The 55,514-nt window shown below is 39.8% G+C and carries 41 protein-coding genes; 23 read left to right on the top strand and 18 right to left on the bottom strand.

The features are described from left to right. Positions 1 to 31 precede the first annotated feature (31 nt). On the bottom strand, positions 32 to 442 hold the full coding sequence (locus PR800_RS17975; protein WP_232368245.1) for a type 1 fimbrial protein: 411 nt from the start codon (positions 440 to 442) through the stop codon (positions 32 to 34). Between the two features lie 791 nt (positions 443 to 1,233). Here PR800_RS17975 and PR800_RS17970 point away from each other — a divergent pair. From PR800_RS17970 to yjiA, 4 genes are all read left to right on the top strand, one after another. Next, a complete protein-coding gene (locus PR800_RS17970; protein ID WP_166265755.1) occupies positions 1,234 to 1,686 on the top strand; it encodes a WG repeat-containing protein in 453 nt (150 codons plus the stop codon). Positions 1,687 to 2,117: 431 nt separating this feature from the next. Then, complete coding sequence (locus PR800_RS17965; protein WP_102139446.1) at positions 2,118 to 4,271, top strand: carbon starvation CstA family protein; 2,154 nt, start codon at positions 2,118 to 2,120, stop codon at positions 4,269 to 4,271. A gap of 101 nt (positions 4,272 to 4,372) precedes the next feature. Then, on the top strand, positions 4,373 to 4,576 hold the full coding sequence (locus tag PR800_RS17960; protein ID WP_004260586.1) for a YbdD/YjiX family protein: 204 nt from the start codon (positions 4,373 to 4,375) through the stop codon (positions 4,574 to 4,576). Positions 4,577 to 4,598: 22 nt separating this feature from the next. Continuing rightward, a complete protein-coding gene (gene yjiA, locus PR800_RS17955) occupies positions 4,599 to 5,567 on the top strand; it encodes a GTPase (RefSeq protein ID WP_272531219.1) in 969 nt (322 codons plus the stop codon). Positions 5,568 to 5,706: 139 nt separating this feature from the next. Here yjiA and PR800_RS17950 read toward each other — a convergent pair whose 3' ends face one another. Together PR800_RS17950 and PR800_RS17945 are read right to left on the bottom strand one after the other, a co-directional pair. After that, positions 5,707 to 7,029: an L-cysteine desulfidase family protein gene (locus PR800_RS17950; RefSeq protein ID WP_272531218.1), complete on the bottom strand. Its 1,323-nt coding sequence runs from the start codon at positions 7,027 to 7,029 to the stop codon at positions 5,707 to 5,709. A 208-nt stretch (positions 7,030 to 7,237) separates the two neighbouring features. Further along, positions 7,238 to 8,584, bottom strand: coding sequence for an MATE family efflux transporter (locus PR800_RS17945; RefSeq protein WP_102139434.1), 1,347 nt, complete (start codon positions 8,582 to 8,584; stop codon positions 7,238 to 7,240). 199 nt (positions 8,585 to 8,783) lie between these two features. On the opposite strand from PR800_RS17945, the gene PR800_RS17940 reads away from it, so the two are divergent. The 3 genes from PR800_RS17940 to PR800_RS17930 all read left to right on the top strand — a co-directional run bounded on the left by PR800_RS17940 (position 8,784) and on the right by PR800_RS17930 (position 11,277). Further along, positions 8,784 to 9,680 carry a diaminopimelate dehydrogenase gene (locus PR800_RS17940; RefSeq protein WP_102139433.1) on the top strand — a complete coding sequence of 299 codons (897 nt, stop codon included), beginning with the start codon at positions 8,784 to 8,786 and terminating at the stop codon, positions 9,678 to 9,680. Positions 9,681 to 9,851: 171 nt separating this feature from the next. Then, the gene (locus PR800_RS17935) at positions 9,852 to 10,574 is read left to right on the top strand and encodes a hypothetical protein (RefSeq protein ID WP_272531217.1); all 723 of its coding nucleotides are present in this window, start codon (positions 9,852 to 9,854) and stop codon (positions 10,572 to 10,574) included. 4 nt (positions 10,575 to 10,578) lie between these two features. Beyond that, on the top strand, positions 10,579 to 11,277 hold the full coding sequence (locus PR800_RS17930; RefSeq protein WP_166265746.1) for a hypothetical protein: 699 nt from the start codon (positions 10,579 to 10,581) through the stop codon (positions 11,275 to 11,277). Between the two features lie 55 nt (positions 11,278 to 11,332). On the opposite strand, the gene PR800_RS17925 is transcribed toward PR800_RS17930, so the two are convergent. Both PR800_RS17925 and PR800_RS17920 read right to left on the bottom strand, forming a co-directional pair. Beyond that, positions 11,333 to 12,160: a phosphoenolpyruvate hydrolase family protein gene (locus PR800_RS17925; protein ID WP_166265743.1), complete on the bottom strand. Its 828-nt coding sequence runs from the start codon at positions 12,158 to 12,160 to the stop codon at positions 11,333 to 11,335. Between the two features lie 12 nt (positions 12,161 to 12,172). Then, the gene (locus PR800_RS17920) at positions 12,173 to 13,390 is read right to left on the bottom strand and encodes a Tm-1-like ATP-binding domain-containing protein (protein WP_195697628.1); all 1,218 of its coding nucleotides are present in this window, start codon (positions 13,388 to 13,390) and stop codon (positions 12,173 to 12,175) included. A gap of 376 nt (positions 13,391 to 13,766) precedes the next feature. On the opposite strand from PR800_RS17920, the gene PR800_RS17915 reads away from it, so the two are divergent. Both PR800_RS17915 and PR800_RS17910 read left to right on the top strand, forming a co-directional pair. Then, entirely contained in the window at positions 13,767 to 14,390 is a 624-nt protein-coding gene (locus PR800_RS17915; RefSeq protein ID WP_272531216.1) for a TetR/AcrR family transcriptional regulator, read from the top strand. Between the two features lie 221 nt (positions 14,391 to 14,611). Then, positions 14,612 to 15,661, top strand: a complete 1,050-nt coding sequence (locus PR800_RS17910; RefSeq protein WP_102139427.1) for an AbrB family transcriptional regulator — start codon at positions 14,612 to 14,614, stop codon at positions 15,659 to 15,661. 59 nt (positions 15,662 to 15,720) lie between these two features. Here the strand turns inward: PR800_RS17910 and PR800_RS17905 are convergent, their stop codons facing one another. Further along, positions 15,721 to 16,068, bottom strand: a complete 348-nt coding sequence (locus PR800_RS17905; protein WP_102139426.1) for a YacC family pilotin-like protein — start codon at positions 16,066 to 16,068, stop codon at positions 15,721 to 15,723. A 240-nt stretch (positions 16,069 to 16,308) separates the two neighbouring features. Here PR800_RS17905 and cueO point away from each other — a divergent pair, with 240 nt between their 5' ends. Both cueO and hpt read left to right on the top strand, forming a co-directional pair. Continuing rightward, the gene (gene cueO, locus PR800_RS17900; RefSeq protein ID WP_272531215.1) at positions 16,309 to 17,925 is read left to right on the top strand and encodes a multicopper oxidase CueO; all 1,617 of its coding nucleotides are present in this window, start codon (positions 16,309 to 16,311) and stop codon (positions 17,923 to 17,925) included. Positions 17,926 to 18,051: 126 nt separating this feature from the next. Further along, entirely contained in the window at positions 18,052 to 18,588 is a 537-nt protein-coding gene (gene hpt / locus PR800_RS17895; RefSeq protein WP_125891608.1) for a hypoxanthine phosphoribosyltransferase, read from the top strand. Between the two features lie 82 nt (positions 18,589 to 18,670). Here the strand turns inward: hpt and PR800_RS17890 are convergent, their stop codons facing one another. Together PR800_RS17890 and can are read right to left on the bottom strand one after the other, a co-directional pair. Continuing rightward, positions 18,671 to 22,813 (bottom strand): two-partner secretion domain-containing protein, encoded by a 4,143-nt coding sequence (locus PR800_RS17890; RefSeq protein WP_272531214.1) that lies wholly within the window; start codon positions 22,811 to 22,813, stop codon positions 18,671 to 18,673. A 427-nt stretch (positions 22,814 to 23,240) separates the two neighbouring features. Continuing rightward, positions 23,241 to 23,894, bottom strand: a complete 654-nt coding sequence (gene can / locus PR800_RS17885) for a carbonate dehydratase (RefSeq protein WP_102139423.1) — start codon at positions 23,892 to 23,894, stop codon at positions 23,241 to 23,243. A 257-nt stretch (positions 23,895 to 24,151) separates the two neighbouring features. Between can and PR800_RS17880 the strand changes: the two genes are divergently transcribed. After that, positions 24,152 to 25,093 (top strand): ABC transporter ATP-binding protein, encoded by a 942-nt coding sequence (locus PR800_RS17880; RefSeq protein ID WP_004913716.1) that lies wholly within the window; start codon positions 24,152 to 24,154, stop codon positions 25,091 to 25,093. Next, entirely contained in the window at positions 25,090 to 25,860 is a 771-nt protein-coding gene (locus PR800_RS17875; protein ID WP_004913713.1) for an ABC transporter permease, read from the top strand. Before PR800_RS17880 ends, PR800_RS17875 begins: the two co-directional genes overlap by 4 nt. A 125-nt stretch (positions 25,861 to 25,985) precedes the next feature. On the opposite strand, the gene panD is transcribed toward PR800_RS17875, so the two are convergent. From panD to sfsA, 7 genes are all read right to left on the bottom strand, one after another. Next, positions 25,986 to 26,366, bottom strand: coding sequence for an aspartate 1-decarboxylase (panD, locus tag PR800_RS17870; RefSeq protein WP_102139422.1), 381 nt, complete (start codon positions 26,364 to 26,366; stop codon positions 25,986 to 25,988). 214 nt (positions 26,367 to 26,580) lie between these two features. Then, positions 26,581 to 27,444, bottom strand: a complete 864-nt coding sequence (gene panC, locus PR800_RS17865) for a pantoate--beta-alanine ligase (protein WP_102139421.1) — start codon at positions 27,442 to 27,444, stop codon at positions 26,581 to 26,583. Positions 27,445 to 27,474: 30 nt separating this feature from the next. Next, positions 27,475 to 28,266 carry a 3-methyl-2-oxobutanoate hydroxymethyltransferase gene (panB, locus tag PR800_RS17860; protein WP_102139420.1) on the bottom strand — a complete coding sequence of 264 codons (792 nt, stop codon included), beginning with the start codon at positions 28,264 to 28,266 and terminating at the stop codon, positions 27,475 to 27,477. A 58-nt stretch (positions 28,267 to 28,324) separates the two neighbouring features. Beyond that, positions 28,325 to 28,816: a 2-amino-4-hydroxy-6-hydroxymethyldihydropteridine diphosphokinase gene (gene folK, locus PR800_RS17855; protein WP_102139419.1), complete on the bottom strand. Its 492-nt coding sequence runs from the start codon at positions 28,814 to 28,816 to the stop codon at positions 28,325 to 28,327. A gap of 17 nt (positions 28,817 to 28,833) precedes the next feature. Next, a complete protein-coding gene (gene pcnB, locus PR800_RS17850) occupies positions 28,834 to 30,180 on the bottom strand; it encodes a polynucleotide adenylyltransferase PcnB (protein WP_206276241.1) in 1,347 nt (448 codons plus the stop codon). A gap of 728 nt (positions 30,181 to 30,908) precedes the next feature. Next, on the bottom strand, positions 30,909 to 31,364 hold the full coding sequence (gene dksA / locus PR800_RS17845; protein WP_004260494.1) for an RNA polymerase-binding protein DksA: 456 nt from the start codon (positions 31,362 to 31,364) through the stop codon (positions 30,909 to 30,911). 195 nt (positions 31,365 to 31,559) lie between these two features. Beyond that, positions 31,560 to 32,270, bottom strand: coding sequence for a DNA/RNA nuclease SfsA (gene sfsA, locus PR800_RS17840; protein ID WP_272531213.1), 711 nt, complete (start codon positions 32,268 to 32,270; stop codon positions 31,560 to 31,562). Positions 32,271 to 32,369: 99 nt separating this feature from the next. Here sfsA and hrpB point away from each other — a divergent pair, with 99 nt between their 5' ends. Together hrpB and mrcB are read left to right on the top strand one after the other, a co-directional pair. Beyond that, complete coding sequence (gene hrpB, locus PR800_RS17835; protein WP_272531212.1) at positions 32,370 to 34,829, top strand: ATP-dependent helicase HrpB; 2,460 nt, start codon at positions 32,370 to 32,372, stop codon at positions 34,827 to 34,829. Between the two features lie 182 nt (positions 34,830 to 35,011). Next, the gene (gene mrcB, locus PR800_RS17830) at positions 35,012 to 37,537 is read left to right on the top strand and encodes a bifunctional glycosyl transferase/transpeptidase (RefSeq protein WP_206276236.1); all 2,526 of its coding nucleotides are present in this window, start codon (positions 35,012 to 35,014) and stop codon (positions 37,535 to 37,537) included. A 254-nt stretch (positions 37,538 to 37,791) separates the two neighbouring features. Here mrcB and hemL read toward each other — a convergent pair whose 3' ends face one another. Further along, positions 37,792 to 39,081 (bottom strand): glutamate-1-semialdehyde 2,1-aminomutase, encoded by a 1,290-nt coding sequence (gene hemL / locus PR800_RS17825; protein ID WP_102139445.1) that lies wholly within the window; start codon positions 39,079 to 39,081, stop codon positions 37,792 to 37,794. A 213-nt stretch (positions 39,082 to 39,294) separates the two neighbouring features. Here hemL and erpA point away from each other — a divergent pair, with 213 nt between their 5' ends. Beyond that, entirely contained in the window at positions 39,295 to 39,639 is a 345-nt protein-coding gene (gene erpA / locus PR800_RS17820) for an iron-sulfur cluster insertion protein ErpA (protein ID WP_004260480.1), read from the top strand. Between the two features lie 314 nt (positions 39,640 to 39,953). Here the strand turns inward: erpA and btuF are convergent, their stop codons facing one another. Beyond that, positions 39,954 to 40,784 (bottom strand): vitamin B12 ABC transporter substrate-binding protein BtuF, encoded by an 831-nt coding sequence (btuF, locus tag PR800_RS17815; protein WP_272531211.1) that lies wholly within the window; start codon positions 40,782 to 40,784, stop codon positions 39,954 to 39,956. A gap of 68 nt (positions 40,785 to 40,852) precedes the next feature. Continuing rightward, positions 40,853 to 41,545, bottom strand: coding sequence for a 5'-methylthioadenosine/S-adenosylhomocysteine nucleosidase (gene mtnN, locus PR800_RS17810; protein ID WP_102139413.1), 693 nt, complete (start codon positions 41,543 to 41,545; stop codon positions 40,853 to 40,855). 257 nt (positions 41,546 to 41,802) lie between these two features. Between mtnN and dgt the strand changes: the two genes are divergently transcribed. The 7 genes from dgt to PR800_RS17775 form a co-directional block, all read left to right on the top strand. Continuing rightward, a complete protein-coding gene (gene dgt / locus PR800_RS17805; protein ID WP_166265719.1) occupies positions 41,803 to 43,329 on the top strand; it encodes a dGTPase in 1,527 nt (508 codons plus the stop codon). A gap of 175 nt (positions 43,330 to 43,504) precedes the next feature. Next, positions 43,505 to 44,836 (top strand): 23S rRNA (uracil(1939)-C(5))-methyltransferase RlmD, encoded by a 1,332-nt coding sequence (gene rlmD / locus PR800_RS17800; RefSeq protein WP_272531210.1) that lies wholly within the window; start codon positions 43,505 to 43,507, stop codon positions 44,834 to 44,836. A gap of 16 nt (positions 44,837 to 44,852) precedes the next feature. After that, positions 44,853 to 47,084 carry a GTP diphosphokinase gene (gene relA, locus PR800_RS17795; RefSeq protein ID WP_102139410.1) on the top strand — a complete coding sequence of 744 codons (2,232 nt, stop codon included), beginning with the start codon at positions 44,853 to 44,855 and terminating at the stop codon, positions 47,082 to 47,084. A 260-nt stretch (positions 47,085 to 47,344) separates the two neighbouring features. After that, positions 47,345 to 48,139, top strand: a complete 795-nt coding sequence (gene mazG / locus PR800_RS17790) for a nucleoside triphosphate pyrophosphohydrolase (RefSeq protein WP_272531209.1) — start codon at positions 47,345 to 47,347, stop codon at positions 48,137 to 48,139. 561 nt (positions 48,140 to 48,700) lie between these two features. After that, the gene (gene pyrG / locus PR800_RS17785; protein ID WP_102139408.1) at positions 48,701 to 50,338 is read left to right on the top strand and encodes a glutamine hydrolyzing CTP synthase; all 1,638 of its coding nucleotides are present in this window, start codon (positions 48,701 to 48,703) and stop codon (positions 50,336 to 50,338) included. A gap of 65 nt (positions 50,339 to 50,403) precedes the next feature. Continuing rightward, complete coding sequence (gene eno / locus PR800_RS17780) at positions 50,404 to 51,705, top strand: phosphopyruvate hydratase (protein ID WP_102139407.1); 1,302 nt, start codon at positions 50,404 to 50,406, stop codon at positions 51,703 to 51,705. Between the two features lie 220 nt (positions 51,706 to 51,925). After that, the coding region (locus PR800_RS17775) for a TcdA/TcdB pore-forming domain-containing protein (protein WP_272531208.1) at positions 51,926 to 55,514 on the top strand (3,589 nt) is incomplete at its 3' end.

Here is a 55,514-nt window from a genome sequence, read left to right as displayed (position 1 = left end):
CATTACTAGCTAAACTAACGGACGACTGTTATTAGTCGTAAGCAACACTGAAGGTTACTGGTACGTTTAAGTTTTGAGCGACAGCATCAGTTGTTGTTGCATAAAGACCTGCAACTATTGGGATGATGTAATCACTTTGACCAGTAACTTTCAGGTCTGCAACTTCAGTTGTTGTGTTAGGCTTAACCGCAACTTTATCTTTACCAGCTGCTAACTTAACACTGATTTGTGATGCTTGAGCATCTGCAAACATGTCTGAATGGCCAGTTAATGCTTCACCTGTTGCTAAGATAGAAACAGTAGTTGCTTTTCCAGCTTCGTTATCGCTACCAGCGGCAGCGTCATAGACTTTAGTACAGTTATTTAAAACTAAATTAAAGTTTGCTTCTGATAATGCTTTAGCTGTATCAATTTTTTCGTTTGAGTGAGTTCCTAAGCTGATTAAGTCTTTAGAAGCGCTAGTATTACAAGTTGCAGCAACTAAACGTGCATTAAAGTTAACAGTTGCATCTTGAGCAGCAAAAGCTTGAGAAGAAAGAGTTGCAACAGTGAAGCACCAATCAGAGCAAGTTTATTTAATTTCATAATCATAGTTCCTAAGTATATGGAAAAATTTTAATTTTGTTTTTAAATTAATATATATTTAAAGTTTCATATTTCAGATTAAGTTTTTATTCTATTAATAAATATTAACAACCCGACAATCATTATTTAAGAATCTATTAATAAAACGAGTTTATTAATATTAGATATTTAATAAACAATTTACTTCTTCATAAAAACTTAATTTTAAATGTCTTAGTATTTATTTAGTGAACACAGGTTCACCGGAGAACGTGATTAACATTAATTCTACTCACGTAGGTTGTCAAACAGGCAGAAAATGCATTTTTCTGTTTTTTTAATTGATTTCTAATTGTTAATTCTTATTTGTTTCAATTGGTTATGTGGTTTTTCATTGTCTTAAGTGATATCGATAGTTGGTTTTTGGTCTTATATGTTATATGGGTGAATAGGTTTGATAAATAAGCATGGTATGTTACCCCATCATTTCTAGTTGATGACTCAATTTCAGTCTTGAGATTATTCTTATATAAGACTTTGTTTACCGTTATTCCTAGTTTCATTGAAAGGGATATCAGCTATCTTTATTAAGTGAGTATTCAATAGAACGAATCAGATAAGCTTGGTTTCTTATCACCTATTAGGCGTAAAAGTAGAGCAAGGAAAGTTATGAAGATTCATTATGTAGTGGGTTTAATGTCTCTAGGATTAATATCTGTTTTATCAACAGCGCAAAATCTTGAACAACAATTTAGTTTATGGGTAGAGAACGAAAAAGATAAAATTGCGTGTTTTGAGCAACAATCTTCATTTAAGTATTGCTTAGGAAAATCACCTAATAAAGGTTTGGCTGTTTTTAACCAAAAAGGAGAAGAGATTTACCAACTTTACTATTTTGATAATTGGCCTGATGAAGCACAAGACGGGGTATATCGAATACGCAAAGAAGATAAAATTGGTTTTGCAGACGCAATAACAGGAGAAATTGTGATTGATGCAATTTATGATTGCGCGTATCCATTTGAAGCAGGAAAAGCAAAAGTCGGTATCGGATGTGAAACACAAACAGACGGTGAACACAGTTGGTGGGTTGGTGGTAAATGGACAACGATTACACGCTAATAGTAAATAGGTATTATACAGTTTTAGATAAACCACTTTTGAATTTTACGTTATTAATGAGATTTATTTACAATAACTCTCATTTTACTCACATTAAATTTATTTTTTAACTTATTGAAAACAAAATAAAATAGTTATATAGATCACACTTTTGGCCGTATCTAGCCCCCCTAAAAACCATTCAAAGTAAAAAACAAACCGCTTAATTCCTTATGTCACCACTTAGCCTAACTTTAGTCATTTGCAGAGTGTAATTTCATACCATATAGACCATGGCAGAGCTCAATTTTTTAATGTAATACAGTTCAACCACTGCCAATTAAAAAGCCATCAACGATAAATGATAAGCAATGAAAACACAGCGATATCGTTTTTTATGGTGGTTAATACAAAATCAATGGCATGTTCGTTTTACCTCAGAAGGGTGTTCTATGAACAAAAATGGTATTTTAAAGCACATTCCGTGGATGATCCTAGGAATAATCGGTGCGGTCTGCTTGGGGGTAGTCGCACTCAGACGTGGTGAGCACATCAGTGCTCTGTGGATTGTCGTCGCTTCTGTGGCGGTGTATCTCATCGCATATCGGTATTACAGCTTATATATTGCTAAGAAAGTGATGAAGCTGGACGAAACACGTGCGACTCCTGCCGTCATTAATAATGATGGGTTAAACTATGTTCCGACAAATAAAAATGTTCTATTTGGTCACCACTTTGCCGCGATTGCAGGGGCAGGGCCATTAGTCGGACCGGTTCTTGCGGCTCAAGTCGGCTATTTACCCGGCACCTTATGGTTGCTTGCGGGGGTTGTGTTAGCCGGTGCGGTGCAAGATTTCATGGTGTTATTTATTTCATCACGCCGTAATGGTGCATCATTAGGGGAAATCGTTAAAGAGGAGCTTGGCCCAATTCCGGGAACGCTGGCGCTCTTTGGGTGCTTCCTAATTATGATCATTATCCTTGCTGTATTAGCATTGATAGTGGTGAAAGCCTTGGCAGAAAGCCCATGGGGTGTCTTCACCGTTGTGTCAACGGTGCCTATCGCATTGTTTATGGGGATATATATGCGATATATCCGGCCGGGACGCGTAGGTGAAGTTTCTGTTATCGGTATTGTTCTGTTAGTGGCTTCTATTTGGTTTGGTGGCGTGATTGCTCACGACCCATACTGGGGCCCAGCACTGACATTCAAAGACACGACAATTACTTATGCATTAGTGGGTTATGCGTTTATCTCAGCATTATTACCTGTATGGTTGATTTTAGCGCCTCGTGACTACTTAGCGACCTTCCTGAAAATTGGGGTTATCGTTGGTTTAGCGATTGGTATCGTTATTCTAAACCCTGAATTAAAAATGCCAGCAGTCACACAATTTGTTGATGGCTCCGGCCCTGTTTGGAAAGGTACTCTATTCCCATTCTTATTTATTACCATCGCTTGTGGTGCGGTATCCGGTTTCCATGCGTTAATTTCTTCAGGTACTACACCTAAGTTATTAGCAAACGAAAAAGATGCGCGTTACATCGGTTATGGTGCAATGTTAATGGAGTCATTTGTTGCGATTATGGCACTGGTAGCGGCTTCTATTATCGAACCAGGTCTGTATTTTGCAATGAATACACCACCGGCAGCGTTGGGTATTACAATGCCTAACTTGCATGAGTTGGGTGGCCCAGATGGCGCAGCTATCATGGCTCAGCTCAAAGATGTATCTGTTCATGCAGCTGCTACAGTGAGTTCATGGGGCTTTGTGATTTCACCTGAACAAATCATGCAAACAGCTAAAGATATTGGTGAGCCGTCGGTGTTAAACCGTGCAGGTGGTGCGCCGACATTAGCAGTAGGTATTGCGTATGTTTTCCATGAAATCATGCCTGCGGCAAATATGGGCTTCTGGTATCACTTTGGTATTCTGTTTGAAGCTCTGTTTATCTTAACAGCATTGGATGCAGGAACCCGTTCTGGCCGCTTTATGCTGCAAGATTTATTAGGTAACTTTGTTCCGTTCTTGAAGAAAACTGATTCACTGGTTGCGGGTATCATCGGTACAGCGGGATGTGTTGGCCTGTGGGGTTACTTATTGTATCAAGGCGTTGTTGACCCACTGGGCGGTGTTAAGAGCCTATGGCCTCTGTTCGGTATCTCGAACCAAATGTTAGCCGCGGTTGCTTTAATCTTAAGTACAGTTGTATTGATTAAGATGAAACGCAGTAAATACATTATGGTGACCGTCTTACCTGCGGTATGGCTATTAATCTGTACAACTTGGGCATTAGGACTGAAATTATTCAGTGATAACCCACAACTGGAAGGGTTCCTATACTTAGCGAAATCTTATAAAGATAAGATTGCGGCAGGTGGTGCAGAATTAACTGCACAAGAAATTACTAATATGAATCACATTATTATTAATAACTACACCAACGCAGGCCTGAGTATTCTATTCTTAGTGGTTGTCTACGGTATCATTTTCTACGGTATCCGTGTTGGGATGAAAGCATACAAAAACCCAGAGCGTACAGACAAAGAAACACCTTATGTTCCTGTACCTGAAGAGGGCGTGAAAGTTTCATCTTCACATTAAGTTACCCTTCAACGAATTTGAACATCGAAAGGTGTTTGATAAATGAAAGGTCGCCCTACATTGTGTACTCATGATGTAGGGCATTTGTATTGGAGAGGCTGATGTTTGGAAATCTCGGCAAAACAGGAAAATACCTCGGGCAAGCCGCACGAATGTTAATTGGTATTCCTGATTATGATACCTATGTACAGCATATGAGTGATAATCACCCAGATAAACCCGTGATGACATATAAAGAGTTTTTTCGCGAAAGACAAGATGCACGGTATGGTGGTAGTGGTAAAGGCGGATTTCGCTGCTGTTAATCAATGAAGTGTGAGGGCAATAATGAAACCTATTAGCGTAACAATTTTAACCGGTTTTCTCGGTGCAGGTAAGACGACTCTCCTTAGCCATATTCTTCATGCTGAGCATGGTCATAAAATCGCAGTGATTGAAAATGAGTTCGGTGAAGTCCCCATTGATAACGCAATAATTGGTGATCGTGCGACACAAATTACTACATTAAGTAATGGGTGTATTTGTTGTAGCCGTTCGAATGAATTAGAAAATGCCTTATTAGACCTATTAGATGGCCTTGATAGTGGAAAATTAGACTTTGACCGTCTAGTCATCGAGTGCACTGGCATGGCAGATCCAGGCCCGATCACTCAAACTTTTTTTTCCCATGAAGTCTTATGTGAACGTTATGTATTAGACGGCATTATTACCTTAGTGGATGCTGTCCACGCTGATAAACAATTGAATGATTTCGCCATTGCCCAAGCGCAGATTGGCTATGCAGACCGTATTTTATTGACCAAAACCGATATTGAGCCAAATAATGAAGCTTTAATTGAACGTTTACAACGTATTAATGCCAGGGCACCGATTTACCCCGTTATTCACGGTGATATCGACCTGAATTTATTATTGGACATCGAAGGCTTTTTATTGGATTCACAATTGAATGTCAAACAGCCGACATTCCGTTTCGCCCCTAAACAACAAAATGAAGTGGGCTCGATTGTCCTTGAATTTAATTACCCTGTTGAACTGATGGCAGTTTCTCAGGTAATGGAAGAATTATTACTTGGTTTTGCTGATAATTTACTGCGTTATAAAGGAATACTTTCTATTGTGGATGAGCCAAAGCGGTTGCTATTCCAAGGTGTTCAGCGCCTTTACAGTGCGGATTGGGATAGAGACTGGGACGTTGATGAACAACGCCGCAGTGTATTAGTGTTTATTGGTATTGATCTACCAGAAGATATAATTCGCGAAAAATTCGCAGCCCTAGAAGTTAATTCAAAATAGAACAATTCAAAAAAAAGAATTTCAAAAAAAGAAATTCAAAGTCATTAGCGACGTAGCAAGACGGCAAAAGAGCCAATCCCTAGGAGCATACACAAGTATGTGACTAGGGTTGGCGAATGCAGCCAACAACGCTGCGGCGTTAAGGGCGCGCTTTAGCGGCCATAATTTCAATAATCTGCACGTCAGTATGCTTCATAGACCCCGCTGCTAGAGAACATAAGTTGGCAATGGACTGGTCGACATCATCAGAAACGATACCATCCGACCCTCTAACACAGCTATTATCTAATGCCATCAACACGGCTTTATAAGCGGCACTCGCACTGGTTGACACCTTCATGGCACAACTGTTTGACGCACCATCACAAATCATACCGCTAACATCACCAATCATACTGGAAATTGCCATTGCAACGACTTCATATCGGGACTCGAGTAACCAGGCGATGCCTGCCGCAGCCCCCATCGCTGCGGTTGTCGCGGCACACAGTGCCGATAATGCAGGGAGCTGATTATGAATATAAATCGCCATTAGGTGCGACAACATTAAGGCGCGAGCCAGTTGTTCTTCGGAAGATTGTAAATAATCAGCCGTGACAACCACTGGCATGGTTGCAGCGATACCTTGGTTACCTGATCCTGAATTACTCATGGCTGGCAATACAGCCCCTCCCATTCGAGCATCAGAGGCCGCAGAGGTACGGATCATAATTTCTGACATTAAGTCTTTTGAAAGCAGGCCACGATCTCGCTGGGTTTGCAATGTTTTACCAATATGTAAACCATAAACATTGCGTAAACCTTCTTGAGATAAGGCTTCGTTTAAATGGGCCGCTTCAAGAATAAAACGAATATCTTCTAATGGCGCTTCGGTAGCAAATTGATAAACAGATTTAGCGGTGACTGGCGGCAGTGGGACGTCTGCCGCACAGTCAACAGGAGATTCATGATGAGGTTGAGCTGTCGTGGCATCAAATACGGTATGATTGTTGTGGATCATTTTAACAATATTCGTATGAGACCCCGCAATGATAACGGTTGCGGATCCAGTTTGTGTGTATACCGTGGCTTCGGAGTATATGACATCATCACAAGGGTGCTTGATATCAACGGTAATAGCCCCTTGAGCTAACATGCTTTTACTCAATGCAATAGCATCCGCAGATGCTGATTTTAATACTTCTAAACCCGCTTCAGGATCACCGCCAATTGCGCCAAGGGCTGCGGCAATGGGTAAACCAACCATACCTGTTCCGGGTACAGTTACACCCATGCCATTTTTCATGAGGTTAGGGGAGACAAAAGCACAGACACGGATCACGGCTCCATCAAGTAATGAAGCGGCTTTGGCGGCAGCATATGCCAATGAAATCGGCTCAGTACAACCTAAGGCAGGTTTTACTTCTTGTTTTACTGCGTTGATAAAATATTGCCAAAGTAGTGGTTGTGATTGAGCATGCATGGCAAATCCCCTTAATAAAATCTTTTTCAATTTTATTATTTTAAACAACAGTCTGGAGAAAAACTTCACTAAGTTAGGGGATTTAAAGAGAGTGGGGAGAAATATTATCTCTAATTTGAACTATAAAAATGAAATATTTCTAACTTTGAGCTTTGTCACAAAAGTCCTGCCTATGAAATTCGACAGGACCAAGTGATAATTGAAAAGGTTAGTTTTCTACATCAAGGCGTTTACTTTGCCACTTACGTGAGCGCCAGCGCCATGCATTGGTTAAGCCGCGCAGCCATTCATCAGCAAAGAAACCTAGCCAAATGCCTAAGAGACCCATCTCCATTTTTATGCCTAAGAAGTAGCCTAATGGGATAGCAACGCCCCACATAAAAATAATGGCAGTACATAGCGGAAAGCGAGCATCGCCAGAAGCACGCAAGGCATTTACCATTACGATATTAATTGTCCTGCCAGGCTCTAAGAACACCGAAAGTAAAAATAATGGCAGCAGTACCTTAATAATACCTTGGTCATCCGTAATATTATTTAAAATAGGATCGCGGAATAACCAAAAGGCGATAACGACACCAATTGTTACGTAAAAACCCATTTTAAGGCTTTTTACACCGCGCCTATAGGCATCTTCAAAGCGCTTTGCGCCAACAAGGTGACCAACCATAATTTCATTACCAATGCTGATAGAGATCCCAAACAGCATGATAAACAATGACAATTGGAAATAGAGCGTTTGTGCCGCGAGGGACGTTTCCCCCATTAAACCGATAAATGCAGATGCGGTCATGAAATGGAGGATCCACACGAGATTTTCTCCCGCAGAGGGTAATCCAATGTGTAAAATTTTCCCCAATATTTTCCGTGACCAGTGTATTAACATCATTGGGACAAATTTAATTCTCAGCCCATAAAACAGTAGGCAGAAAAGTAAAATAACGGCAACAATACGCCCTACGACAGTTGACCATGCAACGCCTTCCAGCCCATATTGTGGTAAGCCGAAGAAACCATAAAGCACAATGATGTTACCAAATACAGTAATCACATTAGCGATTAATGTGACCCACATTGCGGGTTGTGCTTTACCATAAACCCGCAAGCATGCCGCTAAAATAATTGAAATTGCTTCAGGGATTAAACAAATCCCTAGAATACGTAAATAAGTATAACCATCAGCCATTAAATGCGATGGCATATTCATAATAGTTAAAATGCTATAGCCAAAAAATAACGCAACTAATGCGCTGGAAAAACCAAGAATAAAGTTAAAAGCGATTGAAATATGAATCGCTTGGCTGGCTTTTTCTCGGCGGCCTGCCCCTAGGTATTGGGCTATAACAACGCTACACCCCACACTAATGAAGTTAAAAATAGTGATAAATAGATCAAATACTTGGTTTCCCACCCCCATAGCGGCAAGGTAGGCAGTAGAAACGTGACTGACCATATAGGTATTAATTAATAATGTGGCCAAATGAAGAAAAATATCGATAAAAATTGGCCAGCTGAGCGAAAAGAGTGACCGCTCAGTCACATCGGATTGATGCATTGAGAACCTTTATATATTCATGAATGTTAGGGAAAGCTTTCTGAGTGGCTAATTCTACATGGATTTCAATAATGAAAATAGGGTTAAAATGCGTCTGATTTAATTAGGCTAATGTTTTGTTTACTTTTAATTATTCTGTTAAATTCAATTTCGCTATAAATAATTTAATAAGCAACATCAGAACTGTATAGGAGCAAAAATGACAAAAATTAAAGCAGCAATAGTGGGCTACGGTAACATTGGTCGCTATGCACTAGAAGCTGTTCTGGCCGCTGAAGATTTTGAGTTAGTCGGGGTAGTTCGTCGTAATACACAAGATATTCCTGCGGAACTTTCAGCCTACAAAGTGGTTGATGATATTGAAAAATTAGGAAAAGTTGATGTTGCGCTACTCTGTTCACCTACGCGTGCAATCGGCCCATTAGCAGCAAAAATTTTAAGTTTGGGAATTAATACGGTTGATAGCTTTGACGTACATTCGGATATTGTGGCTTTAAAACGTAGCTTAGATGATATCGCGAAGCAGCATAATAGCGTGGCGGTTGTTTCTGCCGGATGGGATCCCGGTTCTGATTCGATTATGCGTACATTGATGTTAGCAATGGCACCAAAAGGGGTAACTTATACGAATTTTGGTCCGGGGATGAGTATGGGGCACAGTGTGGCCGCTAAGGCTATCAATGGCGTAAAAGATGCACTTTCTGTCACAATTCCATTAGGAACAGGGGTTCATCGTCGTATGGTTTATGTTGAATTAGACGGTGGCGCTAAGTTCGATGAAGTGGCTCAAGCGATTAAAGCAGACAGCTACTTTTCTTCTGATGAAACACATATTCGTCAGGTGGATAGCATTGATGCACTAAAAGATGTTGGGCACGGTGTGCACATGACTCATAAAGGCGTTTCAGGGGCAACACATAACCAGTTGTTCGAATATTCAATGCGCATTAATAACCCTGCACTGACGTCTCAATTTATGGTTTCTGCCGCACGAGCGACGATGAAACAAGCCGCAGGCGCCTATACTGTGATTGAAATTCCACCGGTAAATTTCTTACAAGGTGACTTAGATACGCTGATCGCCAAACTGGTTTAATTTCCATTTAGTCTATCTGTGGCATGGCGTTTCTACGTTCATGCCATCTTGTCGATATTTTTTACACTTTATCCTGTCTCGAGTCTATCATTCAGACTTTAACCACTGTTTATTTTTTGTATTATCAAGTAGCTTATTAATAAAGTGGTATTGATGGCATGGAGTGAGGTAATGGTAAAGCCACCAAGGAGTGGGAAAGATAAAAGCCAAGGTTTTTTCCCAAAACAATCTTCAGTAAAAAGTGTGAAGGAGAATTCGCACTCTTTCAGTATTCTTCGTGCTTTTTCTAAAATAATAAACTACGGTTTTTCATTATTTTATGTTGGTTTTATTTTATCGGTATGGTTTTTTCCTGAATACTATACGGTAGAAATTATTTATAACCTGACATTGATCCTGATTTTTGAATTTATTTTAGTTCACTCGGGCGTCTTTATGGCGGTATTTCGTGATTGGAGAATATTAACGTTATTTGCTCTTTTCTATGGTCTTTTTGCACTGGCCATTAATATGTCAGTATTAGGTGATTCCCCATTAATTTTATATTTATACAGTGCCACTGTTGCAAATCGAATGCTTTTTGGTTTAACCAGCCGAACAGAGCAAGAACGTTCAGAAAATATGGGCTATTCAGCATTAATGGCACTTAATTTTATGTTCTGTATTTTCTCAGTGTTAATTTTATCTTTCCTCGTGCCTTATGGCGGGTTAACGCCTGAATATTTAAGGTCTATTGGCTATTATTCGAGTATCTCTAGCGGTGGTGAATTCCCAGATAAACCCCATGTGGCTTTTGCCTTTGGCGTGCTCTACTTTGGTATGCCTGTATTTATGGCTTGCTTAATGCATTTTTTATGCAAATGGCATTCTATTTACCAGGAAAAAGGGAAATAACTTTGTGGCTAGAAAGATAAAAAAAAGGAAAACTCCTCGCAAAAATACGTCGACTATAGGGACGAACAAAAAACATTATTTTCTTGAATCAGAAGAACCGCAAGGAATAATGGGGACGTTGCCAACATTGGTTGAGCACGGGCTCACTATTTTTTATATTGTATTTTTGTTGTCACTTTGGTTTTCACCTCAATGGTCTGGGGTGGCTGTTATTTACAACATGGTATTGATTTTATTATTTGAATTTATTTTGATTCATATGAGCACCATGATGGCTGTTGTGGCGAAAGGTTTTTTCTTTATTGTGATTGCCGCGATTTTAGGTGGCGTTGCGTATATTTTTCATACCACACAAATTAACTCCTCTGCGATCCTCTATATTTATGCCGCAACATTAATTAATCGTATTATTATTGGACGAAAACAGGCTAATGATATGAATAGCCATTTTAATGCTTTTGATGAAGGCATTGCCAAATTACGTCATTATGTCGCGTGTTTTATTATTATCATGCTGCTTGGTCGTTATTTACCGCAAGGTGGGTTAACGGAACAGTATTTGGAGCAAAATAACTATTATGGCATGCTCAAGATGACTGGAGCGACAGAAAACCCATTAATGGTTATCCAATTTGGGGTTTTATATTATTCGACATCATTACTCTGGGTGTTATGGCGCTATTTAAACCCAGCTAAAAAATAAAAAAAACGCCTACCGAAGTAGGCGCCTGGTGTTGGCAAAACATAAAGTAAAAAAACTAACGTGTAATTGATTTAAATTTTTGTGTGGTGGCAGTTAATGCTACTTCTGTTGGTAAACGCTCCATTGAGCTGGCACCATAGAAACCATGGCAATCAGGGCAGTTGGCTAAAATGTATTCAGCATCTTCAGGGGTGGCTATCGGGCCACCGTGGCACAGAACAATCACATCTTCGCGTACTGCTTTTGCCGCTTTTGCCCATTCATTGATTAGTGGAACGCAATCCCTGAGCGTCAGTGCGGTTTCAGCTCCAATATTTCCCCCGGTCGTTAACCCCATATGTGGCACAATAATGTCAGCCCCGGCTTTAGTCATCGCAATTGCATCTTCAGCACTAAAAACGTAAGGCGTCGTGAGTAAATCTTTCTCATGAGCGAGGCGGATCATCTCAACTTCTAACCCATAGCCCATTCCTGTTTCTTCTAAATTGGCGCGGAAGTTACCATCAATTAGCCCGACGGTAGGGAAATTTTGTACCCCTGCGAAGCCTGTTGCTTTGATGTCATCGAGGAATTTATCGAATTGGCAGAATGGGTCTGTTCCATTCACACCGGCAAGGACAGGAGTATGTTTCACTACGGGCAAAACTTCTTTTGCCATATCCATAACGATTTCATTTGCATTGCCATAGGCTAATAAGCCTGCAAGTGAACCTCTACCTGCCATGCGATAACGGCCTGAGTTATAGATAACGATTAAATCGATACCGCCCGCTTCTTCACACTTAGCTGATAGCCCTGTTCCTGCGCCACCACCGATGATTGGTTCTCCCCGAGCAATCATGTCTCTAAATTTTTTTAATAAATCTGCGCGGTTATGTTTCATAGTTAACCTCTATTATTTGTTCAAAATTTCCTGGTGAAGCTGAATAACCTGGTCACAAAACTCGGAGGAGTTAATATGATAAGGACTCAAAATAAGCTGTCTTTTCTCTGTTATGATTAGATTTTCGGTTAAAGCATCAATGAAGGCTTGGTCTGCGATAGGATCCCAAAATGGAGCACCGTCAATATCTAATGCCGAAAACCCTGCTGTTGGAATAATAAAGCGCACTTCACCGTGACAACGATTTAATTTTTCTGCAATCCAACGACCCATTTGTTGGTTTTCTTCTTTGGTCGTTCTCATTAAAGTGACTTGAGCATTGTGGTGATAAAACAAGCGATCTTGACAGTGTTCAGGCACACTGGAAGGACGGCCGAAATTCACCATATCCAAGGCTCCACAAGACATCACACAAGGGGTCTGAGTACGCTCAATAGCACCGAAACGGTCTTCATCACAAGCCAATACGCCACCAAATAAGTGGTCACACACTTCGGTGGTTGTAATGTCTAAAACTGAATGCAGTAATTGGCTATCAATCAGTTTTTCCATGGCTTTACCACCACTGCCTGTCGCATGGAAAACTAGACAGTCATATTGCGCCTCTAACTGTGTTGTAAGTTGTTGTACGCATGGGGTCGTTACCCCGAACATGGTGAGTGCAATTGCTGGTTTTAAGTCATGCGGTTGTTCTTCGTCATCAAACCAAACAGCTCCTGCGATTTGATTGGCTGCATTTTTTAATACTTTGCGAGAAATGATATTCAAACCTGATACATCAGTGACGGAATACATCATTGAAATATCACTCGCACCGATATAACCAGAAATGTCCCCTGAAGCCATAGTGGAAACCATTAATTTTGGAATACCCACAGGCAATACTTGCATGGCCGGTGTGATGAGAGCTGTTCCTCCTGACCCGCCTAAGCCAAGAATAGCGGCAACATCTGTTTGTGCGGCAAGATAAAGGCTGAAAGCATGTGCCATGGCTTCAATGGCTTTACCACGGTCACCGCAGAAAACGGCTTCAGTGCCGAGCGGATGAAAACTAGCAACGGTATGTGCGCTGATATCTGCGTTTTTTTCTAATTGCGTTGGCTGTGTTGTCAGGTCAACGGTACGTACCGCTAATCCGGCGTTTTTGATTAATTCACTGACATAAAATAGTTCAGCACTTTTAGTGTCAAGCGTCGTTACAACATAAATAAAACCCGGATGTTTTTTCATAGAACAACCCTTTCAGAGTAAAACGAGCGTTGAATTTTCCATCATAATGAGACCATGGTATCATTTGGTTTAGTTTTAAAATGAGACCGCAGTCTCATTTTTTGTTTTATTGTGAAAGACATTGGTTGCTAGTATTCATATCCTATTGATAAAATGTAATAAATACTTATTAATAATCTTGAATTACTTCGAATACATGTAGAAGATTAAAAGATTTAAATGTGATTGTTATGATTTTTGCTATTATCGTTGAAATCACCTCCATAGATAAATCTTTTCAAATTATCAATTAAGTATATTTACCTGTTTACACTTATGTGTTTTCATTAACGCTAACTGGCCTTATAGTAAGTGACAGTATTTTAAGGATAAATTAATGTCTAAAACTCACTCACTCTCAGAATACAAAGGGACACGAAAACGGACCTATGTATTATTGGTTACGACAGCTTTAGATTTATTTGAAAAAGGGGCGATGCCTTCTGTTTCTGAATTGGCAGTTGAGGCGGGAGTTTCTCGTGCGACAGCATATCGTTATTTTCCGACACAAGCCGATTTAATTACCGCAACGGTTAATGAAAGTTTAGGTCCTATTTTAACTTGGTGGCCACAAAGTGAGCAAACCGAAGAGCGTATTGGCGAGCTATTAACCTATGCTTTTCCACGTATGTTTGAACATGAAGGTGTTTTGCGCGCCGCGCTGCAAGTATCACTACAGCAATGGGCACAGGGGCGAGCTGCTCCACAAAATATTAAAGATAAGCCTCTAGAACGCGGAAATCGTAAAGAAATTCTTGCGATGGTGACATCGCCAATGAAATCAGAATATCCGCAAGAAATTATAGACAGAGTCATTCGAGCCTTTTCTGTTATTTATGGTTCCGAAATATTTTTAGTATTAAAAGATATTTGGAAAATGGATGATGCTCAAGTAACAGAATTAGCCCAATGGATGTCCAAAGCGATTATGAATCAAGCTCGCGCTGATAATATAAAATGAAGAAAACAGTTAAAGTAAAAAATAGTTTTGTTACTATGCTATGTTAATTTGTGTTAGAGAGATTTTTTCAGACTAAGTTAAAATAACTAGATCAAAACCTAATAAATGAATAAATACTGGTAGATGTCACTAAGGGGATAAATAATTAAAAACTAAAGCCATATTGCTTAAATAATGTGATATAAATTAGGGCTATAAAAAGACTTAATGGTTAATACCATATGATGAAATTATTAAAAATGATAGGTGGAATTTCCATCTGTGCTTTAATCGGTGGTGGGCTTACTTATCTTGGAATTCCCCTTGCATTGATGTTTGGCCCGATCATTGCGATTATCATTTTTCATCGTTTTGGTATTTCGTTCGCAATTCCTAAACATACCATTACCTTTGTTCAAGTCACACTGGGAACCTCTGTCGGCTTGATGTTCAATCAAGTATCTCTTAATGAAGCAGACAATTTATTTCTTTTACTATTAATGCTAGTTGTCTGTTTGGCCGTGCAATTTTCGTTCAGCTTTTTTTGGTTTTACCGAAAAGTCGGTTGGACAAAACAAGAGGCAATGCTAGGCTCTGTCCCCGGTGCGATGGCTGCAATTCTCGCATTAACTGACCATACTCATACACCACCCCAAAAAATTGTTATTTCCCATACAATTCGCTTAATTATTCTTATTTTATTAGCAGGTATTGTTGTTGGTAGTGATGGTGATCCGCAACCGATAATCGAATTTCCAGAACTCACATTAGTTTCAACGGGATGGCTACTGCTTATTATTGTTGTTGGTGTTATTTCAGGGATAATTTTACAGCGTTTAAGAGTCCCTGCGCCTTTTATGTTAACGTCATTAGCAGCGGCAACACTCATTCAAGGTTGGGTTGATATCCCATTGAATTTCCCACTGATGTTGACTGAACTCAGTATGGTATTGATCGGGATGAATATTGGTAACCATTTCATTGTTTTTCCACTTTCATCGTTGATTAAAAATATATACTCTTCAGCCCAAGTTGTGGTGGTAAATATCGTGCTGACTTTTCTTATCACGGTATTTGCATCTTGGATGACAGGCTATGATATTTCAGTATTATTATTAGCTTGGGCGCCGGGGAGTATGGAAGCAATGACATTCGCAGCAATTACCATGAATTTAGATGCGGGCTTTGTGATGTCAAATCATATTATCAGAATGGTGATTATTCAAAGTATTCCATCGATAGCCCTGTTTTGGCAAGAACGAAGGCAAAAAAGGAATAATAATTTAGAGTAAAGAAAGAAAACATGCAGACTATATTTGGGCATGTTTTCTTGATGGGCTTTATCCTCCGCTTATTTTACGTAAGCAAAAAGGCCTAGCGAATCGCGAGCAAGGGACTGACATTTAAACTCGGTGGTAAGTGGTATTCCTTTTAGGTCACTATAACTTTCTTTGTTAAGAGCGGTCATTTTTTCCGCATTATAGTTACTAAGATCCCATTTGTTGCTTTTAGCAAAGTAAACGATAGCACGTTCAATTTCTCTATCAGGGATTTGTGAATACCCACAATCATATTTTAGATAAATAAAAACGGCCGTAAGATCAGCAAGATCTTCAGCTTCGTTGGTAGAAAGAGCTCTGGCAGAATTGGTTATCCCTAACAGAGTCATTAAGCATGACATCAATATAAATTTGCGCATTCGTTATTCTATCTGTTTTCTATGTCAAGTTACGTTAGCATAAGAATAGAATTGTTAGTCAACTATATTTTTCTTAAATCCATGTAATAAACCCACATTTATAGAGTGGCTTTATTGACCTTCCTGTAAGGGGAGGCTTTATCATACCTTCATTAAACCATGTTTTGCTTCGAAAGTGTAATTTGCCATAAATTACCCCTCTGATGATTATTAATTTGATAAATAAAAGGAAGGTTATCAATGCTACGTCGCGATTTTTTGAAATTAAGTGCTATCACATATGCTGCAAGTGCGCTGCCTATTTGGAGCCGCATCGCGGTCGCAGCGGGAAACTACCCTGAACTGGCAATCCCTCCGCTAGTTGAGCCAGATGCACAAGGCAATATTCAGCTAGCTATCCAACAAGGTATTTCGCAGTTTATTCCAGGAAAGAAAACAACGACATGGGGTTATAACGGAAATTTATTGGGCCCTGCGATTAGCTTAAAGAATGGGCAAAGCGTTAATATCAATATTGTGAATCAATTGGCTGAAGATACAACCGTTCACTGGCATGGCTTAGAAATTTCAGGTGAACAAGATGGTGGGCCTCAAGCGATAATTCAGCCGGGAGCAAGCCGTAAAGTGAATTTTACGGTAAACCAAAGTGAAGCGACATGTTGGTTTCATCCACATACTCATGGAAAAACGGGTTATCAAGTCGCAATGGGCTTAGCTGGTCTTGTATTAATTAAAGATGAAGACAGCACAAAGCACGGCTTACCAAGTGATTGGGGCGTTGATGATATTCCTGTCATTTTGCAGGACAAACGCTTAAAAGATGATGGTCAAATTGACTACCAGCTTGATGTGATGAGCGCGGCAGTGGGGTGGTTCGGAGACATCATGTTGACGAACGGAGCTGTTTACCCTAAACATGTTGCCCCAAAAGGTTGGCTACGCTTAAGGTTATTAAATGGCTGCAATGCGAGAAGTTTAAACATTTCCACCAGTGATGGACGTAAAATGTATGTCGTTGCGAGTGATGGTGGTTTACTAGCCGAGCCAGTTGCCGTAACAGAATTACCTATCTTGATGGGAGAGCGCTTTGAAGTCTTAATTGATGCCTCCGATGGTCGCGCATTCGATTTGGTTACGCTACCCGTCGGGCAAATGGGCATGACGATCGCACCATTTGACCAGCCTTTGCCTGTATTGCGTATCGAAACAACGTTGACGAAGGGAGAAAGTGACTTACCATCAACACTTGCAGCAATGTCTGCTATTCCTTCTCTTGCTGGCTTAAACCGTCGTCGTTTCCACTTAATGATGGATATGCGTTTGGACATGCAAGGCATGATGATGTTACGTGAAAAATATGGTGACCAGGCCATGGGTAACATGGGCGGCCATGGTGCAATGATGGGCAATATGAACCACGGTAACATGAATGCAGGCAATATGAACCATGGAAATATGAATGGCAAAATGGGAAGTGGCGGCCACTGTGGTTCAGGTTCTGATGGTTTAGATATTCATAACGCGAATACCATTAATGGACAGGTTTTTTCAATGACTCATCCTGCATTCAATGCTCCTATGAATCAACAAGAAATATGGGTCGTTTCAGGGCGTGGCGATATGATGTTGCACCCATTCCACGTTCATGGAACACGTTTTCGTATCCTAAAAGAAAATGGCCAAGCCGTAGAGCCTCATCGCCAAGGTTGGAAAGATATTGTTAAAGTGGAAGGGCAGGTGAGTGAAATTTTAGTCGAATTTAAACACCCTGCAACTCAACAACATCCTTATATGGCTCACTGCCATCTCTTAGAGCATGAAGATACCGGAATGATGTTGGGCTTCACTGTAAGTTAACAGCCACATTTATTTTCAGATAAAATGCAGTGTGAAATTTTAGCACTGCATTTTCCTTTATTAGTATATGCGTGCTGCCTATGTTAAAATTACGTGCTTTCCATTCCCATAGATGCGTAATAGACGATGAAACATACCCTTGAAGTAATGATCTCTGAAGAAGAGATTGCTCAACGAATCAGTGAATTAGCCGATAAAATTAGCGCTCATTATCAAAAACTTGATGGTGAATTAGTCCTTGTTGGTTTGCTGAAAGGTTCATTTATTTTTATGGCTGATTTATGTCGTAAGATTGATGTCCCTCATGAAGTCGATTTTATGACCGTTTCAAGCTACGGCAATGCAATGACATCAAGCCGTGATGTTAAAATTGTCAAAGACTTGGACGAAGATATCCGTGATAAACACGTATTAATCGTTGAAGATATTATCGACTCTGGCAATACCTTAAATAAAGTTCGTGAAATTTTCGAATTACGCGGCCCTAAATCTGTTGCTATTTGTACATTGCTGGATAAACCTTCACGCCGAGAAGTACAGGTTCCTGTTGAATGGATTGGTTATTCGATTGAAGACAAATTTGTGGTGGGTTACGGTATTGACTACGCTCAGCAATATCGTCATCTGCCTTATATTGGGCACGTAACGTTATTAGAAGACTAGATCTTCTGAATAAAACGACCAAAAAAGGACAGCATTGCTGTCCTTTTGTATATATTAGATAAATCAATAAATTATATTATAACTATTTATTGATGATAACAGTACCGCCCGTGATTTTTCCATAAGAATTGGAAAGGTGAGGCGTGTTAACTTGAGTAGTACCATTTGAATTGATTCTACCATAGGCATTGTTGATGGAACTGTTGCCCTTAACTGTTAAATTAATGCCTGCATTTATTACACCATTATGGTTGGAAATTGAATTCGCTTGGATATTCATATTTCCGGCACTATTAATTTGAGCATAGTTGTTAATAAGTTCATTGCTCAATGTTACGTCAATATCAGCTTCACCAGATGCAGGGAAAAGAGCATTCGTTTGAACGATACCTGAAGTATTATTCATCTGAATACCTTTAATTTTAATGTTGCCATTGTTGGCGACAATCCCCCCTTTTTGGCTTGGTAAACCAAGGTTGTATGTGTATCGGCTAAAGTCAGACGAATTAGTATTACTGATATAATCAGCATTCATTACTAAGTTATTATCCGCTTTAATCAAACCATTAGAGTTGTTTAAATATTGAGAGATAAAGTTAAGGTTAAAGCCTTTAATGTAACCAGCATTATTAACTAAATTATTAACTTTAAACGTTGATTTACCATTGTTAGAAGAGATAACACCATTATTTGTCAGTTTTGGTGACGTAATATTTAATAATTTCTCACTGCTAATTACCGATTTACTATCATTAACGACTGAATTGGATGCAGTAATATCCATTCTGCCATTTTCAGTTTTCATGGTAGATGACAGGTTGTTTAAAATATTAGTATCGATAGTCATGCGGCGTTTTGCATAGAGCGTACTTGATGCTTTATTATCTAAACTTCTACCTGTGAAAGTAAAGTCTCTACCTGCTGAAATGATAGCTTGTTCATTGATGAGTCTATTAACGTTAAAAACAATATCTTGGCCAGCAGTAAATCTGTATTTACCATATTTACTATTGTTACCTGCCCAGTTGTAGATTGTATCTGCGTTAACATTAATGTTGCCTTTCTCAGCATGAATTAAGCCATTACTATTCTGAATGTCTCCTACGGTATTGATGTTAACGTTTTGATTAGCTTTGATTAACCCATTATAGCGATTGAGTAAAGTACCATTTGAGGAAATATTAACATCACCATTAGAGGAGATAATTGTCCCATAATCATTACTAAAGCTATTAGTTGAATTAGCAGCTAAGTCAACGTTTCCTCTGCTTTGAATGGTTCCAGTATTATTTATAGCACCAGCTTTAACGCTTAATCCTTGATTACCCGCATTAATAACACCTTTATTAAAGAGACCTGTATTGGACTCATTAGTATTAATGTTCATTTTTTCTGCGTTTAAGCTACCGTTTGCGGCGACAGTTACACCGTAATTTTTCTGATTATAAGGCCCGGTAATACTAGAGATTATATTACCATTTGCATCATAAAAATTAGAACCTGTTGTAATGTTCAGTTCATTTGCTTTAACGTTGCCATTAACAAGTACGGCGCGAGAGATAAAATCAACAACGCTGTTAGATGTCAGGTTATTGTTAACTGTAATTTCGCCTTTAGAGACATTGTAGCCAATTAAGTTTTGACCAACAACAATAGGTGTTCCTGTAACAAATGCACCACGTGTAGCGTTGATGAAGCCACAGCTGTTACATGTAATACCCGATGCATTAGCAACAATAACTTGAGCTGCATTTCCAGCAACTTCCATCATACCATTAATAGTCGTCATGCTGTTGCCGATAACTTCATTTAAGATAACTGAAGCCTCTTTACCAGCAGTAATATTATCATTTCCAAGAATATTACCCCCTAAAAGGGTATCAGTTGCAGTGCTACTGTTATTAAAAATAACGCCTTTTTCGTTCACATTAAAACTTTGATAGGTATTGTGGGAAATACCACTGTCTGTTGGTTTTTTGATGTGAATGATATTTAAACCGTTTGGTTTATAAATGATACCTGTACCGTCTAAACTATAGGTTCCATTTGTATCATAGCTACTAATACCTGGAGCATAAAGGGTTGTTATATAATCAGATCTGAGTTTACCATAATAGTTATTAATATTACTTGCTGATTTAATATCCAAACGGCCTCCCGCATAGATATCACCTTTATAGTTATTTAGCCCTTTAGCATCAATATTGATTGCGCCATAACTAATTAACTGTCCATTATTGTTATCTAGTTCATCAGTTAATTTAAACTCCATTCCGCCACTTGTTGCTACTTTTTCTGAAGAGGAACTTTTAAATAATCCAAAAGAGTTAGAAACCTTATTACCAGTAACTGTAATGCCGCCATTTAATGCTTCAATACCACCAACTTTGTTTGTTAAAGCAAATCGAGATGCAACAGAAGAAAAATTATTAGAGTTTAAGTTACCTAAATAACCAACATTTAATGTCATGTCGTTATATGAGCGAATATATCCACCATTGTTGCTTAGATTATTAGCGGTAACTTTAAGTGTTTTTCCGTCAATGAAACCTTTTGTGTTACTTATATTATTAGAAGTAATAGTTAAGTTATCACCAGCAATAGACCCACTGTTATTTTCAAGGTTGTCAACCTTGATATTAGAAGCATAAGTTGGGACTGGTACTGTATTTGGTACATTAGTAGGTGAAACAATTTTACCTGCATTGATTAATTTTGCAGAAGTAATATTTAATCCACGGCCGCTACTAATGGTTGATTTTGCATCATTATTAATATATTTAGTAATGTTATAATCAGATTTTGCATTTTTTGCTGCAATAGATGATGATTTGTTGGTTAATGTATCAGCATCAACTTTTATTCTACGTTGTGCAGTTACTGCAGAATTTGTATTTTCTAACCCTGAATTTAGCGTTAAATTAATATCTCTTCCAGACTCAATTCTTGCATTTTCATTAATGACTCGGCTGGCTTTGATATTAATATCTCTACCTGCAATAATTCTATCTTCAACGTGGCTATTAGCTGTATTTCGCCACTGATAGAGTGTATCAGTTAAATCAATATTAATATCACCAGTTTCGGCTTTGATTATGCCAGCACCATTTTGAAGCATTTCACCTGAAATACTTACATTGTTTTTAGCTTGAATGGAACCTTTATAGCGGTTAAATACTGCAGAATTACCTGCGAGGCTAATGCTACCATCTGTTGAGATGATTTTTCCACCATCGTTGTCGATGAAACCTCCGGAATTACTATCAACGTTAATATTTTTTCTAGCAGTAATTATGGCATCATTGCTAATACCTGAGGCTTTTACATCAATATTACCGTTAGATTCAATTCTATTTCTTTTATTAGATAGCCCACCATTAGAAGAGATAGATAAACCATCATTACCAGCAGAAATAATGCCCTGATTGCTAACACCAACCCCCATTTCGGTAGAAACAAGAGTAATTTTATCAGCGTACATACCACCTAAAGACGAAACGTCAATCGCGACAGAAGGGCGGTTACCTGTACCAGCAACAGAAGATAATACTTCACCATTAGCATCGACAAAGTTATTTCCCGTAACAACTTTGATCTCTTTTGCTGCTAATTGACCATTAATAATTGCTGAACGAGCAATTAGTTCAGTTGGAGAATTAGACGTTAAGTTTTTATTAACGATAATTTGGCCTTTAGAAACGTTATAGCCAAGAATTTCTCCGTTAGTAACAATTGGCTTACCCGTTGTTAGAGTCGCACTTTCTGTATTAATGAAGCCGCATGAGTTACATGTAATACCTGATGGGTTAGCAACAATAACTTGTGCTTTTTTCCCTGCAACTTCAACCATACCATTTAGCGTTGTTGCATTATTAGAGTTAACCTCATTAAGGATAACTTTTGCTTCACCACCCGCTAAATTAAGGTTTCCGTTAATCATTCCACCTAACTGAGTATTAATATTATCTTTACTGTTGTTTAAGATGACTCCCTTATTATCAACATCGAATTTGTTGTATATATTGTGAGAAACACCCTTGTCACTAGCTTTATTTATATTAACAATTGTTGGGCCATTGTGCTGATTGATTACTCCAGCACCGTTAGTGTTAATTATTTCGCCATGAGCCATTGAAGTCATCCCTAAAATTGCAGAGACGCATAAAACGATAGGCTTTAGCTTTAATGTATGATTAGAAGACCCATTTTTAATAGGCTGACTCATAGAAATATCCCTAAATATGATTAGAAATTAATATATGTAAATTAACAATATCCCATTGTAACCCTTGAATTATGATTGAAATTCAAAATAAGTATATTTAAAAATACTTATTCAAAGCTCGATTTTTTATTCCAAAATAAAATATTATTAATGAATTTTTCGTGGTTGAATATATACTTCTTGAGGTTAATTTCTTTGTAATCAATGAATAAGCTTTACTCTGCTTCAGAATAAATATGTATCAATACTTAAATTAATACGCGTATAAATATACTCGTAATAATTGTTAATCATAAATTTTCTTGGATTAATGTTTTTATTTTAATTTAAAAGGAATGAAAATATATTTTATAATTTAATTACGCTATTTTGGGATTTAATTGGTAAAAAGCTCTTAAATGTAAGAGCTTTTTATTTTTAGTTTAATTTATTTTTTTTGAGTTAATGTTGAAATAGCTTCACGGTAACATAACTCAAGTTTTTCTCGGCTGTCAGCAGTAATATGTAAGTCGTGTAACCGGCCATTATTAATCCCATATACCCAACCGTGGATCATCACTTTCTGGCCTCGTTTCCATGCAGATTGCATGATGGTTGAATGCCCTAAATTATAAACTTGCTCAACGACATTTAATTCGCATAAACGGTTAAGACGCTCGCAAGGTTTTAGCTCACCTAACATAGAGCTATGTCTGTACCAAATATCTCTTATGTGTAATAGCCAGTTATTAATTAAGCCAAGTTCGGTGTTATCAACCGCTGCTTCAATACCACCGCAGCCGTAGTGGCCACAAATAATGATGTGCTCAACTTGTAAGACATCAACGGCATATTGAATGACAGATAAACAGTTTAGGTCAGTGTGAATAACTAAGTTGGCAACATTACGGTGCACAAAAAGGTCGCCAGGTGCCGCGTTAATTAATTTTTCTGCAGGTACTCGGCTGTCAGAGCAGCCTATCCATAAGAATCTCGGCTTTTGCGCTTTTGATAATTCTTTGAAGAATTCGGGATCTTGTTCATTGACTGATGCTGACCATGCTTCATTGTTAGCAAACAGCTCTTCGATTTTTCTCATCATGACTTATAGCCTAGTTGTGTTACTTTGCGATAAAATCTTATACAACATTTATTGATTAATTAATAATTAGTTATACTAATTTCAACATCCTTATGATGAACCTGTCTTTTAGTCAAGACAACCCTAAATTCATAACGTATTGAATTATATTGTATAAACTAATTATCTCTTTTCTGCATAACATAGTGCAGAAAAAAGTGGCATCATGGTGATATATTGCCTTCAAATCGTCCTAAGAATAAAGGTTTTTTTTACATATGACATATGCACTTGAGTTATCGCAATTAACCAAAACCTACCCAGGTGGTGTAAAAGCCCTGAAAGGGATTGACCTGAGCGTTGAAGACGGTGACTTTTACGCATTGTTGGGGCCAAATGGCGCGGGTAAATCAACCACGATCGGGATCATTAGCTCGCTGGTGAATAAAACGAGCGGTTCTGTAAAAGTATTTGGTTATGATTTAGAAAAGCAAGTTGTGCAAGCAAAGCAGCAACTTGGATTAGTGCCTCAAGAGTTTAATTTCAACCCATTTGAAACGGTATTACAAATCGTTCTTAACCAAGCCGGTTATTATGGGGTCACGCGCTCTGTTGCTGTACAACGTGCAGAGCAGTACCTGACCCAACTTGATTTATGGGAAAAGCGTGATGAGCGGGCTCGTAATTTGTCCGGTGGTATGAAACGCCGCTTAATGATAGCCCGTGCGTTGATGCACCAACCAAAGCTATTAATTTTGGATGAACCCACCGCGGGTGTTGATATTGAACTTCGCCGTTCAATGTGGACATTCTTAAAGAATCTTAACGCTCAGGGAACGACAATCATTTTAACCACTCACTATTTGGAAGAAGCTGAAATGTTATGCCGTAATATTGGTATTATTCAACACGGTGAATTAGTTGAAAATACAAGTATGAAGCAATTACTGAGTCAATTAGAATCAGAAACCTTTATTTTTGATTTAATGCCAAAAAGTCCGATCCCTCAATTATTAGGGTATGAATCACGTTTGATAGACACCTCAACACTTGAGGTAGATGTCAAAAGAGAGCAAGGTCTAAATAGTGTTTTTAGCCAATTCAGTGAGCAAGGTGTTCAGATTTTAAGTATGCGAAATAAAGCAAATCGGTTAGAAGAGTTATTTGTTAACTTAGTCAAAAGAGAAAGTAATGCAACCGAGAAGGAGATTGCAAGATGATCTCATTATATTGGGTCGCATTAAAAACCATTTGGATAAAAGAAGTCACGCGGTTCGGCCGTATTTGGATACAAACATTATTACCACCTGTGATCACCATGTCGCTCTATTTTGTGATTTTTGGTAACTTAATTGGTTCAAGAATTGGTGATATGGGCGGTGTGGATTATATGCAGTTTATCGTCCCCGGGCTGATCATGATGGCGGTGATCACTAATTCATATTCAAATGTTTGTTCTTCTTTCTTTGGCTCTAAATTTCAGAAAAATATTGAAGAATTACTCGTTGCCCCTGTTCCGACGCATATTATTATCGCAGGTTTTGTTGGTGGTGGTGTTGCTAGAGGGATTTTAGTCGGTTTTCTCGTCACATTGGTATCGTTATTTTTTATTCCATTGCAAGTGCATTCATGGGCAATGGTAGTTATAACGTTATTACTAACCGCAATTGTGTTTTCCCTTGCCGGTCTATTAAATGCCATCTTCGCTAAGACATTTGATGATATTAGTATTGTTCCTACCTTTGTATTAACACCATTAACGTATTTAGGCGGTGTGTTTTATTCGTTGTCACTGCTCCCCCCGTTTTGGCAAGCCGTCTCTAAACTAAACCCAATTGTGTATATGATCAGCGGCTTTCGTTATGGCTTTCTGGGAATAGCTGATGTTTCTATCGCGATTACATTAGGCGTCTTAATGATTTTTTTAGTCGTCTTTTATGCATTAACATGGTTCCTAATTGAGCAGGGTCGAGGCCTCAGAAGCTAAATTTTAGGGATGAAATTGTGTTAAAAAAACGGCTTTTGATACTGAATGTAATCAAAAGCCGTTTTTTATTGAAGTGTATATAAATGGTGTTATTAATCAATCTATTGGGTAAGTAAAGACCCAAATTATGCCACTTGGACTGGAACCGCTTTTGCTAGGCGACTCATTTTATTATTTTCATCAAAGTAAGCTACTTTTGGTTTATGTAAGCGAGCGTCTTCATCTTCTATTTGCACATAAGAGCAAATAATCAGTTTATCACCAACCGCAGCGCGGCGTGCAGCAGCACCATTAACCGAAATAATTTTTGAACCACGTTCGCCTGAAATTGCATAAGTTGAAAAACGTTCACCGTTATCGACGTTGTAAATATCAATGGCTTCGTATTCAATGATCCCAGCGGCGTCCATGAAGTCCTGATCTATTGCACATGAGCCCTCGTAGTGTAGGTCTGCTTGTGTAACAGTGACCCGGTGGAGTTTGCCTTGTAACATTCTTCTTAACATTTTTTCTTCCTCATTTGGCTCACAGCGTTGTTGGTGGCGCTCACTCACCCTAGTCACATACTTATGTATGCTCCTAGGGACTCGTTTACTTACCGCCTAGCTGTGAACCAAATGAGTTTGAAAAAATAAAAGCCATTCGGAACACAGACATTGAATTAACGCTATAAACACTGTAATTGCAGTGTGTTATTTCATTTTTATAATTGATTTATTTTTATGCAATATCGCGTTGCAGGTCAACTTGTAAATTGTCAATAAGACGCGTTTGACCTAACCATGCAGCCATTAAAATAACCGCACGTTTACTCGGCTCACCAAGTGGTAATAATGTATCTGCATCGCGAATAAATAGCTCATCAGGGGTAAAACCGGCTTCACGTAAGCTATTATTCATCTCTTCGATAATAACCTCAGATGCGTTAGGCTCAGCGACTAATTTTTCACCCGCTTGTTGCATAATTTGATACAGTTTAGGCGCTGTTTTTAGCTCTTCCGCTGACAAATTGTTGTTGCGTGAACTCAATGCTAAGCCATTTTTGGCTCTAACCGTTGGGACACTAACAATTTGAGTATCAAATGATAAGTCAGCGACTAATTTGCGAATTAATTGCAACTGTTGGTAATCTTTTTCACCAAACAAAGCAATATCGGGCTGTACTAAGTTGAACAGCTTAGTGATAACCGTTGCGACACCTCTAAAATGACCGGGACGGCTTGCGCCTTCTAACATCGTCGATAACTCGGGAACGTCAACAAAAGTCTGTTTTTCCATCCCTTCTGGATAGAATTCTTGCGGGGAAGGGGCAAAAACTAAATTGATATCACGACGCTTTAATTTTTCGCAATCTTCTTGCAAAGTCCGTGGGTAATTGGCTAAATCAGATTGCCTATCAAATTGCATTGGGTTTACGAATACACTAGCAATCACAATATCAGCTTGTTTTTTCGCTTGGTCAATGAGTGTTAAGTGACCATCGTGTAAATTACCCATCGTAGGGACAAGTGCAATACGTTTACCTTCTTGTTTCCAGCGGCGAATTTCACGGCGTAAGATAAGTGCCGTTTCAACGATAAGCATACGTGAGTTCCTTATAATTACTGGCATCAATTAAGAAAAAGAATGTGCTTCACTTGGGTAAATGCCATCTTCCACTTCTTGGATATACATACGAATAGCATCATGAAGGTTGCCTGCTTGAGCTAAAAAGTTTTTAGCAAATTTAGGCGCTCGAGCGGTAATACCCAGTGCATCATGCATAACAAGGATTTGTCCATCAGTTCCATTTCCTGCGCCAATACCAATCACCGGTAATAGCAACTCTTCAGAAACATGACTTGCTAAGGCAGTTGGAACACATTCGAGAACCAATAATTGGATACCTGCATTTTCTAATGCAATTGCATCTTTGAGTAATTGATTTGCCGTGACCTCATCGCGTCCTTGGACTTTATAACCGCCAAGAACGTTGACGGCTTGTGGTGTTAAACCGAGATGACCACACACAGGAACAGAGCGTTCTCCTAGCATTCTTACGGTATCACATAACCAGCTGCCACCCTCAATTTTCACCATGTTTGCACCGGCTTGCATCAAAATTGCTGCATTAGCACAAGCTTGTTCTGGTGTGGCGTAACTCATAAATGGCATATCTGCAATAATGAAGGCGTTTGGTGCACCTTTGCGAACGCATCGGGTGTGGTAAGCAATTTGCTCGACAGTAACTGGTAAAGTAGATGATTCACCTTGGATCGTCATTCCCAGTGAGTCTCCAACGAGCATCACTTGAATACCTTGCTCATAAAATAATTGAGCAAAGCTTGCGTCATAGGCAGTCATAGTTGCAAATTTGTGTTTGTCTTTTTTAAACTGACATAAATCAGCCAGAGAAATTGGTTTCATTATAATAACCTCCGGAAATGATCTCCCTGCGACCATACCTCATAAGAGGTTGAACATTTTAGGCTGGAATATCCCAAAATGTTAGGCCATTTCGAGGGACTTGTGTGAGTCTTTCTGAAAGCTTTTCGCCATCAGGAAAAACAAGGGAAGGGGCGATTTCACTAAGCGGATACAACATAAACTCACGCTCTTTTAGCCCATAATGTGGAACAATTAACCGTTCAGTATTGATAATACGGTTGCCAAAAAGCATGATATCGAGGTCAAGAGTTCGTGGACCCCAACGTTCCTCTTTGCGAACACGACCAAGCTCAAGCTCGATTTTTTGTGTGTGGTTGAGGAGTATTTCTGGCTCAAGACTTGTTTCGAGTAGTACAGCCAGATTCAGAAAATCTGGCTGGTTTTGTGGACCTAGTGGTTTAGTTCGGTACACAGAAGAGGTAGAAACAACACGGCTATTGGGAATCGCATCTAATGCTGCAATAGCTTGTTGTGCCTGTAATAGCGGCTCACCAAGGTTACTTCCTACAGCAATATAGACTTGTTCCATTGTATTCTCTCTATCAATTATGACTTATTCGACCGGCGTGCACCTGTTCCACCTTGTGATGAACGTGGGCGATGGCGACGGCGAGTGGGTGCGTTGCCTAATTCCGAAATCATTTCACGCTGTTTGGTATTATTCGCTTGTTGAAAATCAGCCCACCATAATGCTAACTCTTGTAGCTCGTTGCGGTGCTCAACATTGGCCCTTAACTCTAATAAATCAAACGCGGCACGGAATTTCGGGTGCTCCATTAATTTATTGGCACGACGACCTTGGCGACGAGGTAAACGTAACTGCAGCAACCAAATATCACGCATCGTGGTTGTAATACGTTTTGGGATCGCAATCGAACGGCACTGTTCGTCTAAAATATCATTCATCGCAAGGGCAAAGGCATCATAATAGGCTAGCCCGCCTTCTTGAGAGAGCTTTTCAGCATGCTCTGTAACTGGGTACCATAACATAGCCGCAAATAAAAAAGCAGGGTTAACACGCTTATCATTTTTTAATCGGAAGTCAGTATTTTTAAGGACTTGCTCAATGATTTTTTCCATTGGCGAATCACTGTTATCCGTAAAGCGGCTTGCGACAACAGGGAAAAGCTGCTCAAACAAACCATATTTTTTGAGCATTTTATAGGTATCGTAACCTTGGCCTGCTTGTAGTAATTTGAGTGACTCTTCAAATAACCGAGCAGATGGAATTTCTCTCAATAAATGAGCAAGTTGGTAAATTGGCTCTGCAGTTTTTGGTTCGATGCTCATATTTAATTTGCAGGCGAAACGTACCGCTCTTAGCATTCTGACTGGGTCTTCACGATAGCGTGTTTCTGGGTCACCAATTAGACGAATAACGCCAGCTTTGAGGTCAGTTAAGCCATTAACGTAGTCACGTAATGTGAAGTCTTCAATATTGTAATATAGGCTGTTAACGGTGAAGTCCCGACGGATCGCATCTTCCTCAATGGAACCAAAGATGTTATCGCGTAACAACATGCCATTTTGTGCTTGTGCAGATAAGTTTTTGTCATCTGATGCACTTTGGTCATGGTGGCCACGGAAAGTTGCAACTTCAATAATTTCGGGGCCAAACATAATGTGTGCTAGGCGGAAACGGCGACCAACTAGACGGCAATTACGAAATAATTTGCGGATCTGTTCTGGTGTTGCGTTTGTCGTAATATCGAAGTCTTTAGGTTTTTGGCCTAAAAGCAAGTCACGCACACCCCCACCGACTAAATAGGCTTCAAAGCCACTTTTATTTAAGCGATACAGCACTTTTAACGCATTGTCACTGATATCACTGCGTGAAATAGGGTGTTCGGAACGCGGGATAACAGTAATGTTTTCTTCGTTTACGGTTGTCATTGTAGGGCGCTTCTCAGGTGTTGAATCGGCACGTTGAGATTGACGAACCGTTTTTCTAATAGGGGTTGTTTTATGGGGTTGAACGGTGTTCTGCTCCTTAGGTGCGGTTTGCGCATGAGCAGAATGAGTGACTGGCCTTTTACCGGCTGCCTGACTATCTCGCGAAGGATCACGATGTTTTACTACATCTTCAGGAGATGCATCTGTATTGCGAGATAAAATATTACGGCAGAAATTTGCTACTCGGTTAAAAATAGTACACCTCGATGTCATTACCAATATTCATTAAACAAAATAAGCGGCTAATCATAGCTCACAGAAGTTTCTTTGAGAATGGTTAAACGAATAAAAGTCGTCTCTAATTATAAACGTTACCAATAAAATTTACGCAAAATAATAGCGCAAAAAGCTTTCTTGCTATAGGTGTATAGGGTTAGAAGCCTTATTTTAAGCGTTTTTCTGTTATTAGATTATCGTTCAAATTCACACTATGGGGTTAAAAGATAGCATAAGCTATTTCCGTAAAAAATTACGCGAAAGTAAATATTTATCTTATTTAAAGGAACATGATAGGACGTTATCGCCAGCCAATTGGCAAAAAGATGCGAGAAGGATAGATTTTACGTGATAGCTAACGCAAGAAATAGGCTCTGAGCGGAACATAACAGAATGTGGAGTTCCCTTGTAACGGCGCAGTAATATGCGCCGTTCAGGACTCCATACAGACACTAGCCAGCCATTTGCTTTTCGCGAATTTCAGCTAATGTTTTACAGTCGATACATAAATCAGCGGTAGGACGGGCTTCCAAACGACGGATACCAATTTCTACACCACATGATTCACAATAGCCAAAGTCGTCATCTTCAACTTTTTTCAGCGTTTTTTCGATTTTCTTAATCAGTTTACGTTCACGGTCCCGGTTACGTAATTCAAGGCTGAATTCTTCTTCCTGAGCGGCTCTATCAACGGGGTCTGGAAAGTTAGCTGCCTCATCTTGCATATGAGTAACAGTCCGGTCCACTTCATCTCTGAGTTGATTGCGCCATGCTTCGAGAATGAGCTTAAAATGCGCCAACTGGGCCTCGTTCATATACTCTTCGCCAGCTTTTTCATGATAGGGTTCAACCCCAGCAATGGCGAGAATGCTTAAGGACGATGTCTTACGTTTTTGCCCTTCTTGCATAATGCTTCTCCTACACACGCAAATTTTACAAAAACCCCAAGGGGGAAAAATTAAGGTCGCTATAAATAGCAGAAGACTGCTCTCTTGGCAATCGTTCCTGCAATGAGTTTTGTAATGCTGTGAGGGCGAGCGTGTTTATTCCCTTTTTAGCGCCCAGAACTCTGCGGCCTCGTATAAAAATCGGTTAAAAAAACTTTATTTAATAGAGTTAAAGTGAATCTGCTTACTTAACACCATTTGTTGAACAGTTATATCAGCTTGATAACAAAGCACTTCAACACCACTTTGTCTCGCTTCCTCCAATAATAGCGCATATTGTTTATCAATATGTGCCGCTGCAGATGCTACGTGAATACCTGTGTGTAAAGCAACAAACAATAGTATGGCTCTTTTTCCTTCTTTCGCAATATACATTAGTTCTCTTAAATGTTTTTGGCCCCTAAGTGTCACTGCGTCAGGAAAAAAACCTTGATTATTTTCGAGTAAAGTTACTGATTTTACTTCGATAAAGCAATCGGGTAATCCATTTTGCGTGAGATAGAAATCGATTCGGCTATTTTCTGTGCCATATTTGACTTCAGGTTTTATTACGCTGTATTCGGATAATTCTGGAATGTGTTTTTCGGTTAAGGCTTGCGTAACTAATTGGTTCGCACGAAGGGTATTAATGCAAATAAAATGACCATTTGCTGTTTGGGTTAACTCCCAGCTATACGGGTATTTGCGTTTTTTATTATCGGACGTTGAATACCAGATGGTATCACCCGGGGTTGCACAACCTGTCATAGCGCCCGTATTCGCACAGTGAATTGTTATTTCTTCACCGCTCGGTAAAGTCACATCAGCCAAAAAGCGCTTGTACCGCTTAATTAAAGTGGCAGGTTGTAAGGCGGGTTCAAATTCCATGGGATCTCCGCTAGGGTATCGGTAATATGCTTACTGGCAAAAGAGGCTAATGCTACAATGTCTGACAGCAAAAGTTAAATATATGGAGTGATAGCCCCAGTGTTACCGATATTCGAAGTTTGTGAGGACATACTTACCGCGTTAATGGCTTCACCTCAAGTATTGCTTCATGCACCTACAGGTGCGGGTAAATCAACCGTTTTGCCGCTAGAAATATTAAAGAGTGGGGTTATTAATGGACGGGTTATCATGTTGGAGCCTCGTCGCTTAGCAGCACGTTCAGTGGCGGCTCGTCTTGCACAGCAACTTGGCGAAGAAGTCGGTCATACCATTGGTTTACGCATGCGCTCTGAAACTAAAGTTAGCCGCCACACTCGTCTTGAAGTGGTGACCGAAGGCGTACTGACCCGCTTACTGCAAAATGATCCCATGCTTGAAGGGGTTGGTTTAGTCATTCTAGATGAGTTTCATGAACGAAATTTACAGGCAGACCTCGGCCTAGCCTTGTTAATTGATTCACAACAAGCCTTACGTGAGGATTTACGTATTCTGTTGATGTCAGCGACATTAGATAATCAAGGGCTGTCCCAGCTGTTTCCTGATGCTCCGGTTATCACTTCTCAAGGACGTACATTTCCCGTCATACGTGAGTATCATCCAATTAACCCAAATAAACTCTTTCATAAAGAAGTCGCATTGGCGGCTTGGCAATTATTACAGCAAGAGCATGGGTCTTTACTATTATTTCTTCCAGGTATGGGGGAAATCGAGAAAGTGAGAGCAGAACTCGCTTCGATGGTAAGTGAGGACATACTTTTATGTCCTTTATACGGAGCATTAACCCTACAAGCCCAGCAACAGGCGATACAGCTGGCACCAGAAGGAATGCGGAAGGTCGTATTAGCCACTAATATTGCGGAAACCAGTTTAACGATTGAAGGCATCCGCCTTGTGATGGACAGTGGTTTTGAACGTGTGGGTCAATTCAACCCAAGAACAGGACTGACAAAGCTAATTAAACAGCGAATCAGCCAAGCATCGATGGCGCAGCGAGCTGGTCGAGCTGGCCGTTTAGAAACGGGTGTTTGTTGGCACTTATTGAGTGAAGAGCAGGCTGAGCGTGCGGCACAATTTAGCGAGGCCGAAATTGCGCAAAGTGACCTGAGCAGCTTATGGTTATCTTTATTACAGTGGGGGTGCCACGATGCAGCCCAGCTGAATTGGCTGACTTTACCCCCGAAGCCTGCAATATCTGCGGCAAAAAATTTACTGGGTAAATTAGGTGCTATTGATGCAGCTGGTAAGTTAACGCCTTTTGGGCAGCAGATGGCGGAGTTAGGTAGTTCAGTACGAACAGCGGCAATGTTATGCAAAGCACAACAAAGCCAAAATCAGCATGTTATTCAATTGGCTGCACTACTGGTGGCGATTATCGAAGAACCTCCTCGTCAACAAGATGCGGATCTTCGCTATTGCATAGAAAGGCCAACAGAGGGGTGGTGTAAGAGAGCATCAGCACTTTGCGAACAAAAAGTGCCGAGTACCATTGGTCAGCGAGATGCGCTCATTAGTGAGTGGTTACCAACGTTGCTGGCTACAGGGTTTCCCGACTACATAGCGAAATCTCGAGATAACCAACAACGTTACCAATTAGCGAGTGGCTTAGGGGCGACGTTGGGTGAGTCAGATAGACTAATGGGGACTCCGTGGTTAATAGTGGTGTCTTTATGGCAACCTGAAAATACAGCGGATGCGCGTATTTCTTTGGCTTACCCTGTAGAGATTGACAGGTTACAAGCAGATTGCCCATCACTGTTTAACAAGCAAGAAACGGTCGAATGGGATGAACAAAAAGGGACATTATTAGCTTGGAAGCGCTTGCAATGCGGTCAATTAGTGGTGAAATCAGAACGTTTAAGCAACCCAGATAAGACTGAGGTTCGCCAAGCGTTGGTGTATTGGTTGAAGCAAAATGGCTTACAGCAGCTAAATTGGCAGGAAGATGCATTACAATTATGTGTCCGTTGTACGTTAGCTAAGCAGTATTTTCCCGATGTTGACTTGCCAGATTTTGATGATACAGCTCTATTGGATTCGCTGGGTGAATGGCTTGAACCCTATCTTGATGGCATAACAAATAAGCAAAAACTACAGCAAATTGATTTAGCTTCTTTATTAATCAATCGATTGGATTGGCAGCAACAGCAGTGGTTAGAAAGTATGTTTCCGAAAACTTATCGAGCGCCATCTTTACATGATGTAAGTATTTACTACGCGTTAGATAAGCCACCAGTGGTAGCGATTCGTATGCAAGAGATGTACGGGGAAAAAACGAACCCGACAATAGCACAAGGAAAAATAGCAGTAACGATATCTCTACTGTCTCCTGCCATGCGGCCGTTGCAGATCACGCAAGACCTTGGTGCGTTTTGGCAAGGCAGCTATAAAGAGATACAAAAAGAGATGAAAGGGCGTTATCCAAAACATTTATGGCCGGATGACCCCGCAAATACTGCGCCAACAAGGCAAACAAAAAAAGCGATGATGGGTGCGAAATAGCCTATTTTTATGCTCTAATAGCGAGTTTCCTTATTCAGCCAATTGATAGGCTAAACTGAGTAAGGAAATGTAATTAAGAGCTTTCTTTGGTGAAATCTCTGAGGTTATGGGCCAAAATTAACCACTAAACTGGCATAACGAGTGAGTTATTAAGATATTTTGTAAGGTGATATGGAGCGACCATGTCAGGTAAAGATTTTGAACCAATCGGCAGACGTAACAAAAAAACTGCTGGGAAAAAACAATCTTCATCCCGCCGTCGTAGAGACCGCGATGACTATGATGATGAAGATTTATTCGAACATGATGATATTGATGAACAATATCTCGATGATGAAGATGAAGAAGAAGAGCAAATGGCTAAAAAAGGCTCGAGAAATAACAAGCCTCGAAAGGTAAAAAGTAAATGGCGTTGGTTTTGGCTGCTCGTCAAACTGATGATCGTGTTTGCTGTTCTACTCGCGGCATATGGTTTTTATTTAAATCAACAAATTAAAGAACGCCTTGATGGTAAGGTGTGGGATTTACCCGCAGCCGTATACGGCCGAATGGTTAACCTCGAGCCAGGTATGGACTACAGCCAGGCAGAAATGGTTCGCCTACTTGAAGGCATGCAGTACCGTAAAGTGAGTAAGATAACAACGTCAGGCGAATTTGTGGTGCGCGGTAATAGCATCGAAATCTTACGCCGGCCGTTTAATTTCCCTGATCAAAAAGAGGGGCAAATACTTGCTCGAATGGTGTTTGAAAATAATGCCTTGAGCAAAATTGAAAATATGGAGAACGGTCGCTCATTTGGCTTTTTCCGTTTAGACCCGAAACTGATCACAATGATGCAGTCGGCGAATAATGAGCAACGGTTAGTTTTACCGATATCTGACTTCCCCGAATCTCTAGTTAAAATCTTACTAGAAACCGAAGATCGCAACTTTTATGAGCATGATGGCGTCAGTTTGTACTCTATTGGCCGTGCTGTTGTTGCTAACTTAAGTGCAGGACGCTCCGTTCAAGGGGGAAGTACATTAACCCAACAGTTAGTCAAAAACTTATTTTTAACTAATGAACGCACATTAAAGCGTAAAGCTAATGAAGCGTATATGGCGATTTTACTGGACTACAACTACAGTAAAGAACGTATTTTAGAGCTGTATTTAAACGAAGTCTTTTTAGGTCAAAATGGTAATGACGAAATTCGTGGTTTCCCATTAGCAAGTTTGTATTACTTTGGTCGACCAATCAATGAGTTAAGTTTTGACCAACAGGCTTTATTAGTGGGGATGGTGCAGGGGGCATCAACATATAACCCTTGGACTAAGCCACAAAATGCGATTAAACGCCGTAATATCGTGCTGAAAATCTTGGAAACACGTGGCGTGATTGACCAAGAAATGTATCAGGTACTCAGCGCAAGGCCTCTTGGGGTGAAAAACAAAGAAGGGCTGGTGGCTTCTCAACCTGCCTTTATGCAAATGGTTCGTTTAGAACTCAATGAGAAATTGGGCGATAAAGTTAAAGAACTCTCGGGCGCGAAAATTTTTACTACCCTAGACCCAGTTGCTCAAACTGCGGCTGAAAATGCAGTTGAAAATGGTGTCGCTGATTTACGTAAATCTCGTAAATTGGATGATATCGAAGGGGCAATCGTGGTGGTTGATCGCATTAATGGCGAAGTTCGCGCGATGGTTGGCGGTTCTCAACCGCAGTTTTCAGGTTTTAACCGCGCGTTAAATGCACGACGTAGTATTGGTTCCCTAGCAAAACCACCTGTCTACCTCGCGGCATTAAGTGAACCAGACCGCTACCGTTTAAACACATGGCTAAAAGACGAGCCACTAACAGTGAAGGTTGGGAATCAAAACTGGAGCCCAAGAAACTACAGCCGCAATTTCAACGGCCGGATGATGTTAGTAGACGCTTTGGCTAAATCACAGAATATCCCAACGGTAAATCTAGGTTTAGAAGTTGGCTTAGACCAAGTGTTTAACACCTTTGTACGCTTAGGGGCTCCTGCAGCGGCTATGGAAAAAGTTCCCGCTATGTTCTTAGGTGCGGTTAACTTAACACCAGCGGAAGTTGCCCAAGTATTCCAAACCATTGGCGGTAATGGTAATCGTGCGAAATTGTCGGCATTACGTTCAGTCATTGACGGAGATGGTAAAGAGATTTACCAAAGCTACCCATCTGCTGAGCGAGCAGTACCTTCTCAAGCGGCATACCTCACATTGTATGGTATGCAACAAGTGGTTAAACAAGGTACGGGCAGAGTCTTGTTGTCTAAATATGCGAAGTATAATTTAGCCGGTAAAACAGGGACAACTAACGACCTACGTGATAGCTGGTATGCAGGGATTGACGGCAAAGAGGTCGCAATTGTGTGGGTTGGCCGTGACAATAATGGCCCAACACAATTAACAGGAGCAACAGGCGCACTGAAAGTGTACCAACGCTACTTAGATAACCAAGCACCATTAGCACTTATCAACCGCGCACCAGAGGGCATTGTTGATATGCAAGTCACAGCTGATGGCCAATTAAGTTGCTCAAACTTTGGCGGCGGTAGAATGTTGCCGATTTGGACGGATAACCCAGAAGGGTTATGCCAAGCGTCTGAAAGTGAAGCTCCAGTTTGGGATCTAAATGGCAATAATGGCGAGCAGCAAGGTGATGCGCCGGATTGGGTTAAGGATATGTTTGGCAATAACCCCTAAATTCTCGTCATATTTCAAGTTGTGACTGTGTTGGCTTCATTCGTCAACCCTAGTCACATACTTGTGTATGCTCCTAGAGATTTCCTTATTTGCCTCTTACGACAACTCGAACTATTTAGAGAATTAGCTGGTGAATTAATTATTTTAAAGGCTAGTTAGGGAACTGTGGTGTCGAACCTAGAGTTATCTATTCTTAGCTATAAAAAAATAGAGGTGAAATTGGATAAATTTCACCTCTATAACATCAATGTGAATTAATTCTTTTTAATTTTCATCAATGCAGTTTCTGCGGCTTTGATCGTTTTCTCAATGTCTTCATCGCTGTGTGCGATAGACATAAAACCTGCTTCAAATGCAGAAGGCGCGAGGTAAATACCTTGCTCTAACATGTAATGGAAAAATTTCTTAAAGCGCTCAACGTCGCATTTCATCACATCTTGGTAGCAAGTTACGGTTGGGGCGTCGGTGAAGAAAATACCAAACATGCCACCGACGTGATTGATAACCATCGGGATACCTTGCTCTGCGGAAACACGTTTTAAACCACGAGCTAACTTTTCTGTTAATTCATTTAAACGTGAGTGAACACCCGGTTGAGAGACTTCTTTTAAGCAAGCAAGACCTGCAGCCATCGCGACAGGGTTACCAGATAAGGTCCCTGCTTGGTAAACAGGCCCAATTGGTGCTAGTTTTTCCATAATTTCAAGGCGGCCACCGAAGGCACCAACAGGCATACCACCACCGATGATTTTACCTAAACAGGTTAAATCAGGCTGAACGTCATAGTAATCTTGTGCTCCACCTAATGCGACACGAAAACCTGTCATAACTTCATCAATGATGAGTACGGCATTGAATTCATCACATAATGCACGTAAACCGGGTAAAAATTCAGCTGTTGGTGGTACGCAATTCATATTTCCAGCAACTGGTTCAACAATCACGCATGCAATATCTTCTGGGTAATTTTCAAATGCTTTGCGAACTGAAGCTAGGTCATTATAGGTACAAGTTAATGTGTGTTTTACAAAATCTTCAGGTACACCCGGGGAGTTAGGTTCACCCATAGTAAGTGCGCCAGAGCCCGCTTTGACTAATAAGCAGTCTGCATGGCCGTGGTAACAACCTTCAAATTTGATGATTTTGTCACGGCCAGTGTAACCGCGCGCCAGACGAATTGCGCTCATGGTGGCTTCAGTACCTGAATTCACCATACGTACCATATCCATAGAGGGTACTAATTCACAAACTAATTCAGCCATTTCAACTTCGGCGGCAGTCGGTGCACCAAAACTTAACCCTTTATGAACAGCTTTGATCACGGCATCGCGGATCTCAGGATGGTTATGGCCTAATACCATCGGTCCCCATGAGCCAACGTAATCCACATAGGCTTTACCATCAACGTCATAAATATAAGCGCCATCCGCTTTTTCAATAAATAATGGGGTTCCACCAACACCATTAAAAGCACGAACAGGGGAGTTTACACCCCCAGGAATTTGTTCTTTTGCTTGTGCGTAAAGTTTTTCAGATTGTGACATCGCAGGGCTCCAGAAAGAGGCTAAGAAAAAAATTGCTCTCATTCTAAAGCACCACACCAATTAAACCAAATGTTGAAACGAAGATATGCACAATGTGTCTAATTGCGTAACAACACTTGAACGATTTAGTCAAGTGACGGATAATTAGGTTAATTGATCTGAGTAGGCTTTTGCCTACACATGAATTTACCGGTCACCGGTTTGGAGTAAAAAATGAGTGATGATGCAGCTCTGCCATTGCAATTTACTGATGCGGCAGCAATTAAAGTTAAAGATTTAGTCTCTGATGAGGACAACCCAAATCTGCGTCTGCGTGTTTATATCACTGGTGGCGGATGCAGCGGTTTCCAATATGGTTTCACCTTCGATGACCAAATCAACGAAGGCGATATGACCATTGAAAAGCAAGGTGTTGCTCTGGTTGTAGATCCAATGAGCCTACAGTATTTGGTAGGTGGAAGTGTTGATTATACTGAAGGCTTGGAAGGTTCGCGTTTTATTGTCACTAACCCGAATGCTAAGTCTACTTGTGGGTGCGGTTCGTCCTTTAGCGTCTAATTTTCGTCATATTTCAAGTTGTGACTGTGTTGGCTTCATTCGTCAACCCTAGTCACATACTTGTGTATGCTCCTAGGAATTTCCTCATTCACCGCCTTGTCACACCTCGAACTATTTAGAAAAATCTTTTCGTCATATTTCAAGTTGTGTCTGTGTTGGCTTCATTCGTCAACCCTAGTCACATACTTGTGTATGCTTCTAGGAATTTCCTCATTCACCGCCTTGCCACACCTCGAACTATTTAGAAAAATCTTTTCTCCATATATAGCTTCTAAACTTATTAATTTTTACTTTTTGATTTAAGACGTTATTTTTCAGTTTGGTAGTGTGTTTAGTTGGTCGCATAGCTGCTCGGTGGCATTGATGATACGGGGGCCTGCACGGTGAAACCAATCTTCATTTAATCGGATAATTGGGACATTCATCTGAGAGTGCCAAAATTCTTTCACTACTTTTTCCTGTTCTGGCGAGCCTGTCATGATAATTACATCTGGTTTGCGAGTGAGTACCTGCTCACGGCTGACTTGTGGCCATTGAACTGCACTATTTACAAAAACATTTTCACCGCCACAAAACTCTACGATATTATTTTGCAGCGTGTGGTTACCCGCGCTAAATAAAGTCTGAGTACCGAGTTGAATGAACACTTTTTTGGGTTTGTTATTAGAAATTTTTTTATTTTGATAAGGGGCAAGCTTAGCGCGCATTTTTTCCACATTTTGCTGTGCTAACGCTGGGTTTGGGCTGTATTGCGCTAATTCAATAACTGAATTGATGACATCATCAATGGTGTGAGGATCGAAATAAATAATTGGAATGCCAAAACCCGCAAGTTGATCAAGGGGACGCTGGGGGTTGCCTCCTCGCCATGCGAGGATTAAATCAGGTTTAAGCGCGATAATACGTTCTACATTTAAACCTTGCCAATCAGAGACTTGTTCTAATTTTTTTGCTTGTTCTGGGTAATCGGAGTAAGCACTGACCGCAATTAAGCTATCCCCAAGCCCTGCAGCATAAGCTAGTTCAGTATTGGCTGGTGATAAACTAATAATACGCTGCTTTGCTGCTCCTAGGGCAGAAAAAGCCACTAATAAAGCACATAATAAGGTAACAGTAAGAGAAAAATAATGCGTTATTCGTTTCATAACAAAACTCATCGTAGAATTAATTAAAAGGCATAACTAACAAATGGCTATACCTTTTATGAAAATCATTAAGCGAGTTTAGCTAAAATGGCTGTGATCATCAGTGAGGATTGACGAGCAGCGACAGGTAAGAACTCATCGAAGCTCGTATGGGATTCCTTATCTGCCACATCCGAAATAGCACGAACGACGACAAACGGGGTGCCAAATTGGTGACATACTTGGCCAATCGCGGTAGCTTCCATTTCTACTGCCGCAACTTGTGGGAACATAGCTTTAATGCGTGCCAGTGGCTCAGCACCATTAATAAAAGCATCACCGCTACAGACTAAACCACGAACAGCGTTCATATCCAATAACTTAATGCACTGCTCAGCAACTTCAATCAGTTTAGTATCAGCAACGAAAGCGGGTGGGCACTGTGCCATTTGGCCAGGTTCATAACCGAATGCTGTCACATCAGCATCATGATAACGAACTTCCGTAGAAACCACGATATCGCCAACATTTAAACGAGGGTCTAAACCACCTGCGGAACCCGTGTTAATCACGACATCTGGTTGGCAATGCTCTAATAACAGTGTTGTACCGATTGCGGCTGCTACTTTACCAATACCTGATTTTAATAAGGCGACGTCAACGCCATTAATTTGACCTGTGTAAATTTCACAGCCAGCGCGGCTAATGGTTTGGCAATTTTCTATTTGTGAGCGCAAAATCGCCACTTCCTGTTCCATGGCACCAATTATTCCAACTTTCATTTTGTCTCCTTTTCCCTGCTCAATTTGCACTATTAATGTCAATATAGTGTCAATATTTTGACTAGGGACGATAATGTTTTATTGTGTTATTGCTGTATTTTTCGAGCAGGTTCGCAATTTTAATTGCAACAACTCGGATTTAGACAACGAAATTACAAAGGTGCACGAAGTGTAACATTGAAAGGTGAGCCGTGAAGTATTTTTCCTGTATTTAGGCTATATAATGAAACATCAATCGAGATAGGGAAGGTGGCAGAGTGGGTGAGATTAATTTTGTTAAAAAGCTAAACTTTCAGCGTAACTATATGAGTAGTGCGAAAAACCAAAAAATTTCACCTAAAGATGAAGATGCGGTTAATCGCTTATTTGAAAGTGACCGTGGGCGGATCATTAATTCGGCTGCCATTCGCCGCTTACAACAAAAAACACAAGTTTTTCCCTTAGAGCAAAACGCAGCAGTGCGGAGTCGCTTAACACACTCACTAGAAGTCCAGCAAGTTGGCCGCTACATCAGTAAAACGGTTTTAGGTGAATTAAAAAAGAAAAAATTGCTCGAGCCCTATGGGTTAGATGAACGTTGTGATGCTTTTGAAAGCTTAGTCGAAATGGCGTGTTTAATGCATGATATCGGTAATCCTCCATTTGGACATTTTGGTGAGGCCGCAATTCAGCGATGGTTTACCAAATTATTGTCGCCAAGTTACCTGTTTACACCGAATTCCCCTGACCCATGCAAAATACCTGCATTACAGTTAACTGGGAATGAAAAACAAGATTTATTCCGCCGCCAATTAAAGCAGGATTTATGCTCATTTGAAGGTAATGCGCAAGGGCTGCGTATGGCGCATCGCTTACTCAAATTAAACTTAACCTATGCGCAAGTTGGTTCTATCTTAAAATATACGCGTGGTGCTTATGATTTGGAGCCAATTCCACCTGAGTTTGATTATTTGATGAAAAAGCCAGGCTATTATTGGTCTGAGGTGGACTTTGTTAGTGAGTTAACCAAAAAGCTCGATATGGAGAAATATTGTCGTTTTCCGCTGTCCTATATTATGGAAGCGGCTGATGATATTTCATATTGTATTGCTGACTTGGATGATGCCGCGGAAAAAGGCATTTTTACTGTTGAACAGTTGATTGAATATTTGAAAGCAGAGTGGGGAGATATTGTACAAAATGATTTATTCGATCAAACCATTATGCGAGCTTTCAATAATATCAGTGACAACCACACAAGGCGTATTCAGCAAGATCAGTTCTTTATGTATTTGCGCGTGAATATCACAGGGAAATTGTCTCATTACAGCGCACAACAATTCATTAAAAATCTGCCCGAAATTTATAATGGCACTTTTAACAGTGCGTTGCTAGAAGATAAAAGTCCAGAACATAGGTTATTGAAAGTACTGAAAACAGTGGCTTTTAAACATGTATTTAACCACCATGAAGTTGAAGAGTTAGAGTTACAAGGCTACCGAATTATCAGTGGGTTATTAGATTTCTATAGCCCATTATTGATGATGGATAGGCAGGATTTCGCTGATCTTGTTGAAAAAAATTATCACAAGCACTTTTTCATTGAAACGAGGTTATTTCATAAATTATCTAATAAGCACCGCTTATCTTACACGGAAGCACTTGAGAAAATCTCCGCAACGAATGAATCAGATAAATCTATTCTAGAGTTTTATTATCGAGCTCGTTTGATTCAAGACTATATTAGTGGCATGACCGACCACTATGCTTATGAAGAATATCGTAAATTTATGGTTAGTAACTAATATACTACTTGAATGGAATGATAAAAATAGAAAAGTAGTCAATCAAATGATAGGAAAATAGGTATAATGGTACCGTTCGTTTTTCTTAATTAATTAGCGAAAAAAAACATCGCACTAAAATTGGAAACTCGACAATCATGATTTTTATAACTTAATACTCTGTAGTGACTACTTTATGGCTCAATTTTACTCTCCTGCTCGTCGTACCTCTTCACGCCGTCAAATCACGGTTATTGCTGACAGCCTTGATGCCGCAGGGCAAGGTGTCGCCCGTATCGAAGGGAAAACCATTTTTGTAACAGGTTTATTGCCTGGCGAAGAAGCACACATTGAATTGACGGAAGAGAAACGACATTTTGCTAAAGGAAAGGTGGTTAAGCGTTTGAGCACTAGCCCCCAGAGAGTAAAGCCTCATTGCCGTTATTTTAATCAATGTGGAGGATGCCAACAGCAGCATGTTGACATTGCACTGCAAAGAGAAAGTAAAGCTCATGCATTAGCTTACCTGATGCAGCGCGAAACATCGCTAGATATATCCGTTCCTACGGTGATTAGTGGTGAGCCATATGGTTACCGCCGTCGAGCTCGATTAGGGCTACAATATCAGTCTAAAAGTAAAAATGTCATTATGGGGTTCCGTCAACCTCAATCTAACACATTGGTTGATATAAAAAATTGCCCGATACTTTCCCCTGAATTGGATATCTTATTAAAGCCGCTTTCTGAATGTATTAACCAGCTCAGTAATAAGGCAAAACTGGGTCATGTAGAACTTATTTGTGCAGACAATTGCAAGATTGTATTGATTCGTTACTTAACGCCTTTTTCGTTATCAGATACTCAAAGGTTGAGTGATTTTGAAAATCAGCACGGAGTGTCTATCTGGTTAGCGGGGAATGATGAAAACTTACAAGCTTTGTCAGCAATTTCTCCACAGCCTGAATATCAAGTTGCTGGGGAGATACTAAAATTTGATCCATTAAATTTTATTCAAGTGAACGGGCAAGTTAACCAGCAGATGGTAGAACAAGCATTAGCATGGTTAGATCTAAACAGTGAAGATAGAGTATTAGATCTTTTTTGTGGAATGGGTAACTTTACGTTGCCAATTGCACGGTTAGCGAAATCCGTTGTGGGTGTTGAAGGTGTAGAAAATTTAGTCGAACAGGCTCGAAACAATGCACAGCTCAATACTATTTGTAATGCAACCTTCTATAATGAAAACTTAGAAGCTCAGATACACACACAACCTTGGGCGGCTCATGGCTTTAATAAAGTGTTATTAGACCCAGCGAGGGCTGGAGCAGCTGGTGTTATGGAACATTTAATTAAACTGATGCCAGAAAAAATTGTCTATGTTTCATGTAACCCCACAACATTGGCGAGAGATAGCAAAGTTTTACTTGATGGGGGCTATCAATTATTACAGTTGCGGATGCTAGACATGTTTCCGCAAACTAGCCATTTAGAGTCAATGGCGTTATTTATCCGTCGCCCAGAGGTTTAATAGGTAGGGAGAATATATGGTTGCAGTAAGAAGTGCGCATCTTACCCCAGCAGGTGAGTTTGCCCCAGAAAAGTGGGTTAACGGCCTGGGATTGAGCAATAAACAATCAGAAGAAAAGCTCATCCATACCTGGCAATATTGTCACGATAAATTAGCCGGACAAGAAATCGCCCCTCTATTACTGTGGCGTGGTATTGAAATGACCGAAATCCTATCGACATTAAGTATGGATATCGGCAGCTTACAAGCGGCTTTACTTTTCCCCTTAGTGGAAGAAGGGAAGTTAGAAGAACAAGAAGTTATTGATGAATTTGGCAAATCCATTCACGAACTTGTGAAAGGTGTGCTGGAAATGGATGCAATTCGTCAACTCAAAGCAACACAATCGAGCGAAACAAGCTCGACACAAGTCGATAATATTCGTCGTATGCTATTGTCGATGGTGGAAGATTTCCGCTGTGTTGTCATTAAATTAGCGGAACGAATTGCCCATTTACGTGAAGTTAAAGATGCGACTGAAGACGAACGCGTTTTAGCCGCAAAAGAGTGTTCCAATATTTATGCACCCTTAGCAAATCGTCTTGGAATTGGGCAATTGAAATGGGAGTTAGAAGACTTCTGTTTTCGTTATCTACATCCTGATGAATATAAAAAAATTGCAAAGCTCCTCCATGAACGTCGTATTGACCGTGAAGAGTATATAGATACTTTCGTTACAACCTTACGTAAGTACATGTTAAAAGAGAGTATTCAAGCAGATATCTACGGCCGACCTAAGCATATTTATAGCATTTGGCGTAAAATGCAGAAAAAATCATTGGCATTTGATGAACTGTTTGATGTGCGAGCAGTGCGCATTGTCGTTGAACGCTTGCAGGATTGTTATGCTGCATTAGGGATCGTTCATACTCATTTTCGCCACCTTCCTGATGAGTTTGACGACTATGTGGCGAACCCGAAACCTAATGGCTATCAATCGATTCATACTGTGGTGTTAGGCCCTAACGGTAAAACCCTTGAAATTCAAATTCGTACCCGCCAAATGCATGAAGATGCAGAACTGGGGGTTGCCGCGCACTGGAAATACAAAGAAGGCGCGACTGGCATTGGCAAGGGCAGTAGTTACGAAAACCGTATTGCGTGGTTACGTAAGCTGATTGCATGGCAAGAAGAGATGGCAGATTCTGGCGAAATGCTAGATGAAGTTCGTAGCCAAGTGTTTGATGACCGCGTGTATGTCTTTACCCCTAAAGGGGATGTGGTGGATTTGCCAGCAGGCTCGACGCCGCTTGATTTCGCGTATCACATTCACAGTGATGTCGGCCACCGTTGTATTGGTGCAAAAATAGGTGGGCGTATTGTCCCATTTAGCTATCAATTACAAATGGGTGACCAAATTGAAATTATTACTCAAAAGCACCCAAACCCAAGCCGTGACTGGTTAAATCCTAACTTAGGGTATGTAACAACCAGCCGTGGGCGAGCCAAAATCCAAAATTGGTTCCGTAAACAAGATAGAGACAAAAACATCCTTGCCGGGCGCCAAATTCTAGATAGCGAATTATCACAGCTTGATATCAGCCTGCGAGAAGCAGAGAAACTGCTAATTGCGCGCTATAATGTTCATTCATTGGATGAAGTTTTAGCCGGAATTGGTGGTGGTGATATCCGTATCAACCAATTAGTGAATTTCCTGCAAAGCAAATTTAATAAAGCCACTGCGGAAGAAGAAGACCGCGCGGCAATGAAAACATTGGAAAGTAAGTCTTCACTCCCAAGAGCGCCATCCCATGGTAGCGGCCGAGTGGTGGTTGAAGGGGTTGGTAACCTAATGCACCATATTGCACGTTGCTGCCAACCAATTCCAGGGGATGAAATCGTTGGTTTTATCACCAAAGGACGAGGCATTTCCATTCACAGCGCAGATTGTGAGCAATTAGCCGAATTACAAAGTCATGCACCAGAACGTGTCATTGATGCGGTTTGGGGTGAAAACTATTCCAGTGGCTATTCTCTGGTGGTTAGAGTTGTCGCCAATGACCGTAGTGGTCTACTACGTGATATCACGACAATATTAGCGAATGAGAAGGTTAATGTGCTAGGCGTCAGTAGCCGCAGCGATGTGAAGCAGCAATTGGCAACGATAGATATGACAATTGAGCTGTATAATATTGAGGTGCTGAGTCGGGTGTTAGCAAAATTAAATCAGTTGCCGGATGTTATAGAAGCAAAACGTCATTCTCAGTGATTTTCTTCATATTTTGAGCCGCAGCGTTGTTGGCTGCGTGCTCTCACCCTAGTCACATACTGATGTATGCTCCTAGGGGCTCGTTTACTTGCCGCCTAGCTGCAATTCAAACTATTTTGAAAATAATTTTTTGCAAATGTTCAATAATCTTTTCTTTGTTTTTTCTTTTGTTGGGAAAAATTTGTTGATTTGCCTTTATATCTGGTAAGTTTGAGATAAAGATGACAATTAGAAACAAAAGAAAATCAAAGGTTAATACAATGAGTCAGGAAAAACCCCAAATCGAACGCTTATTATCCATTATGGCACAGCTGCGTGATCCACAAACAGGTTGTCCATGGGATAAGGTACAGACATTTAAAACTATTGCGCCTTATACGCTTGAAGAAACTTATGAAGTACTTGATGCGATAGAACGAGAGGATTTTTCTGACCTAAAAGGTGAACTGGGGGATTTATTGTTTCAAGTGATTTTCTATGCGCAAATGGCGCATGAAAAATCATTGTTTGATTTTAATGATATTTGCCAAGCGGTGAGCGATAAACTCGAACATCGTCATCCACATATTTTCGATTCCAATAACACACTGAGTAGCTCAGAAGTGATTGATGGTTGGGAAAAACGTAAGTCAAAGGAACGAGCTGAAAAATCGCAGTTTTCAGTATTAGATGATATCCCGAATTCACTACCTGCATTGATGAAAGCGTATAAAATCCAAAAGCGTTGTGCTTCAGTAGGGTTTGACTGGGATACGCTAGGGCCAGTTGTTGGGAAAGTCCATGAAGAGCTTGAAGAGGTAATGGAAGAAGCCACGCAAGTGGTCGTTGACCAAGCTCGCTTAGAAGAAGAAATCGGTGACTTATTGTTTGCAACGGTGAATTTATCCCGTCATTTAGGTCATAAGCCTGAAATAGCGCTGCAAAAAGCTTGTAAGAAATTCGAAGGTCGTTTTCGCCAAATCGAAAAAAGCCTCGCAGAGAGTGGCAAAACGACAGAAAGTGCTACACTTGATGAGATGGAAGGGCTTTGGCAGCAGGTTAAGAACCAAGAATAAGATGGCTCGTCATATTTCGCACTACAGCGTTGTTGGCTGCGTTCAGCTACTCGGGTCACATACTGGTGTATGCTCCCCGGGTATCCTCTCTTGCCGCCTAGCTGTAGAACGAACTATATAGAGCATGAATGATATATAGAACGAAGCATCTACAGAAAAATTCTATGTGGTTTGTTCTAAAATTACCTTATGCAATGGTTCCAAACAAAGCTTCAAAAATAATAAGTAGGTTGAAGTTTTCGAAGGCTAAATGTGGAGAGTTAGAGTAAATAGTTATTCAAAATCAAAGTTAGTGCAGAATCGCATTTTTTATGCCATACAATGAGCTGAAAGGATTTAGCTTTTATCATTGAACTGTGTTAATCTATAAAAATAGATAAAGATGACTAATTTTGAAGCGATAAATATTTTTTCGCTTTTAACTTGCTGATAATATTAGAGTATTGATGAAATTTAGCCTTATTATGCTTAGAACATTTGTAGCGAAATTAAGGTTCGGGTATACTGTTTTCCCGTCCTGTTATATCCATCATCTTTTAAACCTAAACTTTCAGGTTCAGCATGAAAACTAATTATATTTTTGTGACCGGCGGGGTCGTATCCTCTCTGGGTAAAGGCATTGCCGCAGCCTCTTTGGCGGCTATACTCGAAGCCCGTGGACTCAATGTGACTATTATGAAACTGGATCCCTACATTAACGTAGACCCAGGCACAATGAGCCCAACCCAACACGGGGAAGTTTTCGTTACAGAAGACGGCGCTGAAACTGACTTAGATTTAGGTCACTATGAGCGCTTCATTCGTACTAAAATGACTCGTCGTAATAACTTTACGACCGGCCGTGTTTACTCTGAAGTTCTGCGCAAAGAGCGCCGTGGCGACTATTTAGGCGCGACAATTCAAGTTATCCCACATATCACTAATGAAATTAAAGACCGCATCATCCGTGGTGGCGAAGGCCATGACGTTGTTTTGGTTGAAGTTGGTGGCACAGTAGGTGATATCGAATCCCTACCATTCCTTGAAGCAATTCGTCAAATGGCGGCGGAAGTCGGCCGTGAGCGCACATTATATTTGCACTTAACCTTAGTGCCATACCTTGCAGCGGCTGGTGAAGTGAAAACTAAGCCAACTCAACATTCAGTGAAAGAATTGCTGTCAATTGGTATTCAACCAGATGTGTTAATTTGTCGTTCAGACAGAGTGATCCCGGCAAATGAGCGTGCAAAAATTGCACTGTTCTGTAATGTGCCAGAGAAAGCCGTTATTTCTCTCAAAGACGTTGATTCAATTTATAAAATCCCAGCCTTATTGAAATCACAAGGCTTGGATGAATATATCTGTAACCGTTTCCGTATTGATGTGCCAGAAGCTAATTTAGCTGAGTGGGAACAAGTTATTTACGAAGAAGCCAACCCTGCTGGTGAAGTTACCATTGGAATGGTGGGTAAATATGTTGAGTTACCTGATGCGTATAAATCGGTAATTGAAGCATTAAAACACGGTGGCTTGAAAAACCGTTTAACCGTGAACATCAAATTGATTGATTCACAAGATATTGAAACTCGCGGTGTTGAGTTATTAAAAGGTTTAGATGCTATTTTAGTACCAGGCGGTTTTGGCGAGCGTGGTGTTGAAGGTAAAATTCTGACCGCTCAATATGCACGTGAAAACAAGATCCCTTACTTGGGTATTTGTTTGGGTATGCAAGTCGCATTGATTGAATTTGCACGTAATGTGGCCAACATGGCAGATGCAAACTCAACAGAATTTAAAGCGGATTGTAAATTCCCTGTTGTTGCGCTGATTACTGAATGGCGTGACGAAGAGGGTAACCTTGAAGTGCGTACAGAAGAGAGCGACCTTGGTGGAACAATGCGCGTTGGTGGGCAACCATGTCATTTAGTGAATGGCAGCCTTGTGCGTGAGATGTATGGTTCAGAAACTATCATTGAACGTCACCGCCATCGTTATGAAGTGAATAATTTACTACTGAAACGCATTGAAGATGCAGGTCTAAAAATTGCAGGCCGTTCAGTGGATAATAAGCTGGTGGAAATTATTGAAAACCCTAATCATCCATGGTTTGTGGCTTGTCAGTTCCACCCAGAATTCACCTCTACACCAAGAGATGGTCATCCGTTGTTTGCAGGTTTTGTTAAAGCCGCTGGTAAGTACCAGAAAGGTGAGTTGAAATAAGATATGGGGAAGTCGGCGCAGGTGCACCAACTTCCCAAAATTTAACTTGTACTGAGGAAAACCTAATGTCCAAAATTGTTAAAGTGATCGGTCGTGAAATCATTGACTCTCGTGGTAACCCAACTGTAGAAGCTGAAGTTCATTTAGAAGGTGGCTTTGTTGGTTTAGCAGCGGCACCATCAGGTGCGTCAACAGGTTCTCGTGAAGCTCTGGAACTGCGTGACGGTGATAAAGCACGTTTTCTGGGTAAAGGTGTTCTGAAAGCAGTTGCAGCGGTTAATGGTCCAATCGCAGAAGCGCTGATTGGTAAAGATGCTAAAGACCAAGCTAACATCGATAAAATCATGATTGATCTCGATGGCACTGAGAACAAATCTAAATTTGGTGCAAACGCAATTCTCGCTGTATCTTTAGCAAGTGCTAAAGCAGCAGCAGCGGCGAAAGGTATGCCTCTGTATGAGCACATCTCTGACTTGAATGGTACTCACGGTCAATACTCTATGCCTCTGCCAATGATGAATATCATCAATGGTGGTGAGCATGCTGATAACAACGTTGATATCCAAGAATTCATGATCCAGCCTGTTGGCGCGCCAACGCTGAAAGAAGCGGTTCGTATGGGTTCTGAAATCTTCCACCACTTAGCAAAAGTACTGAAATCTAAAGGTATGAACACTGCGGTAGGTGATGAAGGTGGTTATGCACCTAACTTAGAGTCAAACGCAGCAGCATTAGCAGCAATTAAAGAAGCGGTTGAACAAGCGGGTTATGTATTAGGTAAAGACGTAACTCTGGCGATGGACTGTGCAGCATCTGAGTTCTATAACGCAGAAACAGGTAATTATGAGCTGAAAGGCGAAGGCAAAACCTTCACTTCACAAGAGTTCACTCATTATTTAGAAGAGCTGACTAAACAGTACCCAATCGTATCTATCGAAGATGGTCTGAATGAGTCTGACTGGGATGGTTTCGCATACCAAACTAAAGTTCTTGGTGACAAAATCCAACTGGTTGGTGACGACTTATTCGTAACGAATACTAAGATCCTGAAAGAAGGTATTGATAAAGGCATCGCTAACTCTATCCTGATCAAATTCAACCAAATCGGTTCTTTAACTGAAACTTTGGCTGCAATTAAAATGGCGAAAGATGCAGGCTACACAGCTGTTATCTCTCACCGTTCAGGCGAAACTGAAGATGCGACTATTGCAGATTTAGCAGTAGGTACAGCAGCAGGTCAAATCAAAACAGGTTCTATGAGCCGTTCTGACCGTGTAGCTAAATATAACCAACTGATTCGCATTGAAGAAGCATTAGGTAAAAATGCACCATTCAATGGCTTAAAAGAAGTTAAAGGCCAAGCATAATTTATTTTTGTTTAGCTAAATTAGTTAATGGGAAGCGTTCGCTTCCCATTTTTTGTTTGAATCAATTATATTTCCCCCCAATAAACATATAAAACAACTTTATTGTTAAATAGAAGTATGTCTGAAATTAGAAGCCAGTGGTGGTTTTTCTATTAATAATAAACTATTTTTATTTTTCGGCTCTTCCCTTCACTTATACAATATATTCAAAGGAATGAATATGAATAATGATAAAACTAAATTACTAAAAACGATTACGGAAAATAATATTACTCGTAGTAATGAAATTGCTAATTTAACAAAAATGTCAAAAAAATCAACGATAGACACAAGCGAGTTAATAAATTCGAGTGGTATTACTGAAAAAGGAAAAGTGGAATTTATTAAAACAAAAGATGATCGCTATGTGGTAAGGTATTTAAATGATGATAATAAAAGTAAATTATCAATTAATAGTTATTTTTTGAGTTATAACAAAACTGACCAAAGTCATTTTTATCCATACTATATTGATATCCCTAAAGAACCATTAGACAGTTTTTTTCTATTTACAGATACGCTAGATAAACATTCTTTAATTGTCACTGATTATGATAAAGATCATTATCGGGTATACAATGACTGTCGTATTAATAGTTCTATATTATATGATAATGTTGTTATGGCTGTTGATTATAAAGATTATCGTATTAAAGGGAAGGATAGTGGCAATGCAACGGCTTATATGCAGTATGTTAATAATGAATGGCAATTATTCTATCAAAAGCAAGAAACAAAATATTATGAAGGTAAAAAAAATTTAATATTAAACGGAAATGGCAGGTTAGTGCAAAACTCACCTAGCAAAGAAATTAATAATAAAAATGAGTTTATAAAGTATAGAGATGCAGTACACCAAGATATATTATCATTAGCAAATGAGCTGAATATTGAAGTAAAGAAGATAGATAGTGGTCTCTATATTCAAGATAAGGATTTTCCTGAAAGTTCCATAAATAATACGTGGAGAGATTTGAATACAATAATCTATAAAAAATTGAATAGAAACATTTCAATATTAGATGAAGTGCAAAATAGCTGGAGGAATAAAATAAAACAACTATATAAAATCTCAGCCAGTGAAAGCATAAAAATAAAGGTTCTACAACAAAAAATAATACAGAGTGATATATACATTAACCTTTATCAAAACCGTTACAGTAAAGCCCTGGTAGAAGCCCGGCAAGTTGAACGTAGTTGGCTATGGTGGCAGTTAAAAGAAAAATATGGAATGAGCGCCGTTGTAAAGGCAGGGGAACAGATTATTCAAGGAGGAAGTGATGAAAACAAGAAAACGGTAAATGAGCGCTATGAAAATTTAGTTTTTGTACATAAGAATTCAAACAATATGCCATTTAGACGACGTTTTAGCGAAGGTATGGAAGATTTCAATGAAGTGAATATTTCAGGTATTAATAGAAAAATGTCGTCTTTGGAATTAAAAAAGCTGTACTTAACATTGGAACTTAGCCCAATAGAGCGTGGGGCATTGTATCAACGAATTAGCAAAGTCAGCCATGAAGAATACATAAATTATATATTGAGTGAAGCAGGTAAAGTCAGCAAGCTGTTTTATTCCTTTAATAGTCAATCAAATCGGTTAATTCCACAAGACTTCTATTTGTCACTTATGGGAGGAGAAACTAAGGGGCGATGTTATCCATTAGTGAGGGCAATGTCTGTAGCATTAGCTAAAGATGGGGAAAATGGTGCTGATGTATTAATTAATAAGCTATTTATTGCCTCTGCGAATCCAAAAGATAAAGACTCAATACTGCTTAAATCAGCGTTAGAGAAGCTCCATTCAAATATTGATGCGGTTGAAGCTTCTTTTTCGCATGGGCGAATGGGAATTGAAGAGACGCAAAAATTATTGGACGCAGGGGAAAAAACAGTAATGTTTGCTATTAATAGCCAAAACCACTCAATGCTGATTGGGAAAGTGGTGGGAAATGACCAATCACATTACTATTTCTATGATCCTAATTTTGGGCTATTTACATTCAATAATAGTCGAGAACTCTTCATTGCTTTTAAAATGTATATGGTTGAACACAAAATGGCTGACTTTTATTCGGCATTTGGTAGCGCTAAGAAACCTCATTTTGAGATTATTACAATTTCAACGGAAGATATGGCGATTGTCTCTGTTGGTAATGGCTTAAAGGTAGGTAACTTAAGTGATTCAAATGAACTTAGTCAGTTAACTAAAAGGGAGCAAGAAAGCCGTCGAGTCATTGAAAAACAGAATATAATAAAAAATGACCTACAGTTACAAGGAACTCTCAGCATTTTAGAGGCAGAGCAATGGGGGGATAGGCTAGATAATTCAATCAAAGGTTTGTTATTTGAGTATCAAATGACTAAAAAATGGGTTCCTATTTTCTCTACTTTACAAGAAACTAAGAATGGCAAATATCGCCTACAGTTCGTTAATTATGACGACCCAGAAAAAAGTCATTGGGTAGAAACTGAAGATACCACTTTTTTAGAGTTCAACCATTACTATAATAAAAAGATGGAAGAATTTAAAGAGTATTCCCATGTTGAAGAACGTGATACTAAACTTAAAGAGTTTGACAATGATATTCACTCTTTTGATGGATTAAATACGGGAATTGCTGTTCAATCATTAATTCAATGGTATTCTGATGAAAATAATAATATTAAACCAATGGAAACAGATGATTTTAATTTAGCACTTGCTCTAAAGATTCATGGTTATATTAATTATGGCATGATCTCACACGGTATAATGAGTGATTTATCTAAAATTGTAGGGGTTGTTCGAAAAGGATTGAAAAATAATTTAATAGTAGAGTCTAAAGCCATTAATATTTTTTCTTCCTCATTGGCTCGAACTGCGAATGAAAGTACAGCGATATTATTCAATGGTGCATTAGTTGGTATTGATGTATATGAGCTATCCCGTGCAAAAAGCGAGCCATATAAGATCATCTTCGGCACACAGCTTGCTTTTGACTCAGCAAACTTGATCACTGGTGGCGCGAGTTTAGGTGCTGGGCTTTTAGGGGCTAGCGGTGTATCAACCTTTATGAGTGGGGCTGGTGTTATTTGTGCGGGTTTGAGTATTGGCTTCACGAGTTTAGCCCGTAATTTTGTAGTTATTGGAGAGGATGCAAAATCGGTTGGTCATTATTTTTATATGTTAGATCAAGCTTATCAAAGTAATGGATATGATTATTTGACTAAAAGAAAAATAGCAACGCCAAAATTTGGAGCAGTGTTCAAAAAAATAGATCTTAAAAATAACCAGATAGAGTTTGATAGCCAGTATATTTATAGAACAACTCCGCATTCTGCGGGTGGAGGACGAAAAAATTATATTTTTTGGGCCGGTAATTTCCCTACAATGCTTCATGATCGGCAACAAGCACTAAATATACGCCAAGGTATTGGTTATACAAATAGCTACAGAGCTTATGATTATTTAGAGGCTGAAATAATTGTTTTACCAGTGACACCTAAATCTTACATTAAATATAATTATAATCTGTGGCCTGGTGCAACAACACGTCATGATAATGGATTTGATATTATTCGTCGCTTAGAAAATACAGATAAATTTGACTATGACTTTTATATTTTTCCAAGTGAGAATACGATAACACAAATATTCCATGAGTATGTGGATACATCAATAGAAGTAAATTTAGATGATAAGTATCGTTATGTGGTTGTTCCTAAAATCCCTAATGAATGGTACGGTAAGTTGAATTATTCTATTAAAGGAAATGGTGGGGTATATA

The sequence above is a fragment of the Providencia sp. PROV205 genome (assembly GCF_028479505.1).
GTDB lineage: Bacteria > Pseudomonadota > Gammaproteobacteria > Enterobacterales > Enterobacteriaceae > Providencia > Providencia huaxiensis.
This window is presented reverse-complemented; position numbering and strand designations above follow the sequence as displayed.

Bases quoted from the DNA above. Each gene is read 5' to 3' on its own strand.
- PR800_RS17960 (WP_004260586.1), top strand. From the start codon at position 4,373: ATGTTTGGAAATCTCGGCAAAACAGGAAAATACCTCGGGCAAGCCGCA.
- mtnN (WP_102139413.1), bottom strand. From the start codon at position 41,545: ATGAAAGTTGGAATAATTGGTGCCATGGAACAGGAAGTGGCGATTTTG.
- PR800_RS17875 (WP_004913713.1), top strand. From the start codon at position 25,090: ATGATCTCATTATATTGGGTCGCATTAAAAACCATTTGGATAAAAGAA.
- PR800_RS17915 (WP_272531216.1), top strand. From the start codon at position 13,767: ATGTCTAAAACTCACTCACTCTCAGAATACAAAGGGACACGAAAACGG.
- rlmD (WP_272531210.1), top strand. From the start codon at position 43,505: ATGGCTCAATTTTACTCTCCTGCTCGTCGTACCTCTTCACGCCGTCAA.
- panD (WP_102139422.1), bottom strand. From the start codon at position 26,366: ATGTTAAGAAGAATGTTACAAGGCAAACTCCACCGGGTCACTGTTACA.
- PR800_RS17925 (WP_166265743.1), bottom strand. From the start codon at position 12,160: ATGAAACATAACCGCGCAGATTTATTAAAAAAATTTAGAGACATGATT.
- PR800_RS17880 (WP_004913716.1), top strand. From the start codon at position 24,152: ATGACATATGCACTTGAGTTATCGCAATTAACCAAAACCTACCCAGGT.
- PR800_RS17965 (WP_102139446.1), top strand. From the start codon at position 2,118: ATGAACAAAAATGGTATTTTAAAGCACATTCCGTGGATGATCCTAGGA.
- PR800_RS17920 (WP_195697628.1), bottom strand. From the start codon at position 13,390: ATGAAAAAACATCCGGGTTTTATTTATGTTGTAACGACGCTTGACACT.
- yjiA (WP_272531219.1), top strand. From the start codon at position 4,599: ATGAAACCTATTAGCGTAACAATTTTAACCGGTTTTCTCGGTGCAGGT.
- PR800_RS17905 (WP_102139426.1), bottom strand. From the start codon at position 16,068: ATGCGCAAATTTATATTGATGTCATGCTTAATGACTCTGTTAGGGATA.
- pyrG (WP_102139408.1), top strand. From the start codon at position 48,701: ATGAAAACTAATTATATTTTTGTGACCGGCGGGGTCGTATCCTCTCTG.
- PR800_RS17890 (WP_272531214.1), bottom strand. From the start codon at position 22,813: ATGAGTCAGCCTATTAAAAATGGGTCTTCTAATCATACATTAAAGCTA.
- btuF (WP_272531211.1), bottom strand. From the start codon at position 40,784: ATGAAACGAATAACGCATTATTTTTCTCTTACTGTTACCTTATTATGT.
- PR800_RS17940 (WP_102139433.1), top strand. From the start codon at position 8,784: ATGACAAAAATTAAAGCAGCAATAGTGGGCTACGGTAACATTGGTCGC.
- PR800_RS17945 (WP_102139434.1), bottom strand. From the start codon at position 8,584: ATGCATCAATCCGATGTGACTGAGCGGTCACTCTTTTCGCTCAGCTGG.
- hemL (WP_102139445.1), bottom strand. From the start codon at position 39,081: ATGTCACAATCTGAAAAACTTTACGCACAAGCAAAAGAACAAATTCCT.
- erpA (WP_004260480.1), top strand. From the start codon at position 39,295: ATGAGTGATGATGCAGCTCTGCCATTGCAATTTACTGATGCGGCAGCA.
- mazG (WP_272531209.1), top strand. From the start codon at position 47,345: ATGAGTCAGGAAAAACCCCAAATCGAACGCTTATTATCCATTATGGCA.
- PR800_RS17910 (WP_102139427.1), top strand. From the start codon at position 14,612: ATGATGAAATTATTAAAAATGATAGGTGGAATTTCCATCTGTGCTTTA.
- pcnB (WP_206276241.1), bottom strand. From the start codon at position 30,180: ATGACAACCGTAAACGAAGAAAACATTACTGTTATCCCGCGTTCCGAA.
- cueO (WP_272531215.1), top strand. From the start codon at position 16,309: ATGCTACGTCGCGATTTTTTGAAATTAAGTGCTATCACATATGCTGCA.
- dksA (WP_004260494.1), bottom strand. From the start codon at position 31,364: ATGCAAGAAGGGCAAAAACGTAAGACATCGTCCTTAAGCATTCTCGCC.
- relA (WP_102139410.1), top strand. From the start codon at position 44,853: ATGGTTGCAGTAAGAAGTGCGCATCTTACCCCAGCAGGTGAGTTTGCC.
- eno (WP_102139407.1), top strand. From the start codon at position 50,404: ATGTCCAAAATTGTTAAAGTGATCGGTCGTGAAATCATTGACTCTCGT.
- sfsA (WP_272531213.1), bottom strand. From the start codon at position 32,270: ATGGAATTTGAACCCGCCTTACAACCTGCCACTTTAATTAAGCGGTAC.
- can (WP_102139423.1), bottom strand. From the start codon at position 23,894: ATGATGAGAAAAATCGAAGAGCTGTTTGCTAACAATGAAGCATGGTCA.
- PR800_RS17935 (WP_272531217.1), top strand. From the start codon at position 9,852: ATGGTAAAGCCACCAAGGAGTGGGAAAGATAAAAGCCAAGGTTTTTTC.
- panB (WP_102139420.1), bottom strand. From the start codon at position 28,266: ATGAAACCAATTTCTCTGGCTGATTTATGTCAGTTTAAAAAAGACAAA.
- hpt (WP_125891608.1), top strand. From the start codon at position 18,052: ATGAAACATACCCTTGAAGTAATGATCTCTGAAGAAGAGATTGCTCAA.
- PR800_RS17950 (WP_272531218.1), bottom strand. From the start codon at position 7,029: ATGCATGCTCAATCACAACCACTACTTTGGCAATATTTTATCAACGCA.
- panC (WP_102139421.1), bottom strand. From the start codon at position 27,444: ATGCTTATCGTTGAAACGGCACTTATCTTACGCCGTGAAATTCGCCGC.
- mrcB (WP_206276236.1), top strand. From the start codon at position 35,012: ATGTCAGGTAAAGATTTTGAACCAATCGGCAGACGTAACAAAAAAACT.
- PR800_RS17970 (WP_166265755.1), top strand. From the start codon at position 1,234: ATGAAGATTCATTATGTAGTGGGTTTAATGTCTCTAGGATTAATATCT.
- folK (WP_102139419.1), bottom strand. From the start codon at position 28,816: ATGGAACAAGTCTATATTGCTGTAGGAAGTAACCTTGGTGAGCCGCTA.